Consider the following 57671-nt stretch of genomic DNA (forward strand, 5'->3'; position numbering starts at 1 on the left):
TATTCTGCATCAATCGATATACCATGATCCAAGGTAATTGATTGGAAACTCAGTAAATCCTCCCGTAGGGTAAGTTCTTTGACAACATCCCGACAGTGACATAAGCCACCCTTGATTCTCGGTTGACACCTTTTAAATGACTCGCGTCATCATAGTCCCACCCAAAGCCTCTCTACAATCAGGAAACAACATTGGAGCAAAAGCCTCTTCCTGCTATTTCTGTGAAGTTTTATACTTTCTGATGAGTTGAGTCGATAACTGATACTTTTATATTTTACTAGCCCTTTTTTGCGTGGCATCATTCAGGTCATGGCAACTTTCTTTTTCAATGCAACAAAACGTTGATAACTCACTTAAGTCCGGGAAAAGGTCAATGAGCTGTATACAGACATTTTGTGTAAAATGCTTAAAAATCAGAGATTTGACCAAATTGCTAATCCGTTATTCACGTTAATTTAATTACACTAAATCAGAAGAAGACTAATCTGCGATTCCCGATCAGAAAATGGATTCAATATGGAACTCCTTACCTAGCAATCAACAACTTGTCACTCTTCAATTGGTTTCGGAACTGATAGATGATCGTGTAGATTCCTCTTGGTGTGTCTTGAGGTAAATAGATTTCCTGATCTTCATCGGAGGCTTCTATACGTTGGTTGAAGACCTTCTGACCTGACATATTCATCACAGAAAGCACAACCTCTTCACCCACACGGAAGCCATCCAGGTTAATATTGAATTTACCTTCCGTCACCGGATTAGGATAAACTTTGAATGTCACTTCTTCGAAGAATTCCTGCACGATCACAGCAATGATCGGACTGTACTCAAATTGGCCATCATAATCTACCTGTCGGAAACGATAATAGTTGATACCCGGCAGCGGCTGATCATCAATGAATCGATAAGCATTCCGGAAATCTGTGGTGCCATTTCCGGCCACTTCCCCAATATAGATGAAAGAAGAACCATCTTCAGACCATTCGATCTCAAAACGATCGTTGTTCAATTCTGCTGCCGTTTCCCAATTGAGGATCACGATCTTATCCTCAGCTACTCCGTCAAAGGAAAGCAATGTAACGGGAAGTGGAATTTCAACTGACTCAGCAGTATTGTCAGAAAATGTTGTGTAAGTATCACTGGTTACGATATTTGTCCCAGCATTTACAGAGCCACCTATCTCATTTCCTGAAGTAGAGAATTTTCGAGCCCTTAGCCTAGATTCCGTACCAACTACATCATCGTCGGTGTATGTGTAAGTCACATTATAATTAGGATTAACGATGCCTTCGTTTTCCAGCGACCAGTACCTACTGATAAAAATAGATTCGGTAATATTCGTATGGATCGCATCTCTCATATTGATGGTAACATTTGAATTGCTTAGCGTTCCTGAATTAAGGGTGAACGTAAACGGAGCATAATCATCCTCATCTCCGATGGGGAAGTTTAACGTTCCCGTACTGGTGACGGCATGTCTCAGTACACCAACTTCATCGACGATAAAGTAAGCTCGCTCATCACCACCGGTGATAGAAGAACTACTATTGACATTGAAATCAAAACTCGTAAGATCAACAAATCCACTGGTCAGGGTCAAGGTTCCATCAGTAGTGACATTAGACCCCATCGTTAACGTACTGTCAGTTCTTGTAGTAGCCCCAACTTTATTAATGGTCAGGTTATTAAATGTCTCACCACCTAAGGTATTTATTGTTTGCGTCGAGGTTCCATCAAAAGTAACCGTACCGGTTCTTGGCAAGAAAGTAATCTCGCTGATCCAGTTACCTTCAATTTCTATATTATAATCATCTGTGGTTCCTATGTTTCTCACATCGAAGAATGCAGCCGTACCTCCACTACTCTCGAAATCTACATTCCCCGTCACCACTATATCCCCGGTCAAATACTTGGTTGAACCGGCTGGTCCATTAGTAAACAGGTTATTATAAGTCATACCGGTTACACATTGTTCAATCACATTTGGATTCGTATAACCAATGGTAGAATTGTTATCACTCACATCAATTGTTCCTGATCCTGTAAGTTCTATGCACCCTTCACTCAGCTCTAACGTGTAGCCGTCAAGGTCTAAAGAGCCTGTTCCTTCTAGGGTCAAAGACCCAATTTCACTGTTACTGGAAAGGAATAAGTTGTGTCCATCTACAATTCTGGCGTTGGTACCAGTCGTTGGTACTACTCCAGTGGTCCAGGCCATAGGGTTGTTAAAGTCATTGCTCATTCCCGTTGACTGATATTGAACCAGAGCGATCTTGAAGTAATCACCATCATTAAAGGTCAATCCATCAACTCCTACTACGTTACCCGAAATCGGGGTGAGTGGAATGGTCGTATCAATATTGGTAAAGTCACCATCGGAAGTAACCACTAAAGCCCACGTCAAGCCATTGACTGGAGGTGTTGGCAAATAAGTGGTATCTATTTGAAAACTAATGCTTCCTGGCGAACCAGTCACATCGACTCTCCAATCTCTTTCTATGATCCTGGTACTGCCATTCGCCGGGGCTCCCGTAAAGGTCCAGGATGACATGTCTTGCCCATCATTGGCGATCATGACATATTCGTTATCATCCAGATTATTGGGATTTGATATGACTAAAAATTCCTCACTGGTAGCAGTCACATGCAAGTTTTCTATCCCTATCTGTCGACCAATTCCGATCAAATTGTAATTGAAATCTGTGGAGGAGGAACCATTGTAAGCATAGAAATCATTGGCGATTCCAATATTATACCTAGCATCTAAATAATTTTGGACAATCGTTTCCTGAGCATCATTCAAACCACTATTGTACACAATTAATTCTCCTAATTCCCCATTCAGACCTATTGAACCATCTCCAATCGTACTGTTCGCACCAATTTCTGTTGGCGTATAATCTATTCCGGAACTTAACACAGCTCCATCGGTCAATACTTCGGCCAGTCCTGAGCCGCTAACCAATTTGTACTGAATCAAAACGGGGGTAGCGTTGGATATTTCACCCCCTTCAAATACTCCATCCTGATCCTGATAAGCACCACTGGCATGCTCAAAACCGAGGATCAGATCATTGGTGGCATCTTCACCCCTGAAGATAATTTGATCAGTCGCAATGATGGATTCTGAAACCGTAAAAATGTCATAATCACTCTCCCCGCTGATCGCACTGGCTCTGGTCAGTGTCTGTGTCCCATTAAGCGTAATTGTAGCTTGATTATTTAATGTCCCAGTGGACACAGGGCCAGTGAAATCATTATTATTCCCGGAAACATCTGTCCAAGTACCTCCTGAATAATTATCTCCAATCAACCACAATAGATTACCTGAGTTATCCCCGACTCCTCCCGGTCCCGTACTTCCTGTTAGATCGTCATCATTGATGGTCAAAACATGTACGGTTGTTCCACCAATAGTAGCGTTTATGCCAGCATCAAGGGTGATCGTGATCGTCTCTGCGGATTCTGTGATCAAGTCATTGACAATGACTGCCTGAATATTTTCACTCGACTCACCAGCAAGAATCAGTAAAGACCCATCATCCAGGGTATAATCTGCACCCGAAGATGCCGTCCCGGTTACGGAATAATCAATGGACACATCATTTACAGCAACCATGTCGAGGCTGACCTCAATGTTTGCAGTCCCCCCAGACTCTCCAATGAAAGAATTTGCAGTAGTGAATCCCGCCACGGGTGCCGTATCATCATCAGTAATATCAAGCGTATATTCTGTAATCGCGCCAAGGTCTGCATTGGCCGGATTGGTCAACTGAATGGTTATAGTTTCCGTTCCTTCAAAAATGACATCATCAACTATAGTGATGTCAAATGTCATTGAGGTGGTCGTATTGTCTGCCGGAAAAGTAACCGTTGAGGTACTCAACGTAAAATCATCTGTCTCATCTGCCGCATCAGAACCTGCGGAAATAACAACCAGATCTACGGTAGTGGGTACATCATCATCCGGTATATTAATATCTAGCTGTACCTGAATAGGACTTGCCGCAGAAGCTTCTGACCCGGCTCCGGGTCCCGCTGAATTAAAGGTTACTGTTCTTCCTTCGGAGTTATCATTATCATTAATCGTATAGGTATGTACCGTATTGCTTCCCAGGGCTACATTAGAAGAAGGTGTGGTGAGTGTCACCTGAATGGTTTCATCACCCTCCTCGATCGCGTCATCGATGATACCGAGACTTATGTTTGCTGTCGACTGGCCTTCAGCAATAGTGATTGTGCCACTTTCTAGTAAGTAATCTACATTTCCGCCAGTTGCAGTTCCACCGGTTGCTGCATAATTCACAGTGGCATCAGCGCCCAGCGTAAAATTCAGTGCTACTTCAATACTCGGATTGGTATTGTTTTCATCGCCATTTGAATCCGACAGTGAAAACTGCACCACGGGTTGTCCAACGCCTATGGTAATATAGGTACCAGAGGCGATCGTAACTTCTTCCGAAACATGGAATCCAAAAATCTCAGAGTACTCTACCTGATAAGTCACCGCTCCGGACCTGAAGTCGCCATCATCATCTGTCCAAATCACATATTGGTCAAATCCCGTTGGCGGCGCTGGCAATTTTAATGTATCGATCATCAGAATAATCGTTCCAGGAGCTCCTGTAATGTCTGTTCTCCACTCTCTGGCCAACCTTCTTACACTGGAACCTCCACTTGGAGCTTCAGTAGTCGTCCAGGTCAAATCATCTCCATTATCATGCCCTGCAAAAACAAATTCATTGTTATCCAGATCACTTGGTCCACTAATCATTAATAAACTATCAGACATGGACTGTAGGTGCTGTTCATCATTTGCCCGACCAATTCCCACTATGTCGAAGCCATAGGTTCCTTCGAAAGCATAGTTATCATTAGGTATAGTAAGGTCGTATTTGTTGGCCAGATAGTTTTCTACAATGATTTTCTGGGCGTCATTCAGGACATTTCTATAAATAATGAACTCCGATATATTACCACCAAAGTCTGCCGCTGCCTGTGTCTGGTCAGCATCTCTGCTCCCCAAAGCGAAATTGTCATTAATGGCCATTACCTGGAAGTTATTATCCGCACCTACAGCAACACCATTTCTAAAAATTTGGGCGTTGTTAGATCCATCCTGGCTATCAAAAAGCCAGGTAGTAATATCTTCGGATGTACTCGTACTAACCGGTCCGTTTGTTCCATCCAGGCTATAGAGCCCAGTAGCACCTTGTCCTAATCTGAATGCTCCGGTAGCCGCGGTGTTATTTTCGATTAGATACTCGCCGCTCGTCTGTGACATCACAGAAAGGAATGAATAATTGGACAAGGCATTACTAAATCCACGAGGCGACTGGAATCCTTGAACAGAACTAGAAACAACCACCGTATTCCTCAGATTAAAAGCATCAACATCAAACGACGGAGCCGTACCAATTGCTGTGAAGTCATTTCCATTTCCAGAACGATCTTTCCAGGTCGACACACTGGCACCATCCATCGCATTGGCGACTCCTTTTCCATTGACCGCTGTTGCATCCAGCCAGAGCATGTTACTTTCGTTATCGCCTACGCCTCCCGGTCCATAAAAACCAAAAGCAGCATCATTGTCTGAAAGTGTGATGGTATGGGTCGTCTGACCGCCCAAAGTCCCTCCCATTTCATTACTAATCGTGAGAATGATTGTTTCGGCACTCTCTTCTATGCCATCATCTGTCAATGCGACATTGATTGTTCCCAGTTGGTCTCCTGCAGCTATGGTCAATGTCCCAGCGGATAAACTATAATCGGTCCCACCTCCGGTTGCCGTACCTCCGGTAACCGCAAAATCAATACTTACATCTTGCCCTGAGGTGGCAGACAGTTCTACTACAATTGGTGCGATACTTCCACCTTCATCAATGGTTGTGGCAGCACTTTGAAATGCGACAGTTACTGCTGCGTCATTATCGGTGATGGAATATGTATGTGTTACATTAGCTCCAAGGTTTGCATTGATCGGGCTACTTAAACTTATCTCGATGGTCTCAGTATCTTCACTTAATACATCATCAAGAATGGTGAAATCAATGGTACCGGATGTTTGGTTGGCGGGAATAGTAAGGGTATCGGCCGTAAAGGTAAAATCTGGTGCTGGGCTTGCTTCCGCTGTTCCTCCAGTGATCGCATAATAAACTTTCGTGTCATTCGTAGCATCTACACTACTTAAATCTACCTGAAGGGAAATGTTTGTCACACTTTCCGCTCCAGATGAATTATCTACATTAAACTGAATATTTCGTGCGTTATCGTCATCGTTGATAGTATAGGTAAATACTTCATCGATCAGTGAAACTCCCGCTGGTGAATTACTCAGCGTGATGATGATGGTTTCATCACTTTCAATATCAGAGTCATTGATAATACCAAGTGGTAAATTGGCAGTTGTTTGTCCAGCGATGAATGTTAGCTGTCCCGAGGCAGCTAAGGAGTAATCCGCATTACTTCCGGTAGCCGTTCCACCAGTAATGGCATAATCTACCGAAACGTCCGTACTACTTTCGAGGCTTAATTGTACGGTTGCATTTGCAGCAATAGTTTCCGAGCCTGAAAGTGCAACCGACTCAAAGGAAATGGACCGGGTAATGATACCGAAGGTTACATAATCACCGGAAGTGATAGAAAGATCGTTTGCTATGTACTGGCCGTCAACGAATACCGTATTGATGACTGTTGCACCTGAAGTGAAGTCGCCATCCGCATCCGTCATAATAATGTAGTCTTCATTTCCATTTGGAAGTGCTGGAAGCAAATCCGCATTGATGGCAATACTGATGGTTCCAGGAGACCCGGTATTATCAAACCTCCATTCCCTGGCGGTTCTTTGGATCCCTGCAGAAGGAATTTCGCTGGTCGTCCATGAAGAGACGCCACCATTGTCATGACCAAACAATACATATTCTCCATCATCCAAATCATCCGCATTGCTGATCGTCACAATCCCCGCCCGTGCCGCTACATGTTGATTATTGATATCTACTCGTCCTATTCCAGCTACTTCTACCCCATGGGAGACTTCAAAATTGTATAGATCATCCGATATGGTAAGGTCGTACTTCGCTGCTAAGTAGTTATTGATCAAGTTAGTCTGTGCAGCGTTGACATCTCGACTGAACATGATCACCTCTGCGATATCTCCCTGATAGAATTCTGTGCCGTCTTTACCCAGATAGAAATTAAATTCAGTATGCTCTGTAAATATGGCATTAGCATCATCTCTATTGACTAAAACACCATTGTTTCGGTACACGAGGAAAGTGTCTGATGAAACAATATGAGTGAATATACTATGATTACCCGCCCATGCAGGAAGATAGGTGGTACTGAAATCGTCACCGGCCAGGTCAAATACTGCATTTCCAGCACTGTTTGGAATCGAGGCACTGACACTGTTTGCATCTACTGTTCCGGATACATTATTGTCTGTGGCATAGGCATATGAATTCTGATTCAGGTTGTCAGTTTCCGATACAATGAAAATGGATAACTCATTACCAGGAAAACTAGCAGCAGTTAGCGTACCCTCCGAAACTAATGCATCGCTAAGGTTCTTAAAACTGATCTCCTTGTGACCATTCACCGCATTATCAACCACATCCGGAGCAGTACCGACAGGCACCATGTCATAATCCACGCTGACATTTTGGATAATATTATTCCAACTGGTAACACTGCTTCCTGAAAAGTTAACAGAATCAGCAATCAGCCATAATTTCAAAAGGTTTTCTCCAAGCGCGTTTTCGACATCCCCTACGCCACCTGGACCTTCGAATCCTAAATCGTCATTGTCAGCAATGGTCACGGTATGCACATCAAAACTTGCTTTAAGAGATCCGTTTACCGGATTCGAGAGGGTAATCTGTACCGTTTCAGGCGTTTCAATTTCTACATCATCGATTGGCTGGAAACTAATGGTCGTTGTTAAGCTTCCTGCTGGCACTGTAGCCGTTCCCGTCAAGGCAATATAGTCTGTACCGGCAACCGCATCACCGCCTGTTACTGCATAATCTACACTAACATTATTTCCAGATTCCAGTCCAAGTTCAAGGGTCAGTGCCACCACACTTGCTCCTTCATTCGCTACAGAAACGATATCTACAAAACCAATCTCCGGACCCGTATCATCGTCTGAAATCGTATAAGTGGTGGTACTTTCGGATCCAACTTTCGCATTAATTGAAGGATTGGAAAGTGAGATTTCAATCGTCTCATTCTCTTCATCGATCAGGTCATTGATCAACGGAAACTGGAAGGTTGCACTTTGTTGACCCGCAGGAATGGTTACCGTCCCCGAGACCAATGTATAATCCTCGTTGTTTACAGCCGTTCCGCCGGTTGCCGTATAAGTCACGGTGGTGGCACTTACATTGTCGATTGGATTTACAGCAACGGTAATTTCCAATTGCTCCGCACTATTTTCTGCGATCAGACAAGAAGCACTTGCCGTTTCAACCCCTACGGAATAGAAACTCGACGGATTGTTGTAGTTGTTGTACTCTGTGGCTATTCTGGCAGCACTCAACAACCCATTGTAGATCCGCACTTCATCCATTTGGCCATTGAAGCGGTTATTGGTTTCGCCTGACAGGGTCTCTCCTCCTATTGCGGCACTACCCACGTCAACACCCCAACCTCCATTGCCATTGGCTCCTGTCGTACCTAGTGCACCATCGACATAAATGGATCTGCTACCAGCTCCATCTGCTGACTCTACGTTCACCACACCAGAAACATAATGCCATCCTGAAGACGCACTGATTCCAGAACCATTAAAATCTACACTGGTGGGTCCGGCACCTCTGCTAAAGAACCTGACTCTTCCAACATTATTCCCGTCGAAAAGCGACAAAGAATAACCATTAGAATTATTATCATCATCTATAAATACCCGTTGCCCGTTCTCATCCGTATCGGGATTAACAAATGCCGTAACCGTAAAATCGGTCTGCAAATTAGGAAAAGAAGCCAATTCGATAAAATCACCGGCACCATCAAAATCCCGACCATTCCCAACCTTAGCACTTACATCGGACGTACCATTGTCCGTACCCCCATAACTGTTTGGTGATGAATCTCTTACATCTCCACCCATGTGCCATACGGCAACGTACTCCGACCAAACAGAAGAAACAGAAGGATCTGTGGTAATATTACTATTACCGTAATGCATAGACAATTCGGTATCTTCATTGAAGTCAAGCGTGGGAATGAGTACCCAGGCGATGTATTCTCCGGTCGTTTCATCATACCTTTCTATTTCGTGATCAAGCCAGATTAGCGCATCGCGGTAAGTGAAGGCGATATCATAGCCATTGCTGTTTTGAACATTGCCCCCATTGGCTACGGTTGCTAAATCGCCATCTGTAAATGAGACCAACAACGGGAAGTTGATAAGGTCCGCGCCATCGGCATTGTCTACCTGCGTGTTGTCAATGGTGATGGTCTTTGTGAAGCCATAATCACAAGGATTTCTGAATTCAATATCTCTTTGATTATCGTCATCGGTGATGGTGTATGTAAATACAGCATTGGTGCCAAGTAAGGTTCCTGTTGGTGCAGCCCCAAGGGTAATCACAATCGTTTCATCCGTTTCAATCTCAGACTCATCCAAAATTCCTAAATCAATGATTTCATCCGTTCTACCTGCGCTAATGACGAAAGAACCCGTTGTAGCGATGGAATAATCAGCACCTGAAGTGGCCGTTCCGGCGATGGTATATGGAATGGATAGGTCTGAACCTGACGCTACGGACAAAGTCAGGCTGATGGTGTTATTCGTACTTTCTACCCCCTGGAGCGCATTTTGTGAAAATTCGATGGTTCTGCGATGAGTGGCTATGGTGAAATATGTCCCCTGCGCAATCTCAATATTATTGGCAATGAATTCACCGCTCACTTCTGTCATGGCATAGATGGTTGCACCAGCACTAAAAACTCCATCATCGTCCGTTAACAAGACGTATTCGGTAAAATCTGTGGGCAGTGTTGGTAAGAGACTTGCGTCAATGGCCACAGAGATCGTACCAGGACTACCAGTGACATCTACCCTGAATTCTCTTTCAATGCGCTGAATGTTATTCAAATCGGCAGGAACATCGGTCGTCCCCCACGCTGAAATAGATTGATTATCATGACCTACAAAAACATAATCCCCGTCTCCTAAATCACTGGCGTTGGATATCGTAATCAGGCCGGTTTTGGCCGCAGTATGGAAATTCTCCGAATCTTCTTGTCCAATGCCAATGACTTCTGCACTATGGCTTGCCTGAAAACTATAAAAATCATTGGTTATAGAAAGCCCATACTTAGCGGCTAAGTAATTTTCAGTAATGATTCTCTGAGCAGCATTCACCGGACTGGTGTACATGATGTACTCCATGATGTCTCCGGCAAAGTTGTCCACACTAGCTCTACCTAACGTAAACTTACCGCTTGTATGATCTAAAACAGTACCCACGTCATTGTCTGAACCCACCAAAACACCATTTCGATAAGCCCTTTGACCCACATTAACGCCACTGGCACTTACCACATTACTAAATAAAGAGGGTTCTCCTACCCATTCGTTTAGGTAAGTAAATTGGATCCTCGGGGTACAGCATGTCCCTATGTCGAAGAATGCATTACCATTCCACGGCATGTGAGAATTGAAACGAGTCCCCATATTGATGGTACCATACACTGTAGATTGCTGGAAAAGGTTATCGTGTGTGGTAACTATAAATGCAGTCCCCTCATTGAAAGGAAATGTAGCGACACTCAGATTATCCACACTGGTCATGCGATCATTGACCGTACTACTGAAGCTCACAGCCGCATGACCATTAGCAATATTTTCTACATAAGTCGGATTAGCAATATCTGGTTGCATGTCCAGACCTGGATTATTGATCTCGTTTTCCCAATAGGTTGCATCGGTATTGTTCCCTGTGTTGGTCACTGAATCGGCAATCATCCACATCACCAGTGTTCCTGAACCGTCCGCATCACCCACTCCACCAGGTCCATCGATACCAAAGTTGTCATTATCATTGATGGTTACAATGATCTCATCAAAATCAGCATCAAGTAGCCCATTTACAGGGTTGGAGAGCGTAATTGAGAAGGTTTCTCCCAATTCTATGATTTCATCATCGATGATGTTAAAACCAACTTCAGCGGAAGTAGAATCTACTGGCACAGTCAATGTGCCGCTACTCAAGATGTAGTCCGTTCCTGAAGTAGCACTTATATCGGCAATCGTGTAATCTACCGTAATCGATTGGCCGGAAGAGGCACTTAAATCAACGGTCCATATGCTTAAATCTGAGCCTTCATTGACGAAAATGATGGTATCAGATGCTGCAATCGTAGGTCCATCATCATTATCCAGAATAGTGATCTCTATTTCATTATCAGCACCAAGACTTACGTCTGAAGTTGAAACAGGATTTGAAAGGGAAACGGTCAATGTCTCATCCGTTTCGTCCTGAGCATCATCCGTAATATCGATCGTGACGATTGTGCTAAGGTTACCTGCGGTGATTGTCGCAGTTCCTGCCGCCAAAACATAGTCGGTACCACTAGATGCCGTACCTCCGGTAATGGCATAATCAATAGCCACATCATTGGCATCCAAACCAGAAAGCGCAATCGTAAGGTTGACACTGTCCGCATCTTCACCCACTACCAATGGTGGCACCACACTCTGACTTCCAAAGGTCAGATAGTTGGTTGAAGGATCCATGCTATTGAACTCTGTCGCAATCCAATCGGCGTTCCTTACAACCGACGAAACCCGCACTTCGTCAAAGTTCCCTATATGCCTTCTTGAGGTCGTGTTGTCTTCGCCACCTATGGTCACATTGCCATTGGTTCCGGTGTGGGTTTGCCAGGTAGATCCTGAATTATCAGAAAGATCGCTGATGTCAGAAGCCCCGTCGACGTAGATAATCCGATGAAAGTTGGTCCGGTCTACTACAAAATTCAAGTGATACCACGTATCCTGCGAAAGGGTATTCACTGCGTCGATGATACCGGCACCAGAAAAGCCACGTTGGAATGATCTTATGTTGCCTGCACCCCCATCTCCCAGTGAAAATGCATATCCCTGTCCCCCATTGTCATCATGAAACAACCTGGCATTATTTGAAATGTTATCAGTTTTCATCCACATGGAAATAGTGAACTCCGTATTCAATTCGGGCATGGAGTTTGAAATCTGAAACACGTCATTGCCGTCGAAGAATTGGGACCTGCCCGCGATAGCATCCGCTTCAATGTCCGTGGAACCAGCTTGTATGGTTCCATCATAACCATTAGGTGAAGAATCATCATTGTCACTCATGTGAAATACCACATGGTAGTCTACCCATACCCCAGTAGTAGAAGGGTCGGTGGTAATAGACGAATTACCATAGTACATATCAAGAATGGTGTTTTCTGAGGCTGAAAACACCGGAAGTCGTACCCATGCTACATATTCACCGGTCGTCTGATCATAATATTCGATTTCATGATCTAAAAAGGTAAGGTCATCCTGATAGGTAAACCGAATGTCATAGCCATTGACATGTTCAACATTTCCGCCATTGCCGATGGTTGCCAGCTGTGGATCCGTGAATTTGATCAATACAGGAAAGTCAGTAAGGTCATTGCTACCACTGACCATGCTGCTATTGACAGTCACACTTTTCTTGAAACCATAACCAAATGGTGCATCAATCTGTACCGTATTGGCTGCATTTGTCCCATCGTCTAACACGGTGTACGTACTTACCGTAGTAGTACCCAATGTACCATGAGACTGAGATCCCCCCGTCAGAGTCAAAATTATCGTTTCATCCGTTTCAAAAGCATCGCCGGAAGTTATCGGTACATTGAGTGAAGTCGAAGTAGCACCAGCGGCAATTGTGAATGTCCCTGCCGAAGGTAAATCCTCCGTGCAAGTACCAGAAACAGCATAATCAACCGTTACATTGGCATCAACCGCATACGCCATTGCAACTTCGAATACGGCATCTCCCGCATCTTCTTTACCTGAAAAGGAAGTTTGTACAAAGTTTATCTCTGGTCTATAGGCACCAATGGTCACATACATACCATCTGTAACCGTAATACCGGAAGCTTCATATTCGGAAGTGGTCCCATTAAATGTCAACGGATATTGAGTGGCTCCATTCGTAAAATCCCCATCGTCATCTACCCATAGGGTATGAAATCCAAAATCAGCATTGAAAGCCGGAAGGTTTGTCGGATCAATACTGATGGTGATGGTACCTGGATTTCCTGTCGCATCAAATCGCCATTCCCGGGCAATTCGTTCCAGGTTGGAATCTCCATTTATTTGCTCACTGGTGGTCCAACTGGTTCCATTAGCATTGTCATGTCCTGCAAATACAAAATCACCATCCGTATCTATCGAGGTGGCACCCTTGATGGTTAAAGTCCCCGCCGATTTGGACTCCAGGTGTGTGTCTGATCCGGTTTGCCCGATTCCGATGACATCTACTCCGTGTGACGCCTGAAAAAGGTAATAGTCATTTGCAATGTCCAGGTCATATTTAGCCGCAAAATAGTTTCTCAAAATGTCCAATTGGGCGTCATTCACATCCGTCTTAAACATCACCATTTCCGCTAAATCTCCCTGAAAGTTATCCGTTGATGTATGGCCTAGATAAAAGTTTGTCGTACCATATTGATTGAAGGGAGTAAAGGCAGAATTGATGGCTTGAGATTGAATGAGTTGGTCTCTAAAAAGTTCTTTGAGTGAAGTATTATGCCTGGAAATCCAGATACCGTACTGACCTACCCATTCATCCTGATAATCTGCAACGATCCTACCATCGTCATCGGTATTGTTGATCGCACAACCACAATCACCCACATCCGAAAATACCTCACCATTCCAGGGGTTATGTGCTCCTACCCTATTGGATCCACTGCCCGAATCTCCGTCAGTTCCCGTTTGATAAGAGGAAGAACGTTGTTCATTGTTATCATGTCGTAGTACATAAAGAATTGTCGCAACGTTTGAAGGGAAAGTCGTGGCATCGACTGCTGATTGAGATTCCAGGGCATCCACCACATCGGCAAAACTGATTTCAGCGTGTCCATTGAGCGCGTTGGGAATATAGGTTGGTGCTACGACGGTCGTTCCAAAACCTAGCCCGGCAACATCCGCGAGGTTAGGTAAGGTAATTACTTCATTGGACCCGTTGAAGGTTGCTGAATCCGCAACTACCCAAATAGAAAGACCATCCCCAGGATTAGTACCTGTATTAAAAGTTTGTCTGTCCCCCACACCTCCAGGACCTGTTTGCGCGTAAAGTAAAATTGGCAATGATACAACCAATAGAAACAGCCAATGTTTGAGGTTTATCATATAATCTAAGCTCTTAAGGTTCTATCCTGAAATTTAGATTAAAGCATTACTTAATTGACGATCAATTCGGTAAGCAAGCCGTAATAGTCGATGAACAAGAAGAAAGCATCCATGGACATTTATCAGCCAAAATTTTCCATAAGATTGCAAATGGTGAATGCATACTTATTTGACTTGAATATAGTTTTAAGCAGCGGGGCAAATGATCCATTGTTATGTTCTAACTCAATATATTTGAGAGGGTTTTCTTGGGGAAGTTAAAGGCAAGCGAAACAGCCATAACGTTAATAAAGGAGTCCCTCACGGACCTCTGCCTGGTGTGTAGAATTAGACAGATATTTTTAGCTCATCATTTACCTATTCGAAAGATAGGCTTGAAGTTATGATAAGTTACGTTGTGTTACATGCAAGCCAGCATATTCAACACAATGATCAAATTTTACAACGAGAGCAAATTCCTTAGCACTTCCTTAGATGAAGTGATCTAGTACCTGAAATCTAAATGCAGCACAAAAGATTATCATGAGGAAATTAACTCACATTGCCTATATGAGTCAGGCTACCTTGTATTGCCATTTCAATCAGAATTTTGGAGTTTCTTAATGCCGTACGTATCAAGCAAGCAAAAAATACATCAGAAGACTCATTGGCTATTGTAATGGAAGTAGGATATCATTTTCATATTGTTTGTGGTTTAAGGGTTTTGAAATATGTCTGTTTGATTTAATTCAGTTGAAGATTGGAATGACTGGAGAGTATCGAAGCATGGAATTGCTTTAATAACATCGGATCACCAAGTTTTCCGATCCGCTGTTCACAGTCCCGATACATTTCCAGGGATGGCTTTCTTTTGGCCGTATCTTTCTTTTCATTGTTGAGGTATCGCCGGATCTGAGCATTCAGAATCAGCTTAAGCTGCACCTCTTGTTTTCGCTTTTCCTGTACTTCCCACCACTTCTTCGATCCTGTGAAGCCATGACGGTTCGTTGGATCAAAATATCGGTCAGGTAGCTGTACGTATCGATTCTCAGGGTCTTTCTGGATATACTTCTTGACCAGAAAGATGCGCTCGGTGTAAATCTCATGGACTCGCGTCAGGCGGTCCTCAGTCACTGGTTCATACCATTTTCGAAGTAACCTCTTTGCAGCTAGTTCCTGCCTTTCGGTGAGATATGCATCCCTGTAAAGCACGTTCTTAGCCAGATTCCAAAGCCTTTCTGCGTAAAAGGAAGTGGCGGCCCGAGCTTGATTTTCAGGGGATTTATCCCCGTTTCCCTCTCTAACTCGATGCCGCCCTTTTTCCCCTGCATCTTTGTGGGCTTTTTCGGATAACTCACACTTATCCACAGCCGCCGCCCGGCCCACCGCCTTTTCGCTTTTAATCGCCACTTTTTCCCCTGTGTGTCCCGCAAGGGTGTTGCCAGTGTAGCCTGAAAAGGCTTGAGGACTTGTGAGCGCATGCTCACGCCTTTTTGAAGTGTTGCCAGTTGAGACGTTTCGGCTGTTGATGCCCTCATTCGAAGGTATTTTCATGGAGTTAACCACATCTATTATTATATTATTAGTGTTTCTAGTGTTACCAGCATCTGTATGTAGACGTTTTGTCGTTTGTTCTTTTTCAAAATGGCCTTTCTGAGCTTCTACGGCCTCTTTTGCTGATTTAACATCTTGCGCCTTTTTTGCCTCATCTGGGCTTATTCTCTCCATTACCAACAGGATATCCGGGTTTATCCACAACTCATAACTAGCATTACTACCATGCCATACCTTCCTGGAGATCACACCTGCTTCCATTAACTTCTGGATATGACGTTGGACTGTGCGGGTACTTGAATGACTCAATTTGGCCAGCTGCACATTGTTGGTTCTCAGTGATGGCAAATTGTCCTTATCTACTTTTTCTACTCCATTGGCTTTAATCAGAGCTGAACCATATAGTCTTATCAGTTCTTTAGCTGTTGCTGATACACTTTGTCTTATCTGTAGCGATAGGTCTTCTGTTTTGCTGTTGTAGGTTTTGACATATCTATCAAGGGCTTTGAAGGCCGTATGGTAATGAAGAAAGATCATTGTTGCTTTAGTTTATGGAGTTAATTGTTTGAAAAGAGTTTGAATTGGATGTTGATCAGTTATTGTTCTTTGCTGTTGCTTCGTGATCAGGGTTCATGTTCAACAGGTGAGCCATTGACTGATAGCTTCTCTTCTTGACTGGCTTTGTAAACCTTACACTTTCGTAGATGTCCAAACTTGGAACTCATGTCTTTGAAGCTTTTGCCACAGATACAGATCAACTCCTTTTCAGCTTGTTCTTTGAAATTTCGAAGGTTTTCCAGTTCCTCTTGTTGTTCTGTGTTTAGCTGTTCTTGTGCTGATAGCTTCTCCTTGTAACTAGAAAGCTTCTGGTTCAATTCATCATTGCTACCTGTTAATTCCTGTTCCTTTTCCTGATGAGATTTTAGTTGAGTCTGGTATTGGTTAAGTTCTGACCTGAGCTTGTTGATATAGATTCTCAGGTCATTGACCAACTTGTTGAACCTTGATCGCTTCATGATCTGAGCTTTGAACAGTTCACTAAAATGATGGACCGTGAAAGCGAATGTTCCTCCGTAGATTAACATCGTAACTGCCTTTGTGATCAGTTCGAGGTAATTCCTGGTATGAGGATCGATTTGTTGTTCAGGGTTAGAGAACCGGTAGAAGAGTTCATAGAACACAACCACACCATCCCAGGCCAACTCATTGATGAAGAAGATTGAGATAGCGAAGATGACTGCTTTTGAATCTCCTATCCATATCAAGGCAAAGACAATGAGGTCAAATATGATCACCACAGAATAAGCGTGGTAGAGGCTGACTGAAGTGCTTATCTTCATATATAGATGCGCACTGTGGTCAAGGTTATTGATCATTGCCCCGCTGACAATCAACATCAGGAAGGTGCGGAAGTTGAAGACGGTCGCTATCCATTTTTCACGGATTTCGATAGGATTACCAGAGGAGTCAGTTTTTTTATTACTATTCATGTTATTTGATGTTTGAAGCTTTGAAAGACTTGGAGTTTGTTACCAGAGAATCACAAGGAGGCGTGATGCTTAAAAAAGGGATGACCTCAATTGAAGCTGCTCACAACTCTGAATTGATTTGATTAATTGTTCCTTTGATTTCTGATCGCTGCAACCAGATCATGGAAGGCCAGAATGGCACCAGATAGGAATTGCAATACAAAACGACCTGCTACAAGGCCAACAATAACCCAGACTCCAGTCTTGACAACTTTGATCTGACCCTGGCTCAGGATCTGATTTTGATACTCGAATAAATGGGTGGCTTTTTGTGATGTTGAATTTCTCATTTGAAATGGATTTTGATTGATATCACACTTCTCTAGCTCACATAGAGAAATTCAGAATAGCGCGGGTATCCGCACCTAGAAAATTCGAAATTGGGACCCTTGGGCCCACATTAAAACCTCTGCTTTGCAGGGGTTTTTTTGTATACTTTTATTTCTCTCAACAGAACATCTCCATCACTGTGGATCATTCTAAAATTCCATAGACAGCCTCATCAATTAGAAAGGCGCTACTTTTTGAAATGCTGATCCGTTTTTCCGCAATCAACTAACTTTAGCTCCATGGAAATATCATGGCAAGATTTTGCTAAAGTCGACATGCGCATTGGCACCATCATTGCTGCAGAAACGTTCCCGGAAGCCCGAAATCCAGCTTACAAATTACGAGTTGATTTCGGAGAGGAGATCGGGATCAGAAAAAGCTCTGCTCAGATCACTGCGTTTTATCAACCAGATGATTTAGTGGGGAAACAAGTCATGGCAGTGGTTAATTTTCCTCCAAAGCAAATTGGCCCGGTGAAAAGCGAATGCCTGGTGATGGGAGCTTATGATGAAAATCACAATGTAATTCTAATGCACCCCGAACGACCTTTACCCAACGGATCAAAAATTGGCTAATCAACTACACATTCTTAACGGCGATGCTACCGTTCCAGAATTCCGAAAAAGCGGAATACCCGGTAAAATAGTAGTTTGGCGCGAAGTGCTGTGCGAAGGTCCGGTCAAAGGACCAATTCAGGAAGATCTATTTTGGGAACAAAGGGCCGCATACATCCAGGATAAATTTGGAGGAGAGCATTACAAGGAAAAAATGATTGCTGAATTGGATAAGATCCGGAACCTCAGCTCCTATGATGAAGTGGTCTTATGGTTCGAATACGACTTGTTTTGTCAGGTCAATTTGTTGGCTTGCCTCAACTTTATCGATCATGAAAAAATCTGTTTGGTTTGTTTGGGTGATGAGTTGGATGGTCAATTGCGTGGCCTCGGCGAAATAGCTGCAAATGACTTTATTACCTTGTTTGAAAGTCGTCTCCCCCTCTCAAAAGATGATCTTGCTTATGCAAAAGCAGCCTGGCAAGCTTACACTTCCGACACTCCTGAGCAGTTGTCGGTGTTTTCCTCTTCAGACACTTTTAAACACTTTAAACCAGCGATTGCAGCTCATCTTACCCGGTTACCTGGCAAAAACGGTCTTAATCAAGTGGAAGAAAAAATGTTACTGCTGATTAAAGAAGGGATCAACAATGATCGAAAGCTTGTAGGGACCCTGCTTCGGGATCAAGGCTACTTCGGCCTGGGCGATCTTCAATATTTCCAATATCTGGATCAATTGAGGCCGCTATTGAAGGAAGAAGCATTGGAACTCAATGAATTGGGAATCAATTGTCTTGAGGGATTGGCCGTATTTCCACAACCCGACCAGTACATTGCTGGCGTATTCCGGCCTTCGTATTTTGAGAAAACCTGGCAATAAATAAATTGCAATTTCAATTGCCCAACGGTTTATGCATCTTTGGGTGCCATGAAATTCAAGTTCACCGCCGCCTTATTGATCATCGCCTTGCCAATTCAGTCCCTTTTAGGGCAAAATGTGCCTTCTGAAAAGCAACTAGCCACTTGGGAAAGTCAAGTCAATCAATACAAAACCTCGGATACATCCCTGTTCAACATTTATCTGGATTCCATCAAAACACAGTTACTCGACAAGACAGATACCGCTCATTTCTGGAAGGGCAAATATCACATGATGCGGGCTTCACCTTCGTGGAAAAATGCTGATATCGATTGGCTTCGTGAAAATTATAAAACCGCATTGGCGTCCTTCCTGAAAACTGGAAACCAATACTACATCGCACTGGCTACCGATCGGCTTGGGCGTGCCTATGTTCACGAGCGACAATACGATTCGGCAAGAACTTATTTATACGAAGCTTACAAAATCGCTCAGGGAACGGAATCTTATGCACTAAAGAAAGATATTCTCGGCTCTTTGAGCATGCTTTATTTCTATTCGGAAGACTATGAACAAGCTTTACAATACATGAAAGAGTTTCGTTCAAGTGTGATTGCCAACAAAGACAGCACCCAGTTTGCCGGGGCGTTCAATAATCTGGCTGCAGCTTATTACAGATTGGAAAAATATGATTCATCGATGATTTATCACCGCGAATCACTGAAACTGGCTTTGGCTTCCAATAGCCAAATCGACATTGCCTTTTCTTACCTCAATTTTGGGGAGATCTATGCCAAACTGGGGGTTTTCGATAGTGCCATTCTTTATTCACAAAAGTCTGAATCGATCTTCATGTCACTCGACTACCCGTATGGAATTGCCGCTACTACGTTGAATCTGGGCAAAGCTTACATAGGTATCAACCGACCAAAAAATGCGCTCGAAAGTTTAGCTCAGTCACTTGAAAGCTCACGTAAGAACAAAGACCCGGCTCACGTAAGGGATGTATTAGACATCATGATCATTGCCAATCAACAACTTGGGGATTTTGAAGGTGCCTTCAATTCGTTATCAGAAAGGGTGACAATCAAAGATTCCCTGGATAGAATTGTTAAAAGACAGGAACTTGATGAATTGATCACGAAATACGAATCCGAGAAAAAAGAACAACTGATTAAGCTACAAACGGCGCAATTGTCTGAAAAAGAGGCACAGCTTAATCAAAACAAATACTTGATTGTCGTACTGATCATCTTTGTGGTTTCGGTCATTACTGTCTCGATGTTGAATAGAAATCGCTTGAAGAAAAAGCAGCAGCTTACCCTTCAGGAAGAGCACCTGAAATCACAAGAAGCTGAAATTAAAGCCGCCATTACTTCCCAGGAAAGAGAGCGTACCCGATATGCAAGAGACCTTCACGATGGTTTCGGGCAAATGATCTCCATACTGAACATGAACCTTGGCAGCTTAAAAAAAGACACCAATCCTGATGGAAGACAAACGGTCTTTGAAGCTTCGGAAAAGGTAATCAATGACATGTATGGCGAGCTCAAAAGGATTTGCTTCGACATGATGCCACAAACGCTGGTTCAATCCGGACTGCAAAGTGGCCTGGAAGAATTTGCCTCAAGGGTAAATCTCTCGGGCAAAATCGCTGTAGAAACAAACTTTTTCGGCCTGGAAAAACGATTATTGGATATCCAGGAAATATCACTCTATCGCATATCACAGGAGTGGGTCAATAATGTGTTAAAATATTCTGATGCTGATAAAATCACCATTCAAATTACGAGAGATGAAGAAGAAATTACCTTGCTAATAGAAGATAATGGGACTGGTTTCGACAAGTCATTATTGGAAAATTCAAATGGTAATGGCTGGAAAAACCTCCATAGTCGGGCAAAACTCATCCAGGGTTCCATTGAATTAGAAACCGAAGCTGGCGTTAAGGGAAATACCCTGATCGTAAATGCAGCGGCTAACCTGAAACAAGAACGCATAAACTCAATGGCTGAAGTTTAATCCCTTAGGCGCTTGAAAAATTAGATTCAAGATGATTTTTTGCCATATTTACTCTCTATCTGGCTTCTTAATTTATGATATTAAAGTTCTCTGATAACATTTTCCGGCAAGTAGTCGGTATAGCTGCTTACAACCTGAAGGGGATCATCGCTTTTACGATCATTCCCATCATAGCAGTGGTTCAACATGAACTAGAAGGGATTCATCACTTCACCGGATTTGATCTTCCGATCGCGCCAGTGACCATTGTTGGTGGCGCACTTGCTATTTTCCTGGGTTTTAGAAATAACAGCGCCTATGATCGATGGTGGGAGGCGCGAAAAGTTTGGGGAAGCATTGTGAATACCTCACGGACGCTTTGCAGTCACGTGCTTACATTTCCTTCTTCGAAACATGGCAATAGTGATGCGGATGCTGTGAAATCATGGCAGGCATCTATAATCAAACGGCAAATCGCCTGGTTGTATGCGTTGAAAACCACCTTGAGAAATCAAGGCGAATGGGAAGCAGTCAGTAAGTACCTTTCATCGGAAGAACATGAACGATTGATGACCCGCAGTAACAAGCCTACGCATTTGTTACATCATCAAAATCAGGCCATCGCAGAGGCTTTTGAAAAAGAAATGATCGATAGCTTCCGACATGTCGAATTATCAAAAATGGTGGAGCATCTCTACTCCTGGCAAGGCATGTGTGAACGGATCAAAAAAACAGTTTTTCCACACTACTACAATTACTTCACCAAAGTTTTCCTCTGGTTATTCATCATTTGTCTACCCTTTGCCCTGGCTCCGATCATGGAATTCATGGCCATTCCCATGAGTATAGGGATCTCCTTTATTTTCTACATCCTGGATCGGTCCGGTGAAACAACTGAAGATCCATTTGAAGGCCGTGCAGCTGACACGCCAATGAGCACCATTACCCGGGCCATAGAAATTGATCTGTTGGAAATGCTTGGGGAAGAGAATACACCTAAGCCCCGTGAAGTAAGCCTAACGAAATTCGGAGCGGCGTTTCAGGATTAGTACTTCATTGAAAAATTCAAGAAATGTCAGGTTGAGCCTGCCTTGTCGGAAGAAGGGCCTGTCGAAACCTACATGGCATCAACGATATGCATCAATCGTTCAGCCTCCTCTTGGGTATTGAAATAATGAGGGGAAATTCTTAAGAACCAATCTACACCCTTGTTCCTGGCATCAAGCAACGCATTTCTTGCTTGCCCTACGGAGAAGTAGACGCCATGTTGCTTCAGGTGACTTTCCATTTCCACCAGCCCAACACCTTCTTTTCTAAGTGTAATGATGTTGCTCAGATGAGTCCCCTTGTCTAATATCGTGATTCCGGCTACATCTCTTAAGGCCTCTCTTAATTTACCAGAAATTGCCAATCCCGCTTTTTCAATCAAAGGCATGCTCAACTCATTCGCATAACGAGCCGCTTCTTTTAATCCAACCACATTAGCATACTGAAACTCCCATAGCTCAAATCTTTGCGCGGAAGAAACCGGAAGATATTGATCCGGCTCTACCCAATCAGCACCATAGAGGTCCAGGAAAAGTGGCTCCAGATTACTTTGTAGTACCTTATCGGACACATACAGAAAACCACATCCACGCGGACCTCTGAGAAATTTTCGGGTTGTCGCGCTCAGAAAATCACATTGAATGGCTTCTACATCAACGATTAGTTGACCAACTGACTGACAGGCGTCCACCAAAAAATAGCAGTCCTCTACCTGCGCACATAGCCTACCGATGGCATTAACATCCTGAATCAAGCCAGAGCTGGTTGGCACATGCGTCACGGCAACCAACTTCGGACGATGGGCCTTGAAAAGTTGCTCGAATGCATCCAGGTCCAGGTCGCCATTCTCTGAACCAGGGACCCTGACTACTTTCACTCCTGACCGTTTTTGCAGGGACAAAAATTGAATTTGATTGGAAACGTAATCCTGGGTAGTGGTCAATATCGTGTCCCCTTTTACAAATGGGATAGCGGACAGAGCGCGCGCATACGAATCCGTTGCATTATAAGTAATTGCAATATTATCAGCAGTCGTATTGAGCATCTTCGCCACTTCCAGATAAGCAGCTTTGATCTCAGCTTCTTTTTGAGCCGCCAGAAGGTACCCTCCCACTTGCTCCTCCTCTTTCAGGTAATCGATCATACTTGCTGTAACTGCCTTGGGAGGTAAAGAGGATCCCGCACTGTTGAAGAACAACTTATCGTGGCATCCAGGGGTGTCTTCTCTTACTTTGTTGATATCAAGCATCATTCAATGTCTTTGTGATCCCTAGGGTCAATCCTCGCAATTCGGCCAGTCCGCGCAATCGACCGATCGCAGAATAACCAGGGTTTACTGATTTACTTAAGTCATCAAGCATTTGATGACCATGATCAGGGCGCATAGGTAGGTCTTTTTTGTGGAGTTGGACCAATGCTCGAACCACTTCATACATGTCTACACTCCCTGTAAGGTGATCTGCCTCATGAAAACTTCTGTTTTGCTCACGTTGTATATTACGCAAATGAACAAAATGGATCTTTTCACCATACGCTTCAACCATCTCTGTTAAATCATTATCAGCTCTTGCTCCTAAAGACCCACTACAAAAGGTCAACCCATTGGACATGCTTTTGACGGCATCCAATAATTCCCGGATATCGTAGGCAGTACTCACAACCCTTGGCAAGCCAAAAAGCGGAAAAGGTGGGTCGTCCGGATGTATGGCCATCTGAATTCCCACTTCTTCGGATACTGGAATAATATGTTCTAGAAAAGAGTAAAGGTTTTGCTTGAGCTGATCGGGACTTATAGTTTCATAGGCTTTTATCGCTGCTGCAAAAAGACCCAGGTCATATCCTTCTTCCGCCCCGGGCAACCCTTTGATGATACTTCTCTCCAATTCTTTGCATTGATCCAAGGTGAGTCCTCTGAAGTAATCCTCCGCTTGCTCAACAATTGCGGATTCATAATCGGCTTTAGCAGTTGCTCTTTTGAGAATATGAATGTCGAAGGCCGCCATTGCAACCTCATCAAAACGCAGAGCCAATGAACCGTCTTGAACTTCGTAGGTCAGGTCCGTTCTGGTCCAGTCCAGCACCGGCATGAAATTGTAGCATACGGTTCGAATCCCACAAGTAGCAAGATTCCGTAAACTTTGCTGATAATTGTCCAGGTATTGCTCGTAGTTTCCTGTTCGTCTTTTGATGTCTTCATGAACCGGAATGCTCTCCACCACCGACCATGGCAAATCATATGCCGCCAGTTCCTGTTGTCGTTTTTGTATCTCTTTAACCGGCCAAACTTCACCATTCGGGATATGGTGCAGGGCAGTGACTATTCCTTTCGCTCCGGCTTGTCTGATATCTTGCAAACTTACCGGATCATTGGGCCCGTACCATCGCCAGGTTTCCAGAAAAGACATGTATCAAAGTTAGATAGGTGTAAACAAAAAGAGCCACTGTTTGACGAGTGGCTCCTTGTATCGTTAATGATTTCGATTAACCATTCATGGAAATGAGGAACTCATCATTATTGATGGTGCCTTTCATTTTAGAAAGCAAGAATTCCATGGCCTCGGTACTGGTCATATCTGACATATACTTGCGCAGGATCCAAACTCGGCTGAGCTCTTCCTTGTCCATGAGCAGGTCTTCCCGACGAGTACCAGAAGCAGGTACGTCGATCGCAGGGTAAACGCGCTTGTTGGAAAGCTTTCTGTCCAATTGAAGCTCCATATTACCTGTTCCTTTGAATTCTTCGAAGATCACTTCATCCATTTTTGAACCGGTCTCAATAAGCGCCGTAGCGATGATGGTCAGCGAACCACCGTTTTCTACGTTTCTCGCTGCTCCAAAGAATCGCTTAGGCTTGTGCAATGCATTCGCATCCACACCGCCAGAAAGAATCTTACCAGAAGAAGGCACTACTGTATTGTGTGCACGTGCCAATCGAGTGATGGAATCCAAAAGGATCACTACATCGTGACCGCACTCTACCATTCTTTTAGATTTCTCAAGAACGATGTTAGCTACTTTCACATGCTTCTCTGCTTGTTCGTCAAAAGTAGAAGCAACTACTTCTGCTTTTACTGAACGCGCCATGTCTGTTACTTCTTCAGGACGCTCATCGATCAACAAGATGATCAGGTAAACTTCAGGGTGATTACTGGCGATGGCATTGGCCACATTTTTCAGCAATACTGTCTTACCCGTCTTAGGCTGAGCAACGATCATACCCCTTTGTCCTTTTCCAATAGGAGCGAACATGTCCAATACTCGTGTGGAGTAATTGTCTGGTTTCGTGCTCAGTTTTAATCTTTCTTCAGGGAAAAGAGGCGTCAGGTACTCAAATGCTACCCGGTCTCTGATCTCTTCGGTCGTTTTGCCGTTTACCGACTCTACTCTCAAAAGGGCGAAATACTTCTCGCCATCTTTTGGAGGTCGGATTTGGCCTTTTACTGTATCCCCGGTTTTCAAGCCAAAAAGCTTGATCTGAGAAGGTGATACATAAATGTCGTCAGGACTTGCAAGATAATTGTAATCACTAGATCGCAGGAATCCGTAACCATCCTGCATCATTTCCAATACGCCTTCGCTGGCGATCATGCCATCGAACTCACGAACTATGGCATTGTGCTCTGCTTTCTTGGCTCTAGCTTCAGCACGTGGATCAGGCTTGTTACTTTTATGATCCTTTCCGCCATCTCCTCCATGACGCTTCGGAGCGTCTGACTTTTCATTTTTAGATTCTACTTTTTCCTCAGGCTTCTTTCCTTCAGGTTTAGGAGCATTTTCATCGGCGGTCAAATCAAAAGACTCCAATAGTTCTTCAGCGCTCTTGGAGGCCTCTTCAACCACCTTCGCTACATTTTGTCTTTTCCTTTTTGGAGCTTGAGACTCCTCTTTTTTCTTGGGCGCTTCTTCCTCTTTCGACTCCTTTTCAGGAGCCTTTTCAGTTTGTTTTTTCAGCTTTTCTACTTCACTATCTGGCAGAGTTGCCTGATGGTCTAGAATACTGTAGATAAGGTCTTTTTTGGCAGCTCTTTTAGCGCCTTTAACGCCTAATCCTTCAGCTATTTCCCGAAGCTCTGATAAGAGTCTAACACTCAGATCGTCTAAGGTGTACATAAGATGTTACTGTGGGTAATAATTAAATAATACGTGGGTTATCGAATGAATGACAAGTACGCGGACTTTTAAAAGAAAAAAGTGAATGCAGTATGTCTTTATCACGAATGGACGTGCAATAATAGACGTTCGCAAAATATTAAGCAAACTTTAAGCCAAAATTAGTGCCCCAGATTTAAACCCTTCTCCTTTCTATACTGGTGCTTTCACCTTTATTTTGCGACTCATTTTTAAAAGACCATTGAAATGTTACTGGTACAGGACGTAAAAACACATCTTGAAACCTACATTGCCGGACTCAGCAAACGCGGAATTGCGGATGCTTCGGAGCTCCTGCAGGAGGTACTGGATTTAGATCAAAAGCGCAAAGAGAGTCAGCAGCAGCTGGAGCAGGTGCTTTCCCAGTCCAATCAGATGGCCAAGCAGATCGGTGGTTTAATGAAGCAAGGCAAAAAAGAGGAAGCAGAAACGGCCAAGGCCAATGCAGCGCAATTGCGTGAGCAGGGCAAAACCATGACGGATGAGTTGCATCAACTGGAGAAGGAACTGGCCGATAAGCTTTATAATATCCCTAATGTTCCTAACAAGATCGTTCCTGAAGGCAATGATGAATCTGCAAATGAAGTGGTAAAAACCTCTACAGATACACTACCTGACCTTGGCGAGGATGCCAAACCACACTGGGATCTGATTGAGGAATATGACTTGATCGATTTCGAATTAGGCAACAAAGTCACCGGAGCAGGTTTTCCCTTCTATAAGGGTAAAGGGGCACGGATGGTCAGGTCTATGATCAATTATTTCCTGGACCAGGCGCTGGAAGAAAATTATGTCGAGATCCAGCCTCCGATTGTGATCAATGAAGCGTCTGGTTATGGCACCGGACAGCTGCCCGATAAAGAAGGACAGATGTATGGCATTGTAGACAGTCAACTCTTCTTGATCCCAACCGCCGAGGTGCCCATCACGAACATGTACCGGGACACCATTTTAAAGGAAGAGCAATTGCCGATCAAACATGTGGGCTTCACGCCATGTTTCCGTCGGGAAGCTGGTAATTGGGGAGCGCACGTTCGAGGATTGAACCGATTGCATCAATTCGATAAAGTAGAGATCGTACAGGTGAGCAAACCTGAAGATTCTTATCAGATCCTTGACAGCATGGTCGCTCATGTAGAAAAGCTGGTCAGTTCACTGGAACTGCCCTATCGTATCCTTAGGCTATGTGCCGGTGACCTTGGATTTACCTCTGCCATCACTTATGACTTTGAGGTCTACTCTGCAGCACAGAAGATGTGGTTGGAAGTTAGCTCTGTTTCTAATTTTGAAACGTATCAGTCCAATCGATTGAAGCTGCGCTATAAAAATGCGGACGGAAAGAAACAGTTGGCTCATACTTTGAATGGTAGTGCCCTTGCTATTCCGCGAATTTTAGCAGCTCTGCTTGAAAACAATCAAGGGGCTGATGGGATTGACATTCCTGAAGTGCTTAGGCCCTATACTGGATTTTCGAAAATCGAAAAATAACCAACCACATAAGTTTCCTTTTAACTGCGCTGGGTTTGGCTGTACATTCGGCCAAAGTTTAACCTAAGCGCAGTTATGAAAAAATTATTGATTGCTTCGCTGGCAGTCCTCGTTGCTTTTGCTTGTCAGGCTCCTAAAGAGGCCACTACTGGCAGTTTGAAATATCCACAAACCGCAAAAGTGGATACCGTAGACACGTACTTTGGTACGGAAGTTCCCGACCCTTACAGATGGTTGGAAGATGATCGCTCAGATGCGACCGCCGAGTGGGTAAGTGCACAGAACAAAGTGACCCAATCTTATCTGACAGAAATCCCATTCCGGGATCAAATCAAAGCCAGATTAACGGAATTGCTGAATTATGAACGTGTCAATGCCCCGTCCAAGCATGGAGATTATGAATACACCTATAAGAATGACGGACTTCAAAATCAGAGTGTACTTTACCGCAATAAAATCGGTAGCGACGAAGAAGAAGTATTTCTTGACCCCAATAAATTCTCGGATGATGGCACGATTTCTTTAGCTAGTACAAGTTTCACTGAGGATGGCTCTCTGTTTGGTTATTTGATCTCTATCGGCGGTAGCGACTGGAGAAAAGCCCTGGTCATGGACGTTGAAACCGGTAAGATCGTAGAAGATACCCTACACAATGTGAAGTTCAGTGGAATGTCCTGGAAGGGCAAAGAAGGGTTCTATTACAGCAGCTATGACAAGCCAGAAGGTGGTTCTGAACTTTCCGCCAAGACGCAACTACACAAATTGATGTATCACAAGTTAGGTACGGATCAGTCTGAAGACGTATTGGTTTTCGGTGGTGAGGCACAGCCTTATCGATATGTTGGTGGCAACGTGACTGAAGACAATAACTATTTGGTCATCAGCGGAGCACACCGAACCAGTGGTCGGGCCTTGTTCATCAGAGATTTACGTGATCCGAATTCAAAAATCCTAACCATCGATGATGACATGGAAACCAATGAATTTGTGATGCATACTGAAGGTTCAAGAATTTTGATTCAAACCAACTGGGAAGCACCCAATGAGAGAATCGTGGAAACAGATTTCAGTAAACTGACCCGTGAAAACTGGAAAGATGTAATCCCTGAAACCGAAAATGTATTGAGCGCCAGCACTGGTGGCGGATACATTTTTGCCAACTATCTGATCGATGCAAAAACAGCCATTAAACAATATGACACAAAAGGCAATCTGGTAAGAGATGTGGAATTGCCGGGAATTGGTACCGCCAGTGGGTTTGGTGCGGAATTGGAAGATGATGAGTTATATTACTCGTTCACTTCATTCACTTATCCAACTACCATCTTCAAATATGACATCAATGCAGGTACTTCCGAGCTGTATTCTCAGCCTAAGGTAGATTTCAATCCTGATGATTATGAAACCAAGCAGGTCTTCTACGAAAGTAAGGATGGCACTAAAATTCCTATGTTCATCACGCACAAGAAAGGCATTGAGCTGAATGGTAAAAACCCCACCTATCTATATGCCTACGGTGGTTTCAATATCAGCCTACGGCCAAGCTTCAGTACCCCTCGAATCCTGTGGCTAGAAAATGGTGGCATCTATGCACAGCCAAACATTCGAGGTGGTGGCGAGTATGGTAAAGAGTGGCATGAGGCTGGCACGAAATTGAAGAAGCAAAATGTATTTGACGATTTCATCGCTGCAGGTGAATGGCTGATCAGTAACAATTATACATCAAGTGATTACCTGGCCATTGCTGGTGGTTCTAACGGTGGATTGTTAGTAGGAACTACGATGACACAGCGTCCTGATTTGGCGAAAGTAGCTTTCCCCGCTGTAGGAGTAATGGACATGCTTCGTTATCACAAATTCACAGCTGGTGCTGGTTGGGCGTTTGATTACGGTACATCCGAAGATTCTAAGGAAATGTTCGACTATCTGCACGGTTATTCTCCTGTTCATAACTTCAAACAAGGTACCGCTTATCCTGCGACCATGGTTACTACCGCCGATCATGATGATCGTGTGGTTCCTGCGCATTCATTCAAGTTTGCTGCTACAATGCAAGAGAATCACTCCGGGCCTAATCCGGTTTTGATCCGAATCGAAACAGATGCCGGACATGGTGCGGGAACTCCGATCACCAAAATTATTGAGCAAAATGCTGATCGCTATTCTTTTGCGTGGTACAACATGGGGGTGATCCCTGAAGTGGCGAAGAAGGTGTTGTAAGTACTTGATAAATATTCAGGTTGCAACCTAATCAGCATTGTAACCAGAGGAAACACCATTTTGAGTCTTCGAAATGGTGTTTTCATTTCATATTTGCCCAAATAAAATTCAAACATCATGGCCATCATTCGACAAGGAAATAAAGCAGACTTACCCGCCGCATTGGAATTGATCCGGGAACTTGCGATCTATGAAAAGGCTGAACATGAGGTGGCCAATACCGTCGAAATGATGGAAAAAGATGGCTTTGGAGCACAGCCGGTATTTGGATTCATTGTGGCTGAAGAAGACGGTGGAGAGATCATTGGCATGTCCATGTATTACTACCGCTACTCCACATGGAAAGGCAAACGCATGTACCTGGAAGATTTGATCGTAAAAGAAGCCAAACGCGGCTCTGGCGTAGGCAAGCTGCTGTTCGAGCGAACGATTGAAATCGGGAAAGAAACCGGATGTACAGGAATGATGTGGCAAGTACTGGACTGGAATGAACCTGCAATCAACTTCTACAAGAAGTACAATACTCGGATGGAAGACGACTGGATCAATTGTAATCTGGATTTTTAACAAAGAAAAGGTCATACTGAGCCTGCCTGGTCGGCAGACAGGGCTCTCGAACCCTAAACGACCTCCTCCAACACCGTCCTAAACGCCACAAACTTACCTCCATAGGCATCGTCGTGGTGTTTTCTCATCGCTGGGGCTTCTGTGTCCAGATAGGCCTCAATCTGGCCAATGTTCTCTGCAAAATACTGGATTGCATAGGTAATGCCCGTTGCATCAGGTACTTCATTTAATAATCGTAGGAACTTGGAGCCTGTGAACCGACCGGTATTCAATACTTCGGGAATGTGAACATTTTTCATCCATTGCTTCCATTCCTCTTCTACTTCCGGATCAATGTTTACGGTGACGTTGTAGATTAGCATCTGACCTGATTTTTTTGCAAACAAAACTAAAGCAAACGGGTTTACGATGAGATGAAAATACCCAACCAACATATCGGCATCGGTATTCTATTTTTTCACTTGATTGGTGCTTTTGGTACTTTCTGGCATATGACCAGGGAAACGACCCTTGCAATGACACCAGTTAATTTACTCCTGAGCAGTATACTAATCTTTGTGTGCCATGAAAAAATCACCACTCGCTGGACAATAACTGTCGTAATTTTAGCAATCATCGGCTATTTGGTAGAAGTGGCAGGGGTGGCCACCGGGCAGATTTTTGGGAAGTATCAATATGGGCCTGTTTTAGGTTATGCGATTTGGGACGTCCCATTAGCGATGGCATTGAACTGGTTTTTACTGCTGTACATTTTTGGGCAGCTAGTAGCCCCGTTGAAATTACCCCTTGCACTCAAAGCAATGTTGGCTGGATTTGGCATGGTTTTGCTGGATGTCATCATTGAACCGGTCGCAATTGAACTGAATTATTGGCGGTGGACCAATGTTTCTGTACCTTTTCAGAACTATGTAGCGTGGTTTGTGATCGGCTCGATCCTGCAAGTATTTTTTCTGAAAGCAAATGGCCCTATCAGGAATGCATTTGCCTTCTATTTGCTAGCAAGTCAATTGCTTTATTTTTTGTCCATCTTGCTGTTTTTATAAACCACTTTTTAACCAAGCGGTCGTTTGACTTGTTAAGTCTACGTTTTTTAATAACTAATCCGATCCCATGGGGAAAAAAGTCTGTGTTATAGGTTCTGGTTTTGCTGGTTTATCCGCAGCCTGTCATTTGGCGAAAGCTGGTTATCAGGTCACCGTGCTCGAAAAAAATGAGCAAGTGGGTGGCAGGGCTCGAACACTATCCGTAGATGGTTTTCACTTCGACATGGGACCTTCCTGGTATTGGATGCCGGACGTTTTCGAAAGATTCTTCAATCATTTCGGCAAACAAGCTTCAGATTTCTACGATCTCAAAAGACTGGACCCTTCCTATGCAGTAAAGTTCAAGGATGAGTTACTGCCCATTCCTGCGAAAATGGATGAGTTTGAGGCTATGTGTGAGCGGATTGAACCAGGAAGTTCAAAGGCATTAAGAAAATTTCTATCTCAGGCGCAATACAAATATGAGGTTGGCATTCACGATCTCGTTCATAAGCCTGGTAGGTCCCTGACAGAATTCATGGACGCCCGATTATTGTACGGCCTGACCAAAATGGATGTCCTGACTTCCATGCGGAAACACGTTCATCGTTTTTTCAAGTCCGATAAGCTCCGCGAGTTAATGGAGTTCCCGATCCTGTTTTTGGGGTCTACGCCAAGCAATACACCGGCACTTTACAGTCTGATGAATTATGCAGACATCTCACTAGGCACCTGGTATCCTATGGGTGGAATGAATAAGGTCATTCAGGGCATGGTCAGTATAGCCGAAGAACTGGGTGTTGAAATAAAGACGGAAGAAAAAGTACTTTCATTCCAATATGAGAAAAACGGCATTCAACGAATCGTTACCGAAAATCAGCGGTTTGAAACGGATCTGGTGGTCGCGGGTGCAGACTATAACCACATTGACCAATCTATCGTGGCTCCGGAGTTCCGACAGTATTCTCCCAAATATTGGGACAACCGGGAAATGGCCCCTTCGTCTCTGTTATTCTATCTGGGCGTGAAAAAGGAATTACCGAAGATGTTACATCACGTGCTGTTCTTCGATGAAGATTTCAATCACCACGCTCACGAGATCTACAATGACCCCAAGTGGCCTACCAAGCCTTTGTTGTACACCTCAGCAACGGGCAAGACAGATCCAGACGTAGCGCCTGCAGGTCACGAGAATTTGGTGGTATTGATCCCTGTCGCTCCAGGTTTGGAAGACACGCCTGAAATCCGTGAAAAGTATTACAATCTGGTGATGGATCGCCTGGAAGCATTCAATGAAACAAGCATTCGTGAACATGTGATCGTGAAAAAAAGCTTTGCCCACAATGACTTTCAGAATGATTATAACTCATTTAAAGGCAATGCCTACGGATTGGCCAATACCTTGCGACAAACCGCGATCCTGAAACCTCGACTAAAAAGTAAAAAACTCAAAAACTTATACCATACCGGGCAATTGACCGTCCCTGGACCTGGCGTCCCTCCTTCTCTGATCTCTGGAGAAGTGGTGGCCAAAGAGATCCACAAGGAATTTGCCTGATTTTTTGATTATGGATGAATTGTTCAACACTACGGCCCTCAAATGCAGCCGCCTGATCACGCAGCACTATAGTACTTCATTTACACTAGGCATTAAGACCTTACACAAGAAATTTCACCTGCCTGTTTATGCCGTGTATGGCTTTGTTCGCTATGCTGATGAGATTGTAGATACATTTCACGGCAAGAACAAGCAGGAATTGTTGCTGCGTTTCAAAGCAGATACTTATCGTGCCATTGAAGAAGAGATCAGCCTGAATCCGGTTTTGCATGCTTTTCAGATGGTCGTCAATGAATATGGGATCGATCATGACTTAATTGAGGCATTTCTCTATAGCATGGAAATGGACCTGGATCAAACACTACATGACCAGGAGTCCTACGAAAAATACATTTATGGCTCTGCAGAAGTAGTCGGATTGATGTGCTTACGGATTTTTTGTGAAGGCAACCGAAAGCAATACAATGAATTGTTAAGCTCTGCCAAGTCATTGGGTTCTGCTTTTCAAAAGGTGAATTTCCTGAGAGATATCAAAAGCGATTTTGATGACCGGGGGCGGGTTTACTTTCCTGGAGTGGACTTCAATCAGTTTACGCTAGAAGACAAAAAGCTGATCGAAGAAGACATTGAAAAGGATTTTAGAGACGCACTAGAAGGGATCAAAATGCTTCCCCAAGGAGCTAGAGGTGGTGTTTATTTGGCTTATGTATATTACTTCCAACTCTTTAAAAAAATCAAACGCCTTCCTCCTAGAAAGATTCTTTCCGAAAGGGTACGGGTTCCGGACAGCATCAAAATGTTGCTGTGGACCAAATCCTATGTGAAGAGTTCTCTGAATACCATTTAAAGGATGTCGCTGTATTTCTTGCTTCATTTCTGCACGATTTCCTTTCCGCTGGCCAGATCTTTTGAATACCGGGTCAAGTACTATACCAAATGGGCTCCCCTTGTACTGGCCATCCTGATCACGGGATTTGTGTTCATTGTTTGGGACATCCTGTTCACCAAATCCGGTGTTTGGGGATTCAACCCTGCTTATTTATCTGGATTTTACCTCGCGAACCTACCGATTGAAGAATGGTTGTTTTTCGTGACCGTCCCCTTCGCCTCTGTTTTCATTTACGAAAACGTCATTTATTTCATTCGCAAACCCCTAAAATCAGCCATCGCCCAGCGGATCATGTTGGTCATGGGAATCACTTTAGTTCTTATCGCTATTACCCACTACGATCAACTGTACACGTTTTATTGTTTCCTTGGCACTGGGATTTTATTGATATTACACGGAACTTACATCAAAGCAGAATACGCAGGGCATTTTTTAATTACTTACCTGTTTCATCTGATCCCATTTTTTGTCGTGAACGGCATCCTTACCGGGTCGTTTATCGATGGTCAGATTGTCTGGTACAACCCTGCAGAGCATTTTGGCATCTTATTGATGACGATCCCAATTGAGGATTCGATTTACTCGATGTTTCTGCTATTAATGAACATAACACTGTACGAATACTTTAAAAAGACCCGGTTTTCCTGAACAAGACCTCATTTATCTAGTTGTAATGATTATGAAGAATCTCACTGTAAATATCGATCAAAACTCCGGCTTTTGCTTTGGAGTGGTATTTGCAATTGAGATGGCAGAAGAGATCCTGGATGAATTTGGTGAACTGTATTGCCTGGGAGATATCGTTCACAATGATGAAGAGGTTAAACGATTAGAGCAAAAAGGGCTGAAGATCATAAGTCATGATGACTTGCTTACAATCCGGGATGCCCGGGTGCTGATCCGAGCTCATGGCGAACCACCTTCTACTTACAAGATTGCCACCATGAACAACCTGGAGCTGATCGATGCTTCTTGCCCAGTGGTATTGAAACTGCAAAATAGAATTAAGAACTCCTACGATAAGAAGCAGAATATCTATATCTATGGAAAGCATGGCCATGCAGAAGTGGTGGGCCTCATGGGGCAAACCATGAATCAAGCGGTCGTCTTTCAGGATCTGGAAGAATTAGATCTGGAAGAAATGCCACGGGAAATCACGCTTTATAGCCAGACGACCAAGAGCACAGATAAATTTTACGACATTACTCGTCAACTTGCAGAGGCTGGCATTCAGGTGAATTCGCATGATACCATTTGCCGACAGGTTTCTAACCGTGATAAGGAGCTCAGGAACTTTGCCCAAAAGTTTGATAAGATCGTATTCGTTTCAGGCACCAAATCATCGAATGGTAAAGTGCTTTATAACATTTGCAAGCAAAATAATCCTGGATCATTCTTTGTTTCCAGTCCTTCAGAAATCAACAATGATTGGTTCAATACCAATGATTCTGTAGGCGTATGTGGCGCAACATCCACCCCTATGTGGCTCATGGAACAAGTCCGGGATCAACTCTTAACGTATTAAGTATATCTTCACACCATGTCAATAGCGATCAATACACTACTGGTGGTTGGTACCTTCTTCTTTATGGAAGGCATTGCCTGGTTTACACACAAATACATCATGCATGGGTTCCTGTGGTCCTGGCATCGTTCGCACCATAAAGTGCATCCGCATCCGCTTGAAATGAATGACTTGTTCGCCCTGGTCTTCAGCATTCCTTCTGTAGCGCTGATTGTGATCGGATTTGAAGTGGCATCCGTTTCCTGGCTGAAATTCATTGGCTTTGGCATTCTGGGATATGGCATTTTCTATTTCATCTTTCATGATGTCATCGTCCACCGACGAATCAAGATCAAATTCAAGGCGAAACATCGCTACATGCGCCGGATCATCAACGCACATTACATTCATCATGAAAGTCATTCTAAAGAAGGTGGACGTGCTTTTGGGTTTCTGTATGCTCCAAAGAGGTTCGAGGAGTCTAAATCATAAACTTTCTCAACCCAAATAAGTGACCATCCGTACCTATAGGTCGATCTAGCTTTATCGAATGAATGTATCTGACCACCTGCAACAACGTATGCAGGAACACCAAACTCAATTGAAGGCGCTTGTAGCGAAAGGTTCGCAAATCGTTTCTGCCAGGATATTGAGCTTCCTAATTGGTGTTGCCTGGCTTATCTGGGCCATTAGTGACCCTGAAATGGCGATTGCTCCCTATTTAAGTGTTGCGTTTTTCATCCTCTTCTTTGTTATCCTGAACAAAGACAAAGCCAACGAAAATAAAAAGCTGCTTACAAAGAACCTGGTAGCAATTGATGAGGAAGAAATCAAACGACTGAATGGCGACCTGGATGGGCTAGCCACCGGTGATCAATATCATGAACCGGGACATCCCTATGCTCATGACCTGGACATCTTCGGGAAGCATTCCCTCTTTCAGCATATCAATCGGACCAATTTATATGGATCGAGTGATTTGTTGGCCAACTGGCTGAAAACCCCGGTCAGCAAACAGGAAGCCACTGAGCGCCAACAAGCCATTGCCGAACTCCGTGATCAGGAGAGCTGGCGCATTGGTTTTCAGTCAAAAATGCGGCTGTTGCAAGACGCGAAGGGAAAGATTGATTTTTCTTCCGATAAACCATACTCTCCATTTTATCTGATCGCTGCCATTGTCCTAGGCCTGATTACAGTTGCGATACTCATCGGTTTCGCCATCAATCTATTGCCATCAGGATATGTTTGGGTGGCCGTGCTGACCAATGGCACGGTGCTAGGCGTATATAACTTCAAAATTCAACGGAAAGCAGTTCGTACCGGCATCCTACTGAAATATTTACAGGGCTTTTTGTTGGGTATGGACCACATCGTCAACGGAAAATTTGCTTCCCCCACTTTATTGAAAACTCAAAACCTGGTGGATCAAAAAGCCATGAAAGCGATTGGGCAACTACGTCAGATTATTTTCTTGTTGGACTCCAGAGGCAACTTGATGTGGCCTATGGTCAATCTCGTTTTCCTAGTGGACATCTACAGCGGCTTCCTCATGAATTGGTGGTCAAGGAAAAATGGCAAGGACTTTCAAACATGGATCGAGGCGATCAGCTTCTTTGAAGCACATGCAAGTTGTGCTTCCTATTGGCAGTTGCATCCGGAATTTACGGTACCGGATTTGCAGGGAGGTGAAAAAGTTTGGAAAGGCGAGGTAGTCGGACATCCACTGCTCAAAGCAGGGCAGCGGGTTAGTAATGACTTTCAATTGGATGCCCGGATGAACCTGATCACTGGTTCGAACATGTCAGGTAAAAGTACCTTTTTGAGGACAATGGGGATCAATACCATTATGGCCTGGGCTGGTCTACCCGTATGTGCTGAAAGTTTGACCCTTTCTAATTTTCTTCCCTACACATCCATGCGAACCCAGGATGATCTTTCGCAAGGTGCGTCTTCGTTTTATGCAGAGTTAAAAAGGATTCAGGGGCTCTTTACGCTGTTGGAAGAAAGAGAATCGGATGTACTCTTCCTTCTCGACGAAATTTTGAAAGGCACGAATTCACATGATCGCCATATCGGTGCATTAGGAATTATTCAACGATTGATCGCTAAGGAATCGACCGGATTCATTTCTACCCACGACCTGGACCTGGCCGATCATTACCTGGAGCATGATAAAGTGCGAAACCTCAGCTTTAATAGCGTGATGAAGGATGATCAGTTGGTTTTCGATTATTACCTTCATGAAGGAAAGTGTCACTCTACCAATGCTTCGGAGTTGATGAAGATCATGGGGATTATTGATTAGATGTCACACTTCCTACCTAGCCGGCAGGTTGGCGAGAGCCTCAGCGTGACAACCAGGCTCAGCATGACATAGGGATATAATGTGAAAGTTAATTGTGAAATATCGTTGCGGAATAAGGTGCAATCACAATTTTTTTACCAATGATTTTGTGATTCAAATCAGCTTTTCCCTCTGCTACAACTAGCTGCCAATTTCCAGCCGGGAGCTCTACTTCCAAAGGCTTGGCTCCGCCATTGAAACAAACACCAATATTTTCCCATTCATCACCATTGGCATAATCGTTTAGCCAATAGCCGAGTAAGTTCGGGTGCTCCTCTTCCATGAAAACCAGCTTGGCCTGAAGCACTTTTGGGTCTGTCATTCGAAAAGCAGGATGTGCTTTCCGCAATGCGATCAGAGAGCGGTAGTAATCATATACTTCGAGATATTGGTCCTTTTGTTCCCATTTGATGCTGTTGATCGCATCTGGACTTTCAAAAGAATTGTGTTCTCCATTTTTTGACCTTAGGAATTCTACACCGCCATGCAGAAATGGAATTCCCTGCGAAGTAAGCACGATGGTATTGGCCAGTTTGTGCATCTCAATTTTTTCCTGCTCCGAAGCATCTGGTCTGGAAATATTGATCTTATCCCAAAGCGTCAGGTTATCGTGACAGGATACGTAGTTGATGCATTGCTCGGGTGAATTGGCCCATGGTGCTTTGCTGTAGTTGACACTAGCATAATTGATCTGTGGGTGTTGTGTGGCACCAACTATTCCGAATTTGATGCTTTCCTTGGCTTTTGACAGCCCCGTGGCAAAACCTGTCTCTTGATGGACAAACACACTTCCTTTGACACCATCACGTAAGTCATCACTGAAGGCCGCAATTTGTTTGAGCTGCATGGTGTTGGCTTTTATCGCACGCTCTATCTCGGGTAAAGGACTAGGTCCGGCGGCCCAACCTTCTCCATACAGGATAATTGAGGGATTAATTGACTTCAGCTCATCGGAAATCTCATTCATCGTCGTGATATCATGAATGCCCATCAAATCGAACCGAAAGCCATCAATGTGATACTCTTGTGCCCAATATTTCAGCGATTCAATCATGAACTTGCGCATCATGAATCGCTCGGAGGCCGTTTCATTGCCACAGGCCGAGGCATTCGAAAAACCACCCTTCGTATCTTGTCGATAATAATAATCAGGGACAAGTTGATTAAAATTAGAATCCCAGGTTGGGCCCGTATGGTTGTAAACCACATCCATGATTACTCCTATTCCTTTCTCATGCAAAGCCATGACCATTTGTTTGAATTCACGGATTCGAGTCAAGGGATCATACGGATCAGTCGAGTATGAACCTTCAGGTACATTGTAATTCAAAGGGTCGTATCCCCAGTTGAATTGTTGTCGGGCTGATGCTGCCTCATCGATGGATCGAAAATCAAAGACGGGTAGCAAATGAACATGAGTGATCCCTAACTCAACTAAATGATCGAGGCCTGTGGATGTACCTGTAGGCAGTTTAGTTCCTGATTCTGTAAAAGCTATGAATTTGCCTTTGGACTGATGCCCCGATAAGTCGGAAATTGAAAAATCACGTACATGAAGTTCATAAATGATCATGTCGGTCATGGAGGAATAAACCGGTCCCATATCAATCATCCATCCCTGAGGATTGGCCTCTTCCGGAAATGCCAAAACACCCATTTCTCCATTGACAGTAACCACCCTTGCATAGGGATCAACAACTTCATTTTTGGTTTCATTTTCATAGGTAGATTGGAGCCGATAAAAGCTATATTCCGCTTTCTGTAAAAAAGTTATTTCCCAAATACCGTATCTTGAAATTTTCATATCCAACGATGCCACTGGAATTTTATGATTTTCACTTGAGTATAATTTTAGCTCCATCCGCTTCGCGTACGGTGACCATACTTTCAATGTATATTCATGGTCGTTTCGCGCAAGTCCAAGATCAGTTCCGTCATAGTTCAGGAATTCGGAAAAGTCAGCATTAACCATTTCTTGTGCGTACCCTGTCATAAAAAAAAGAAAAAATGAAATCGTTTGTATTTTACGCATTCTTAAAAGAAAATAGTTCGTAATGTTTTTAGCAAAAACAGTTTTAAGAAAATTAAAATTAGTATTTTTACAGCTCTATAAGCCTCATTAAGACCAGTCATGACATAATTGATGGTTTCAACCAAACGAGCAAAATTTTATGGCAAACGCAAAAGGCGATAAAGCCGAAGAATTATGGGCTGGTATCCCAGGCTTCCAGAATTACGAAGTTTCCAGTCGAGGTAAGATTAGAAGTAAAACAAGAAAAACATGGCACAGGGGGAGTAAAACTCACATGACCCTGAAAGGCAAGTTGATGAAGCAACGTTGGAATAAGACGTGCAAATGTTACTTCTTGGATCTAATCGATGATGATGGTCGAAGAAGAACGGTTTATCCACACAAAGAAGTGGCCAAAGCCTTTGTTGACAATGGCGATGGTGAGAAGACCATGATCATTCACGAGGACAACAACCCAAGGAACAATAGTTCCAGTAATCTGAAGTGGATGACGCCATCTGAACACATGAAATGGCAATTTGAAGTAGGGAACAAGAACAATTATAAAGTTTGGAAAACGAGAAAGAAACTTTATAAAAACGGTTTCAAAGAAACCACAGTTCTTCCAGGAAGGCCAAGGAAAAATCCCAAACCCGAAGAGGTAAGTGCCTAATTTTCAACCTTCTTATAAAGACTTTGAAGCCATCCCGAACAGGATGGCTTCTTTGTTTTGGACAAGCTCAAACTAAAGTTTACACCCTTCAAAGGCCTGATTGCCGGAAAGGCAAACTCAGGGCTCCAGAATAAATTTCATGGACAAGCCTAAATGTCAATTCGAAGCGACCAGAATTCTTTTAAGTTCAGAAACAAGAATTAGCTACTTCACCATTAACATCGAGCCGTAGCTGTATCCGCCACCAAAAACAGAGGACACAACGACATCTCCGGCCTTAAAATCATGCCATTTCTCACCCATTGCGATGACGGCTCCTGCACATCCCGTATTTCCCAGGTACTGAATATTGGACAGGGCTTTTTCTGCTGTTAACCCGAGATTACTTAATACTTTTTTGGTGATCCTGTAATTGGCCTGATGTGGCGCGAGGTAGTTCAGATCCGCAAGCTGATAATTGTTTTCTGTCAGAATCTGTTCAGTGATATTCGACATCTTAGCACAGGCATTGATGAACACATCCTTGCCATTAGGCATAGACATACCTGTTTTTACCCTCAGCATTACCCCATCCATGGCCTTTCCAATATTGGCGGCCCCAGCTGATTTTATTGCTTTTACTGTCAACCCGCCAGGTGAGGGTTCTTTTTCGAACAACGAGACCGCCGCAGCATCTCCCCAAAGCGGCCCGGACTTGGGTTCTGCATCATTACTGAAAGCCGTGTTGTGCTCTGAAGTAACCACCAAGGCCTTTTTGGCCTTGCCCATCGCAAAATAGCCTTCTACGATTTCAGCTGCATTGATAAAAGAGGAGCAAGCTGAGGTAATAGTAACCGTGGGAATATCTGAAACATCCAGGTGATTCTGAATGGCGTGGGCCAGTGTAACAATGGTATCGTGAGGCGTATAGGTTGCTCCAACGATCAAATCCACATCGGATAAGTCTTTATCCATGCGCTTAACCGCCTCGATGGCCATCGTATGGGTGTTTTCATCAGCCGCCGCCCGGCGCCTTTCCTTTATTCCTGTTCGTTCAATAATCCAGTCGTCCGAGATTCCGGACAGATCAGTAAAATAATCATTACTGATTCGCTGTTCTGGCAAATAATAGGAGATACTGTTCAGAAACATGCTAGAAAAAGTGAGTCCCAAAAAAAAAGCACGATTTTCATCGTGCTTGCAAGTTAGTTTCTTTTGATCAGGCTTGTGCCGGATCGATGTGAACAAATGATCTGTTACGTGCTCCTTTTTGGAATCGAACAGTTCCATCAATCAAAGCAAACAACGTGTGATCTCTACCAATCCCTACGTTATCTCCAGGATGATGCTTCGTTCCTCTTTGTCTTACAATGATGTTGCCAGCGATTGCCGCCTGTCCACCATAGATTTTCACACCAAGTCGTTTACTTTCCGACTCCCGGCCGTTTTTCGAGCTACCTACTCCTTTCTTATGAGCCATGGTTTATTAGTTTTTGATGTCTTCGATTAAAACCTTAGAGAACTGCTGACGGTGACCGTTTTTCACCTTATAGCCTTTTCTTCTCTTCTTCTTGAAAACGATGACTTTGTCACCTTTCACATGCTCCAGGACTTTACCAGAGACTTTGGCACCTTTCAAAGTGGGTGTACCTACCTTTACTTTGCCTTCATCATCCACAAGCAAAACATTGTCAAAGTCCACTGTGCTACCTGCTTCCTGATCTAACAAAGGAGCGTAAACGAACTTATCTTTCTCTACTTTGAACTGCTTCCCGGCGATATCTACAATTGCGTACATCGATTTCTATTTTTCAAAAAAGGACTGCAAAGATAGACTTTTGCACATTAAAGTCAAATGATATGCCCGTATTAAATCCAGATAACATGTGGATAATTTTTTTTGGCTTCATTTTTTGAAATTCGCACCCTCAATTTTTGGCATATTTAATGAAGTCTAAATTGAAAAACATAACGTAACCTTTTGTATATCTGCACGTTATAGAGTTATCCACACCCTGTTGATAAATCAAAAGCCCCTTGAACCGGCCGTTTGATTTTTAAACCGGTTTTGAGGACATTTGTAAAAGTCTGCCGGAAAAAATTTAGACCACTTTTCTTGTAGGGGTGATTCCTCACCCAAAACACCAAACTGGCTTGTAAGCATTGAAAAATATGTTCTTATGATAGGAACATTATGCCTAGGCTATTTGTCATTGTGGTACAAGGTAGAATTATTTAATTATTAAAGGCTTACCATGAGCAGTGAGGTTAACGCACAGTTGGAGGAACCGATTCTGAAAGAGAATAGCAATCGCTTTGTTCTCTTCCCGATTCAACATGATGACATATGGCAGTTCTATAAAAAAGCAGAAGCAAGCTTTTGGACCGCTGAAGAAATCGACCTGGGACAGGATCTGAAAGATTGGAAGGGATTGACAGATGGAGAACGTCACTTTATTAGTCATGTATTAGCATTTTTCGCGGCAAGCGATGGTATCGTCAACGAAAACCTGGCAGAGAACTTCGTAGCAGAGGTACAATACACAGAAGCAAAATTCTTTTACGGATTCCAAATTGCTATTGAAAACATTCATTCAGAAACCTACTCCTTATTAATAGATACGTACGTCAAAGATCCTAAAGAGAAGGATCACCTCTTCAACGCCATCGATACCATGGATTGCGTGAAGAAGAAAGCAGATTGGGCGCTACGTTGGATCGATGAAGGAAGTTTTGCAGAAAGACTCATCGCGTTCGCAGCGGTTGAGGGTATCTTCTTTTCCGGTAGTTTCTGCTCTATCTTCTGGATGAAGAAAAGAGGCCTGATGCCAGGCCTGAGTTTTTCAAATGAATTGATCTCTCGTGATGAAGGCTTGCACTGCGATTTTGCATGCTTGCTGTACAACAATCACCTGATCAATAAGCTCGCCCCTGAAACCGTACAAAAGATTATCTCTGATGCGGTAGAAATAGAAAAAGAATTTGTAACAGATGCACTCCCAGTTAAATTGATCGGGATGAATGCTGACCTGATGTGCCAATACATCGAGTTTGTAGCCGACCGATTGTTGATGGAGTTAGGCTGTTCTAAAATATATCAATCCTCAAATCCGTTTGATTTCATGGAGATGATCTCTTTGCAAGGAAAAACGAATTTCTTTGAGAAACGCGTTGGCGAGTATCAGAAAGCTGGTGTTCTGAATGCCGACAAAGAGGGTCCAAAGTTTAGTCTGGATGAGGATTTTTAATGCAATTATATATAGTGTCCTAATCGCCGAACCATGTTAGTAGTAAAAAGAGACGGACGTAGAGAGTCCGTAAAATTTGACAAAATCACAGCGAGAATTGAGAAGTTGTGTTCAGGATTGAACCAGGATTTTGTAAAGCCCGTTGAGATTGCGAAAAAGGTAATCGATGGATTGTATGATGGAGTAACCACCGTAGAGCTGGATAATCTGGCTGCTGAAGTTGCTGCTACCATGACTACCCGTCACCCTGATTTTGCAAAGCTTGCGGCCAGAATCTCTATTTCTAACCTGCACAAAGTAACTTCAGAGTCATTCTCAAACACCATGAAGCGCCTGTATACCCACGTCAATCCTAAGACGGGTGAAAATGCGGCATTAGTATCTACCGAGACTTACGGAGTTGTGAAGAACAACGCCAAAAGACTAGATGACGCGGTAGACTATTCAAGAGATTACAACTACGATTTCTTTGGATTCAAGACGCTGGAGCGTTCTTATCTGATGAACCTTGACGGCAAGATCGTAGAAAGACCTCAGCACATGATCATGAGGGTTGCGGTTGGTATCCACGGCGAGGATATCGATTCAGCGATTCAGACGTATAATTTAATGTCTGAAAAGTGGTTCACGCACGCGACTCCTACCTTGTTCAACGCGGGTACACCAAAACCTCAGCTTTCTTCTTGCTTCCTTTTGTCTATGCAAGACGACAGCATCGATGGTATTTACGACACACTAAAACAATGTGCCAAGATTTCTCAATCGGCAGGAGGAATCGGCCTTAGCATCCATAACATCCGCGCAACCGGAGCCTACATCAAAGGCACCAACGGTACTTCCAACGGGATCGTACCGATGCTCCGTAACTTCGACATGACTGCTCGTTATGTTGATCAGGGTGGCGGAAAGAGAAAAGGAAGCTTCGCGATCTATTTGGAGCCATGGCATGCAGACATCTTCGAATTCCTGGACCTGAAAAAGAACCATGGTAAGGAAGAAATGCGGGCAAGAGACCTCTTCTACGCAATCTGGATTCCGGATTTGTTCATGAAGCGAGTAGAAGAAAACGGCGATTGGTCTTTGTTCTCTCCTGATGTAGCTCCTAATCTTTACGACACGTACGGCGACGAATTTGAGAAGCTGTATGAAAAGTACGAGAAGGAAGGCAAAGCCAGAAGAACTGTTAAAGCGCAGGAATTATGGTTTGAAATCCTTGAATCTCAGATTGAGACAGGAACGCCATACATTCTTTATAAAGATCACGCAAACAAGAAATCCAATCAGAAGAACCTCGGTACCATCCGTTCGAGCAACTTGTGTACGGAGATCATGGAGTACACCTCTAAAGATGAAGTAGCCGTATGTAACCTGGCATCAATTGCTCTTTCTAAGTTTGTGAAAGAAGATCAGACTTTTGACCACCAGAAGCTTTATGAAATCACCAAAGTAGCGACCCGTAACCTGAATAAGGTAATTGATGTCAACTACTATCCGGTTCCTGAAGCCAAAACGTCCAATATGCGCCACAGACCTATTGGTCTCGGTGTACAAGGCCTGGCAGACACGTTCGCGATGATGAGATATCCTTTCGATTCTCCCGAAGCGCGACAACTGAACGCCGAAATCTTCGAAACCATCTACTTCGCTGCTATGGAAACGTCCATGGAAATGGCACAAGTAGAAGGTCCATATGAAACATTCAAAGGTTCTCCGGTATCGAAAGGTATCTTCCAATTCGATATGTGGGGTGTAGACCCTAATACAGGACGTTGGGATTGGTATGATCTGAAGCAAAAGGTTAGAAAACATGGTGTGCGTAACTCATTGTTGGTTGCTCCAATGCCAACCGCTTCTACTTCTCAGATCTTAGGAAACAATGAGTGTTTCGAGCCTTTCACTTCGAACCTTTACGTCCGTCGTGTACTTTCAGGTGAGTTCATCGTAGCGAATAAGTACATGATGCAAGACCTGATCAAGCTAGGCTTATGGGATGATAACATGATGAACAAGATCAAAGCCAACAATGGCTCGATCCAGGACATTCCTGAAATCCCCCAAAATATCAAGGATCTGTACAGAACCGTATGGGAGATTTCTCAGAAGTCTATCATCGATATGGCTGCTGATCGTGGCGCATACATCTGCCAAAGCCAGAGTATGAACATCCACCTGACAGATGCCAACTTTGGTAAAATGACCTCTATGCACTTCTATGCATGGAAGAAAGGTCTGAAAACAGGCATGTACTACTTGCGTACCAAGGCGGCAACTGATGCCATCAAGTTTACGGTACAAAAAGAAGAAGCGGTTCAGCCTAAAGCAGAGCAAGTTGCAGCACCAACTGCAGCCGAAATGAGCCAAAACCAGGCGGCTATGCAGTGTTCATTGGACGATCCTGAAGGCTGCGAAATGTGCGGAAGTTAATAGTGAGTATATATTTATAATTGCGTAAAAAGCCCGCTTCCAATTGGAGGTGGGCTTCTTTTTTGCACTAATAATTTTCAGAAGCTCAAAAGCCGAAACCACACTAAAACAAAGGCCTGCTTCGTGGGCAGGCCTCTGATCATTTTAAAATTTTTTCCCAATTGTAGTCAACGAGCAAGATTCTTTTATTATCCGTTCACATAATCCGTGAGGTACTTGTATCGTTCTGTCAACTGGCCATCATTGGTAATGGTAGCGCGCTTAATGACTTCTTGCTTGTCTTCCCCGATCAAGTGAGGCAATACATTGTTGATCAATTCGTTTCCAAAGCTTTCTGATGCATCTCGTGGCAATTCACAAGGTAAGTTATCAACGGTCATCATAGTGATGTTCGCTTCATCAGTTAACGCTTTTTCTACGGCATCCTCGCTAGGATTGTAATCGTAGATCGGATCATCGATGGTCGTAGCGTGTTTGGTAGAAGGTATAGAACCTTCAATGTCACAAGTCACATCTGCAATCACCCTCAATTTGAATGATTCTGACATGACATCAGCCGGGCTGAAAAGGACAGGTGCTTTAGGATCCCAATAGGCACAAGCCACGAGTAGGTCCGAGACCGCTGCATATTTCAGGAAATCACCATCATACATTTCCGGATGATCAAAGAATTCATGACGGTTAAATGCAGAGCCGTCTTTCTTGTGATGATAATCTCTGGAATTGAGTTGCGTAAAAACAGGCTCTTTTAATCGCTCATGCAGGAAAACATCCGGCGTTACTTTTCTGATTCCCGCACCAAGCAAAACTTCCATGGCGCCTTTGGCGACTCGGCCACCCCCAGTGATCGCTATCTTGATCGGAGGCAGATCAATTTTTGGATATTCTGTTTTCAGGTCCTCCAGGTCAAAACACTCATGTGCTCTTCGGATATTGTACAAGTTGTAGCGCTTTCCATATGTCCAGAGGCCATTATAAGCGCCAACGATACCTGCCCATCTACCGAAAGCAATGATACGATTGCTGGTTTCGTCAGTTAACGTCTCGTAATCGATGAGTCTGATGTTCTTTTTCAAGACTTCCTGAAGCAGCTTCCGGTTGTATGCCTGCTCCTTGATGGTGTGAGAGAAAAAGAAAAAGGTCTTATTGGCGATCAAATCAGGGATCTGCACCTCTTTTACGCCTAATATCGTATCACAATCGTCGACTGAATCAACCAATTTGATTCCAGCATTCTCATAATCTTCGTCAGAAAAACACCGAATATCACTCCGTTGTGCCACTACCTCCACACCTGGATACCGCTGCATGACCTCTTTGGCCTGCGTCGGGGTGAGCGCTACACGTTTGTCAATGGGAATTTTTCCTTCTTTGATGATGCCTATTTTCATGACTGATGGAGTAATTGAGGTTAATTCAACCGGGTTTTCGGTCTGCGAAATTAATACTCCTCCCTGAAATCAAATATTGATCTCAAGAAAAAGGCGTTCTTATACCATCTTGCATGGTATCCCGCGTAGTGAATAGTTGTATTGGAATAAAAAAAGGGTCGGATTATTCCGAGCCCTTCAATTCATCGAGATCTTCGCGATCTCTTAGTTTTTTATCATCAACCTCACGGTTGAGAAATTTATTGATCTCATCAATACTTAAACTGGATTTGATTTCACCGAAGGTATTGATAGATACATCAAAGCCGTCCAGGTCATTGTGGACCTTGGCTTTTTCTTCTTTTTGTTCTTTCTTTCTGATCATGGTACGCTAATCTATATGTTTAGCTAACGTATTTATTGAGCTAGAGATGCGTTCTGCAACCGACAAACCACCCATGATTTCTATGATGATCATGAGATCAGGACCAGAGCCCTGCCCTGTAAGCGCCAATCGCAATGGCTGCATGACTTTGCCAGGATTGATCCCTGCGTCATTGAGCGTATTGGAATAAAGTTCTTTTGCTTCCTCTGGCCCAATCTGCGCATGCACAGATATGGCCGCTGCAAACAACTCCAGTCCCTTTACCGCCTCTGCATTCCACTTCTTGCGGATGACCTTTTCATCGAATTCGGTAGGGTCCTCAAAGAAATATTTGGACTGGTCCACAAAATCTTGCGGAAAAGTAGATCTGGGCTTCAGCAGTTCAATGATCTTTCCGGCCGTTTCCTCAGTACAATCATGAGCTATAGCAGATAAGTAATTACCCACAAGATCTTTGGTCGGGGTTTCTCTTAGATAATACTGGTTAAACCATTTAGCCTTTTCTATATCAAATCTGGTGCCTGCTTTTCCAACACGCTCCAGCGAGAATTCCTGCACTAGTTCTTCGAGCGTGAAAAGTTCCCGCTCTCCTCCAGGATTCCAACCTAAGAAAGCAAGGAAGTTGATCAATGCTTCCGGTAAATAACCTCTTTCCTTGAATCCAATGTGCTGATCTCCTGAAACTGATTCTTGCCAAGAAAGCGGGAATATTGGAAATCCGGCTTTTGCAGCAGCTCTTTTACTGAGTTTTCCCTCACCTTCTGGTTTCATCAACAGCGGAAGGTGTGCGAACTTGGGCATGCTGTCCGTCCATCCGAAAAATTCATACAGCAAAACGTGGATTGGCAATGAAGGAAGCCATTCTTCCCCACGTATCACGTGACTGATCTCCATTAGGTGATCATCTACAACATTGGCCAGGTGGTATGTAGGCATACCGTCCGACTTCAATAATACCTTGTCATCCAGGTTCATGGCATGTACCATCACCCAGCCTCGTATAATATCATGAAATCGGATTTCCTTTTTTTGGGGAACCTTCAACCGAATGGTATAGGCATCACCGTTATTCATACGCTGCTTTACTTCCTCTGCTGAAAGCGTCAATGAATTTTGCATGGACATCCGCGAGCTCGCATTGTAGCTGGGATTAGTTACACCCGCAGCTTTTAGCTTTTCCTTCATGGCTTCGATGGCATCCGGCGTATCAAATGCGTAATAAGCCTGGTCATCGTTTACCAATTGCTCGGCATACTGGCGATAACTGTCTTTTCTTTCTGATTGCCGGTAAGGAACAAATTCACCACCTTGTACCGGTCCTTCATCCGGAGGAATCGACAGCCAGTCGAGGGTATCCTTGATGTACTCCTCCGCTCCTTCTACAAAGCGCGTTTGATCCGTATCTTCGATCCTGAGCACAAAGTCACCGCCGTTTTTCCTGGCAAACAAGTAATTGAATAGCGCTGTTCTTACACCTCCAATGTGCAATCCACCAGTGGGGCTTGGTGCGAAACGCACCCTCACTTTTGTCATCTGCTGATGTGTTTTTAGAAACGATTATGAAACCAGGGCCATGCAGGAAATCTCTACATTTACTCCTTTCGGCAATTGACTGACCTCCACACATTCTCGTGCAGGAGCATCTTCACCAAAGTAATTACCATAGACGGCATTGATCTGCCCAAATTGTCCCATGTCACTGATGAAGATCGAACATTTTATGACTGCATCAAAAGACGTGTTGGCAGCTTCCAGAATGGCTTGAAGGTTTTTCATGACCATCTCTGTTTCTTCTTCGATGGAACCACTCACGAGTTCACCAGTAGCCGGGTCGAGTGGGATCTGTCCGGAAACATAAAGCACGCCATTGGCAATTACTGCCTGGTTATAAGGACCAATAGGCGCAGGAGCCTTGTCCGTTTTAATAATGGTTTTCATATAGGGTGATATTGCTAATGCGAATATACCGATTCGAGCATCTTTTGCGATATGTGACTACTCTACCGTCACAGATTTTGCCAGATTACGAGGCTGATCCACATTACATCCACGCATCACAGCAATGTGATAGGAAAGCAACTGCAAAGGCACTACGGATACCAGCGGCATCAAGATCTCATGTGTAGAAGGTACTTCAATTGTAAAGTCCGCCATCTTCGGAATAAGCACGTCTCCTTCCGTCACAATCGCGATTACCACACCTTTTCTGGCCTTCACCTCCTGGATGTTCGAAACGATCTTGTCGTAAGAACTGTCTCTGGTAGCAATGAAAACGACCGGCATATGATCATCGATCAGTGCGATCGGGCCGTGTTTCATCTCTGCTGCCGGGTAGCCCTCTGCGTGGATATAAGAGATCTCTTTCAATTTCAATGCCCCTTCCAGCGCGACGGGGAAATTATAACCCCGCCCCAGGTACAAGAAGTTTCTCGCATCTTTGAAGAGATCGGAAATGGTCTCGATCCTATCGTTGTATTTCAACGCTTCCGTGACCTTATTTGGAATATTTTCAAGTTCAATCAGTAGCTCTCTGTATTTCCTTTCCGTAATGGTGCCATTGATCTGAGCGACTCTCAGCGCGATCATAGACAACACAGTCAATTGCGCTGTAAATGCTTTGGTTGACGCTACGCCTATCTCTGGACCTGCGTGTAGGTAAGCCCCTTCATGTGACGTTCGGGCAATGGACGAACCCACGGCATTGACCACTCCAAAGACGATGGCTCCTTTTGATTTCGCTAATTCAATCGCAGCCAGTGTGTCTGCTGTTTCTCCGGATTGAGAGATCGCGATCACGACATCTCCTTCTCGAATGATTGGGTTACGATATCGGAATTCGGAAGCATATTCCACTTCAACAGGAATTCGACATAGGTCCTCAAAGATGTACTCTGCTACCAGGCCGGCATGCCATGACGTTCCACACGCCACGATCACGATCTTTTCCGCCTTGGTCAGTTTCTCAGCATAGTCACGGATACCACCGAGTACTAACGAGCCTGTCTCAGCATTCAATCTGCCTCGAAGACAATCTGCAATAGAATGTGGTTGCTCAAAGATCTCTTTGAGCATGAAATGGTCGTATCCACCTTTCTCAATCGCCTCCAGCTCCAGGTCCACTGTTTGGATGTAAGGACTTTGCTCTACGTCACTGATGTTTTTGATGGTCAGGTTATCTCGCTCGATCACCGCAATTTCCTCATCGTTCAGATACACCACTTCATTGGTATACTCCACGATTGGTGTCGCATCAGAAGCCACAAAATATTCTCCCTGTCCAACGCCTATTACCAACGGACTTCCTTTTCTTGCAGCGATCAATTTGTCCGGATCAGACTTAGAAACAATCACCGTAGCATAGGCACCAACCACACGGGTCAATGCTATTCGCACTGCCTGTTCCAATGGAAGGTCCCCACTTTTTTGAATGTCCTCAATGAAACTCACAAACACTTCTGTGTCCGTATCTGAAACGAAAGTGTATCCTTTATTAGTGAGTTCCGTCTTTAGGGTTTCATAATTCTCAATGATACCATTGTGAATGATGGCAAGATCTTTACTTTCAGAAAAATGCGGGTGAGCATTGATATCGTTGGGTTCTCCGTGCGTTGCCCACCGGGTATGACCTATACCGATGCTGCTTTGGATATCCTTGTCGCCTACGAAGGCTTTTAGGTCGCTTACTTTTCCCTTTTTCTTGTAATTGGTGATCGAACCCTGTTCGATCATGGCTACTCCGGCACTGTCGTAACCTCTGTATTCTAATCTTTGTAACCCTTTAATCAATATTGGAAAGACTGGTCTTTCACCTACATACGCTACGATTCCACACATAGTAGATTATTTTACGATGGTATAGAAAACTTTTAGTTTAACCTCTGAATTTTGGATGGTAGACTGACTAATGTACAGCCCTGAGGTCGGTATTACAACCAGATCATCAGTTAGAAATTCATCTCCTGCGATCTGATCGGTTAAGATACTTTGGGTAAACAGAGTGATTGTACTAGCATAATTAGAATCATCTTCCGAAAATGTAAGTACGCGGGGTGTAGGGAGTGCTGTCAGGTTCGAATAATCATTCTCTCCTAATAAAGCAGTATTAAATACGTCGTTGGCGATTCCAGGACCATTGATCACTGTCTCTTCTTTAAAAAAATAAAGGTTGATATCAGGCACATCCGACTGGAGTCTATTGGCTCGATTAGTCACCGTAGGGATCTCTATATCAGCCTTGTTGATGATCACATTTTCCTGAGAAGCAACGAAATCTAAAAACGGATCCAAATCCAGGCGCACTACGGTGCCAGCTATCCCATTTAGATACGTATATCCATTTTCATCACTGATCGAATCTCCAGTGTTGATCAACGGTGCCATGCGACTACCTGTCCGGTCCCTTGTCACCCGATTAAAGTGATTTTCAAAGGTATAAGTAGTCGTATACATCGTATCCAAAGGATCCTTGGTGGTGATGATCAGCTCGGTGGTATCTGCAAAAATATTGAGCGCCAGTAAGCCATCACTCGCATCCGTAGCTTTGATATTGAGTCCAAAATACATGTCATTGACATTCTCAGCGGCCTCTGTTTCTTGCCACAAGAGACCATATAATCGACGCCCTACATCTAATCCGTATATGCTATCAGCTATTCCAACATTCACATTCCAGGTGTCGAGCACAAAGTCATTCACGCCAATGGCATCTTGCCTGTCGTATATTCTAGATCCGTAAATCGTATCTGTCAGCGCCCTGATCTCCAATTCCAGATTCACCACTGCCTCCAACGACAGCTTATCGTCAATCTGGAGGTTGAGACGAGCAGATACCAATTCAAGGCAATCCAAAGGCAGCTGGCCTGATTCGTACGAGAGTTCCAGAAACGTCTCTGAGGTCACTTCACCATAAATGGAGTCGGTATTTGACCCAACGATAATGTTAGTTCCTCGATCCGTACGAAGGCTATCGATATAAAATGTGGAAGCTGGAAGTACAAATTCCTGAAAATTGACTTCCGTCTCCGAGTCCCCGGGATTAAGCTCTAAACCTAAATCTCCTGGTTCTTCACAAGCGATCAAGAAAAGGGACAAAGCTGCCCCTTTCAGGATCTTATCCAATAAGTTCATTATAGAGGTTGTAGTAGGATTCCTCGAAGTTTTCGTTTTGTTCAATGGTATCAATCTTCTTCTCATTGGAGAGTTCAGATACCAATTTGTTAAAGCTTTCTGTTGATTCTTCATCAGCATGAATAACAGCATCGGCATACTGTACCCCAATTTTGATGAAACCTTCGTAATCTGCAGATTTCAACTGATCCAGCATGCTATCGTCAATGTCTAGCATTTTTACTTTATCCAATAAGTCTTCGCCAAACTTGTGGGTAAACTTATTGTTGTGCATCGTGAAGACGGTCTTTGAATCCTTGAAGATCGGATCATTTTTGTAAGTAGACTTCACGTACAAAGGAATCAATCCGGTCATCCAGTCATTGCAGTGAATGATGTCAGGAGACCAACCTAATTTCTTAACTGTTTCTAAAACGCCTTTACAGAAGAATATTGCCCTTTCGTCATTATCTTCATAGAAATTGTCTTCTTTATCAAGGAAAACCGACTTTCTGTGGAAGTAGTCTTCGTTATCGATGAAGTAGACCTGCAATTTGGCATTAGGAATTGAAGCGACTTTGATCACCAAAGGCTTTTCTTCATCTCCCACGGCAATATTAATTCCGGACAATCTCACCACTTCGTGAAGACGATTCTTTCGCTCGTTGATGAGACCAAATCTTGGAACCAGAATTCGAATCTCCATCCCTTTTTCCTGCATTGCCTGTGGCAACCTCCTTACGAAATCCGCAACCTCGGAGGTTTTCAAAAATGGGTTTATTTCGCTTGCCACGTAAAGAATTCTGATGTTGGACATAGTAAATTGAACTAATTCAAGAGGTCGTGTGAAAAATGAGGCTCAAAATTACCTAAATTTTGTTTCTTTGTCAATTTTCGATTCCAATTCACCCTAATCCTACCAATGCAAAAGTGCCTTCAGGTCCAGGAAATTAAGAACTACCAGGAAGATTTAAGAAAAAATAACAAGCGCATTGGTTACGTGCCTACGATGGGTGCATTGCATGAAGGGCATCAGGAATTGATTAGGGCCAGCCAGGCGGCAAATGATATCACCATCGTTTCGATTTTTGTCAATCGGTTACAATTCAATGATCCCAAAGATTTCGAACTCTACCCTCGCACAGAAACCGCGGATTTTGCTTTGTTAGAGGACATGGGTGTTGATGCGGTGTTCAAACCTGTGGAGGAAGAAATCTACCCGACTGTACCTGTGGTTTCTTTTGACCTGGGCGCTATGGCCAATGTTATGGAAGGTCAATTTCGTCCTGGTCACTTTCAGGGTGTATGTGTGGTGCTGTCCAAATTCTTTCATTTAGTCAATCCGCATGAAGTGTATTTTGGCCTCAAGGATCTACAGCAATATTTGATTGTGAAGCGCATGGTAGAAGATCTTTTCTTTGATATGCGAGTCAATGGTGTTCCGACCAAACGAGAAACTTCAGGACTGGCCTTATCCTCTCGAAATTTACGCCTGTCTGAGAATGGCAAATTAGTCGCTTCAAACATTTATAAAGGTTTAGAGTTAGCCAAAGCAGAAATCTTTTCGAAAAAGGACGTACAGGAAATTACTACCTCGTTGACGGAATTTTACGAAAGAATTGATGGTTGTACTATTGAGTACTGCAAGATTATTAATGCTCGAACCCTGATTCCAGTGATGGACTATGGCGAAATCGAGGAAATCGCCGTGTGTGTTGCGGCTTACGTTGAGGGTATAAGACTGATTGATAATCTATATTTGCGGCTCAATTAGCTTAAACGTGATGTTTGTAGAAATTTTAAAGTCCAAAATTCATCGGGTAAAGATCACCCAGGCGGAACTACACTATGTAGGTTCTATCACCATTGATGAAGATTTAATGGATGCCGCAAACCTCATAGAAAATGAGAAAGTCCAGATCGTCAACATTGATAATGGAGAACGATTGGAAACTTATGTCATCAAAGGTGAACGAGGAACCGGAGAGATTTGCCTGAATGGCCCGGCAGCCAGAAAAGCGCAGGTAGGTGATATCATCATTATTATCTCCTATTGTAGTATGGAATGGGAAAAGGCGAAAACTTACGAACCTACTATCATCTTCCCTAACGAAGACAATCAGGTATAAGCAGCTTCACACTGTTTGGCTCCATTCCGGGTAGTTAGTACAAAACATGCTGAAAAAACTCCTCAACTTATTCAAGATCCTCCTGCCAATTGCGCTGGCAGTTGCTCTAATTTACTTCGCTTTCAAGAATGTAGATTTTAATGAATTCTGGAACAATCTCAGCAAAGTCAACTTTAATTGGGTCATTGTCAGTCTGGTGATTTCCGTAATTCCCTACGTTGCACGGGCTTATCGCTGGAATATCCTGATCAGCGCACTGGGTTACCAACCGAAACTCTATCCCACAACACTGGCTATTATCATCGGCTACTTTGCCAACCTGGCCGTACCACGCCTGGGAGAGGTGGTGCGATGTGGCTTTTTACAACGTACCAATAAAATACCTTTTACGGTATCGGTCGGGACAGTAATCACCGAGCGGATAGTTGATATGCTCACGTTGTTGCTGCTATTGATCATTGCTCTGATCCTGGAATACGACGTGCTTTCAAGCTTTCTTAGTCCCTATCTAAACAATGCGGATTTCGCTGGTATTTACTGGGCCTTAGGTGCCTTGATTGTGGCTGGTTGTATTGGCATCATTGTTTTGTGGCTGCTCCTACGACAGGGCAAATTCCCTAAACTCAGCAAGCTAATACAAGAACTTGTTCAGGGCATTTTTGCCATTGCAAAAATCCGGAATCTGCCAGGCTTTCTATTCGCCACGGTCGTTTTGTGGACGGTGTATTTCTTCATGTCCTATTTGATCATTTTCTCACTGGAATCCACATCACACCTCGATCTGGAAGCAGGACTATTGCTACTCGTGACTGGAGGGATCGCCATTGCCCTACCCGTTCAAAGTGGGTTTGGTACCTACCATGCCATGATCTCCGCTCTCTTACTGATTTATGGTATCCCTGAAGTGACCGGATTATTTTTGGCCACACTCTTACATACTTCGCAAATCATTGCCATCGCTCTTATAGGTGCATTAGCTTTGTTTTTAGGACTCCTACTACGATCCAAAAGTGAAACCGACGAAGTTGAAAATAGCGACACTACACGAAGCGAAGATCCTCACCGATAAATGGAAAAAGGAGGGTTTGAAAGTCGTCTTCACTAATGGCTGCTTCGATATCCTGCATTTGGGTCATATTGATTATCTGGAAAAATCAAGATTGATTGGTGACAAATTGATCGTAGGCCTTAACGATGATGATTCTGTACGCAGGCTCAAAGGGGAAAGTCGACCGGTCAATGACCTTCTGGCCAGAAGTCGGATGTTAGCGGCGCTTGATTTTGTAGATGCTGTAGTAGCTTTTGAAGACGATACTCCGCAAGCATTGATCAGTGCTTTGCTCCCGGATGTGTTGGTCAAAGGAAATGACTACACAATCGACAACATTGTGGGCGCAGATGTCGTAATTCAAAATGGTGGTAGTGTGGAAACAATTGCGCTGGTCGATGGGTACTCTACTACCTCAATTATTAATAAATTGAAACACAATTAATTTTAAACAAGATGCTTTGGATCATATTTATTTTCTTTTTCATTCTTAGCCTTGCGGTTAGCAACAGGCTAAAATCGAAGTTTAGGAAATATTCACAAATTCCTATACAGTCGGGTCTCTCCGGAAGAGAGATCGCAGAGCTCATGCTCCGGGATCATCAGATCTACGATGTGGCGGTTACTTCGGTAGAGGGGCAATTGACTGACCATTACAATCCCGCTAACAAAACGGTCAACTTAAGTCCTGATGTTTATCACGGACGATCTGCAGCTTCGGCAGCAGTAGCGGCCCACGAATGCGGCCACGCCGTGCAGCATGCTAGCGCTTACAGTTTCTTACAGTTTCGATCAGCCATGGTGCCAGTACAGAATATCAGTGGTAGAATTCTGAATTTTATCATGCTGGCTTCCATTTTCGGAGGAGGTATCTTATTAGGCATGGGCTGGTCTAATGTGATCCTGATCGTGATCGCGTGCCAGTTTGTCATAACCTTATTTACCCTGGTTACCCTGCCCGTGGAATTTGATGCAAGTAATCGAGCATTAGCGTGGATCAGTGAACGCAACATCGTGACACCTCAGGAACATGACATGTCGAAAGATGCGCTGAAATGGGCAGCGATGACTTATGTGGTTGCAGCACTGGGTGCAGTATCTACCCTATTATATTATGTCATGATGTTCGCCGGTGGCGACGATTGATCAACATAAGGATATTCAATAATGAAAGCTGGCTTTGTCCAGCTTTTTTTATGCCAATTGCGGGATAAAAATTTGCTCCGAAAGGGAGAATCATCCGCATTTCAGTTTTATTTATTCGTATTATATCGAAATAATAGGCCAATTATTAATTTGATAAAATTTAATTTGGTTGGAA

Annotated in this window: 41 protein-coding genes; 22 read left to right on the top strand and 19 right to left on the bottom strand. The window is 43.7% G+C overall.

Features of this window, described 5'->3' with window-relative positions:
* Nucleotides 1–526: 526 nt before the first annotated feature.
* The 4 genes from R8G66_29790 to R8G66_29805 form a co-directional block, all read right to left on the bottom strand.
* Nucleotides 527–14383 (bottom strand): DUF2341 domain-containing protein, encoded by a 13857-nt coding sequence (locus R8G66_29790; GenBank protein ID MDW3196606.1) that lies wholly within the window; start codon nucleotides 14381–14383, stop codon nucleotides 527–529.
* A 723-nt stretch (nucleotides 14384–15106) separates the two neighbouring features.
* On the bottom strand, nucleotides 15107–16453 hold the full coding sequence (locus tag R8G66_29795; GenBank protein MDW3196607.1) for a winged helix-turn-helix domain-containing protein: 1347 nt from the start codon (nucleotides 16451–16453) through the stop codon (nucleotides 15107–15109).
* Nucleotides 16454–16539: 86 nt separating this feature from the next.
* Complete coding sequence (locus tag R8G66_29800; protein ID MDW3196608.1) at nucleotides 16540–17406, bottom strand: hypothetical protein; 867 nt, start codon at nucleotides 17404–17406, stop codon at nucleotides 16540–16542.
* A gap of 122 nt (nucleotides 17407–17528) precedes the next feature.
* Complete coding sequence (locus tag R8G66_29805; GenBank protein ID MDW3196609.1) at nucleotides 17529–17735, bottom strand: hypothetical protein; 207 nt, start codon at nucleotides 17733–17735, stop codon at nucleotides 17529–17531.
* Between the two features lie 279 nt (nucleotides 17736–18014).
* On the opposite strand from R8G66_29805, the gene R8G66_29810 reads away from it, so the two are divergent.
* The 4 genes from R8G66_29810 to R8G66_29825 all read left to right on the top strand — a co-directional run bounded on the left by R8G66_29810 (nucleotide 18015) and on the right by R8G66_29825 (nucleotide 22238).
* On the top strand, nucleotides 18015–18350 hold the full coding sequence (locus R8G66_29810) for a tRNA-binding protein (protein MDW3196610.1): 336 nt from the start codon (nucleotides 18015–18017) through the stop codon (nucleotides 18348–18350).
* The gene (locus R8G66_29815) at nucleotides 18343–19209 is read left to right on the top strand and encodes a hypothetical protein (protein ID MDW3196611.1); all 867 of its coding nucleotides are present in this window, start codon (nucleotides 18343–18345) and stop codon (nucleotides 19207–19209) included. Before R8G66_29810 ends, R8G66_29815 begins: the two co-directional genes overlap by 8 nt.
* Before the next feature lie 48 nt (nucleotides 19210–19257).
* A complete protein-coding gene (locus tag R8G66_29820) occupies nucleotides 19258–21210 on the top strand; it encodes a tetratricopeptide repeat protein (protein ID MDW3196612.1) in 1953 nt (650 codons plus the stop codon).
* Nucleotides 21211–21284: 74 nt separating this feature from the next.
* Nucleotides 21285–22238 (top strand): bestrophin family ion channel, encoded by a 954-nt coding sequence (locus R8G66_29825; GenBank protein ID MDW3196613.1) that lies wholly within the window; start codon nucleotides 21285–21287, stop codon nucleotides 22236–22238.
* 68 nt (nucleotides 22239–22306) lie between these two features.
* On the opposite strand, the gene R8G66_29830 is transcribed toward R8G66_29825, so the two are convergent.
* The 3 genes from R8G66_29830 to rho form a co-directional block, all read right to left on the bottom strand.
* Complete coding sequence (locus tag R8G66_29830) at nucleotides 22307–23488, bottom strand: aminotransferase class V-fold PLP-dependent enzyme (GenBank protein ID MDW3196614.1); 1182 nt, start codon at nucleotides 23486–23488, stop codon at nucleotides 22307–22309.
* Nucleotides 23478–24641: a mannonate dehydratase gene (uxuA, locus tag R8G66_29835; GenBank protein ID MDW3196615.1), complete on the bottom strand. Its 1164-nt coding sequence runs from the start codon at nucleotides 24639–24641 to the stop codon at nucleotides 23478–23480. The genes R8G66_29830 and uxuA overlap by 11 nt, the downstream gene beginning before the upstream one ends.
* Nucleotides 24642–24717: 76 nt before the next feature.
* Nucleotides 24718–26346, bottom strand: coding sequence for a transcription termination factor Rho (gene rho / locus R8G66_29840; protein MDW3196616.1), 1629 nt, complete (start codon nucleotides 26344–26346; stop codon nucleotides 24718–24720).
* Nucleotides 26347–26592: 246 nt separating this feature from the next.
* On the opposite strand from rho, the gene serS reads away from it, so the two are divergent.
* The 3 genes from serS to R8G66_29855 all read left to right on the top strand — a co-directional run bounded on the left by serS (nucleotide 26593) and on the right by R8G66_29855 (nucleotide 30660).
* Nucleotides 26593–27873, top strand: coding sequence for a serine--tRNA ligase (gene serS / locus R8G66_29845; GenBank protein ID MDW3196617.1), 1281 nt, complete (start codon nucleotides 26593–26595; stop codon nucleotides 27871–27873).
* A 75-nt stretch (nucleotides 27874–27948) separates the two neighbouring features.
* Nucleotides 27949–30093 carry a prolyl oligopeptidase family serine peptidase gene (locus tag R8G66_29850; protein MDW3196618.1) on the top strand — a complete coding sequence of 715 codons (2145 nt, stop codon included), beginning with the start codon at nucleotides 27949–27951 and terminating at the stop codon, nucleotides 30091–30093.
* Nucleotides 30094–30210: 117 nt separating this feature from the next.
* Nucleotides 30211–30660 (top strand): GNAT family N-acetyltransferase, encoded by a 450-nt coding sequence (locus tag R8G66_29855; GenBank protein ID MDW3196619.1) that lies wholly within the window; start codon nucleotides 30211–30213, stop codon nucleotides 30658–30660.
* 53 nt (nucleotides 30661–30713) lie between these two features.
* Here R8G66_29855 and R8G66_29860 read toward each other — a convergent pair whose 3' ends face one another.
* On the bottom strand, nucleotides 30714–31022 hold the full coding sequence (locus R8G66_29860) for a DUF4286 family protein (protein MDW3196620.1): 309 nt from the start codon (nucleotides 31020–31022) through the stop codon (nucleotides 30714–30716).
* 51 nt (nucleotides 31023–31073) lie between these two features.
* Here R8G66_29860 and R8G66_29865 point away from each other — a divergent pair, with 51 nt between their 5' ends.
* From R8G66_29865 to R8G66_29895, 7 genes are all read left to right on the top strand, one after another.
* Nucleotides 31074–31703: a carotenoid biosynthesis protein gene (locus R8G66_29865; protein MDW3196621.1), complete on the top strand. Its 630-nt coding sequence runs from the start codon at nucleotides 31074–31076 to the stop codon at nucleotides 31701–31703.
* A gap of 67 nt (nucleotides 31704–31770) precedes the next feature.
* Nucleotides 31771–33240, top strand: a complete 1470-nt coding sequence (gene crtI / locus R8G66_29870) for a phytoene desaturase family protein (protein MDW3196622.1) — start codon at nucleotides 31771–31773, stop codon at nucleotides 33238–33240.
* A 10-nt stretch (nucleotides 33241–33250) separates the two neighbouring features.
* Nucleotides 33251–34087, top strand: coding sequence for a phytoene/squalene synthase family protein (locus R8G66_29875; protein MDW3196623.1), 837 nt, complete (start codon nucleotides 33251–33253; stop codon nucleotides 34085–34087).
* Nucleotides 34088–34090: 3 nt separating this feature from the next.
* A complete protein-coding gene (locus R8G66_29880; GenBank protein ID MDW3196624.1) occupies nucleotides 34091–34777 on the top strand; it encodes a lycopene cyclase domain-containing protein in 687 nt (228 codons plus the stop codon).
* 31 nt (nucleotides 34778–34808) lie between these two features.
* Entirely contained in the window at nucleotides 34809–35654 is an 846-nt protein-coding gene (locus R8G66_29885; protein ID MDW3196625.1) for a 4-hydroxy-3-methylbut-2-enyl diphosphate reductase, read from the top strand.
* A gap of 15 nt (nucleotides 35655–35669) precedes the next feature.
* Nucleotides 35670–36125, top strand: coding sequence for a beta-carotene hydroxylase (locus R8G66_29890; GenBank protein ID MDW3196626.1), 456 nt, complete (start codon nucleotides 35670–35672; stop codon nucleotides 36123–36125).
* Nucleotides 36126–36183: 58 nt separating this feature from the next.
* Complete coding sequence (locus R8G66_29895) at nucleotides 36184–37938, top strand: hypothetical protein (protein MDW3196627.1); 1755 nt, start codon at nucleotides 36184–36186, stop codon at nucleotides 37936–37938.
* A gap of 88 nt (nucleotides 37939–38026) precedes the next feature.
* Here R8G66_29895 and pulA read toward each other — a convergent pair whose 3' ends face one another.
* On the bottom strand, nucleotides 38027–39970 hold the full coding sequence (gene pulA, locus R8G66_29900; protein ID MDW3196628.1) for a type I pullulanase: 1944 nt from the start codon (nucleotides 39968–39970) through the stop codon (nucleotides 38027–38029).
* Nucleotides 39971–40148: 178 nt separating this feature from the next.
* Between pulA and R8G66_29905 the strand changes: the two genes are divergently transcribed.
* A complete protein-coding gene (locus tag R8G66_29905) occupies nucleotides 40149–40661 on the top strand; it encodes an NUMOD4 domain-containing protein (protein MDW3196629.1) in 513 nt (170 codons plus the stop codon).
* Between the two features lie 204 nt (nucleotides 40662–40865).
* Here R8G66_29905 and R8G66_29910 read toward each other — a convergent pair whose 3' ends face one another.
* The 3 genes from R8G66_29910 to rplU form a co-directional block, all read right to left on the bottom strand.
* Nucleotides 40866–41792, bottom strand: coding sequence for a ketoacyl-ACP synthase III (locus R8G66_29910; GenBank protein ID MDW3196630.1), 927 nt, complete (start codon nucleotides 41790–41792; stop codon nucleotides 40866–40868).
* A 67-nt stretch (nucleotides 41793–41859) separates the two neighbouring features.
* Complete coding sequence (rpmA, locus tag R8G66_29915; GenBank protein ID MDW3196631.1) at nucleotides 41860–42120, bottom strand: 50S ribosomal protein L27; 261 nt, start codon at nucleotides 42118–42120, stop codon at nucleotides 41860–41862.
* Nucleotides 42121–42126: 6 nt separating this feature from the next.
* On the bottom strand, nucleotides 42127–42438 hold the full coding sequence (gene rplU / locus R8G66_29920) for a 50S ribosomal protein L21 (GenBank protein ID MDW3196632.1): 312 nt from the start codon (nucleotides 42436–42438) through the stop codon (nucleotides 42127–42129).
* A gap of 457 nt (nucleotides 42439–42895) precedes the next feature.
* On the opposite strand from rplU, the gene R8G66_29925 reads away from it, so the two are divergent.
* Together R8G66_29925 and R8G66_29930 are read left to right on the top strand one after the other, a co-directional pair.
* A complete protein-coding gene (locus R8G66_29925; protein ID MDW3196633.1) occupies nucleotides 42896–43888 on the top strand; it encodes a ribonucleoside-diphosphate reductase small subunit in 993 nt (330 codons plus the stop codon).
* Between the two features lie 33 nt (nucleotides 43889–43921).
* Nucleotides 43922–46312 (top strand): ribonucleoside-diphosphate reductase subunit alpha, encoded by a 2391-nt coding sequence (locus R8G66_29930; GenBank protein ID MDW3196634.1) that lies wholly within the window; start codon nucleotides 43922–43924, stop codon nucleotides 46310–46312.
* 188 nt (nucleotides 46313–46500) lie between these two features.
* On the opposite strand, the gene R8G66_29935 is transcribed toward R8G66_29930, so the two are convergent.
* The 7 genes from R8G66_29935 to R8G66_29965 form a co-directional block, all read right to left on the bottom strand.
* On the bottom strand, nucleotides 46501–47703 hold the full coding sequence (locus tag R8G66_29935; protein ID MDW3196635.1) for an NAD(P)-dependent oxidoreductase: 1203 nt from the start codon (nucleotides 47701–47703) through the stop codon (nucleotides 46501–46503).
* A 163-nt stretch (nucleotides 47704–47866) separates the two neighbouring features.
* Nucleotides 47867–48067 carry a hypothetical protein gene (locus R8G66_29940; GenBank protein MDW3196636.1) on the bottom strand — a complete coding sequence of 67 codons (201 nt, stop codon included), beginning with the start codon at nucleotides 48065–48067 and terminating at the stop codon, nucleotides 47867–47869.
* 6 nt (nucleotides 48068–48073) lie between these two features.
* The gene (gltX, locus tag R8G66_29945; protein MDW3196637.1) at nucleotides 48074–49600 is read right to left on the bottom strand and encodes a glutamate--tRNA ligase; all 1527 of its coding nucleotides are present in this window, start codon (nucleotides 49598–49600) and stop codon (nucleotides 48074–48076) included.
* 24 nt (nucleotides 49601–49624) lie between these two features.
* Nucleotides 49625–50005 carry a RidA family protein gene (locus tag R8G66_29950; protein MDW3196638.1) on the bottom strand — a complete coding sequence of 127 codons (381 nt, stop codon included), beginning with the start codon at nucleotides 50003–50005 and terminating at the stop codon, nucleotides 49625–49627.
* Between the two features lie 57 nt (nucleotides 50006–50062).
* Nucleotides 50063–51901 carry a glutamine--fructose-6-phosphate transaminase (isomerizing) gene (gene glmS / locus R8G66_29955; GenBank protein MDW3196639.1) on the bottom strand — a complete coding sequence of 613 codons (1839 nt, stop codon included), beginning with the start codon at nucleotides 51899–51901 and terminating at the stop codon, nucleotides 50063–50065.
* A 6-nt stretch (nucleotides 51902–51907) separates the two neighbouring features.
* A complete protein-coding gene (locus tag R8G66_29960; GenBank protein ID MDW3196640.1) occupies nucleotides 51908–53194 on the bottom strand; it encodes a DUF4270 family protein in 1287 nt (428 codons plus the stop codon).
* The gene (locus R8G66_29965; GenBank protein MDW3196641.1) at nucleotides 53178–53990 is read right to left on the bottom strand and encodes a glycogen/starch synthase; all 813 of its coding nucleotides are present in this window, start codon (nucleotides 53988–53990) and stop codon (nucleotides 53178–53180) included. The genes R8G66_29960 and R8G66_29965 overlap by 17 nt, the downstream gene beginning before the upstream one ends.
* A 105-nt stretch (nucleotides 53991–54095) precedes the next feature.
* On the opposite strand from R8G66_29965, the gene panC reads away from it, so the two are divergent.
* The 5 genes from panC to R8G66_29990 are packed head-to-tail and all read left to right on the top strand — an operon-like array spanning nucleotide 54096 to nucleotide 57496.
* Nucleotides 54096–54947, top strand: coding sequence for a pantoate--beta-alanine ligase (panC, locus tag R8G66_29970; GenBank protein ID MDW3196642.1), 852 nt, complete (start codon nucleotides 54096–54098; stop codon nucleotides 54945–54947).
* Nucleotides 54948–54957: 10 nt separating this feature from the next.
* A complete protein-coding gene (locus R8G66_29975; protein ID MDW3196643.1) occupies nucleotides 54958–55302 on the top strand; it encodes an aspartate 1-decarboxylase in 345 nt (114 codons plus the stop codon).
* 46 nt (nucleotides 55303–55348) lie between these two features.
* Nucleotides 55349–56371 carry a lysylphosphatidylglycerol synthase transmembrane domain-containing protein gene (locus tag R8G66_29980; GenBank protein MDW3196644.1) on the top strand — a complete coding sequence of 341 codons (1023 nt, stop codon included), beginning with the start codon at nucleotides 55349–55351 and terminating at the stop codon, nucleotides 56369–56371.
* Complete coding sequence (rfaE2, locus tag R8G66_29985; GenBank protein ID MDW3196645.1) at nucleotides 56334–56795, top strand: D-glycero-beta-D-manno-heptose 1-phosphate adenylyltransferase; 462 nt, start codon at nucleotides 56334–56336, stop codon at nucleotides 56793–56795. Before R8G66_29980 ends, rfaE2 begins: the two co-directional genes overlap by 38 nt.
* Nucleotides 56796–56806: 11 nt before the next feature.
* On the top strand, nucleotides 56807–57496 hold the full coding sequence (locus R8G66_29990) for a zinc metallopeptidase (GenBank protein ID MDW3196646.1): 690 nt from the start codon (nucleotides 56807–56809) through the stop codon (nucleotides 57494–57496).
* Nucleotides 57497–57671 lie beyond the last annotated feature (175 nt).

This window comes from Cytophagales bacterium, assembly GCA_033344775.1.
GTDB lineage: Bacteria > Bacteroidota > Bacteroidia > Cytophagales > Cyclobacteriaceae > JAWPMT01.

What these genes read in the sequence shown, in the direction of transcription:
- R8G66_29790 (MDW3196606.1), bottom strand. Translation starts at nt 14,383, where the DNA reads ATGATAAACCTCAAACATTGGCTGTTTCTATTGGTTGTATCATTGCCA.
- R8G66_29795 (MDW3196607.1), bottom strand. Translation starts at nt 16,453, where the DNA reads ATGATCTTTCTTCATTACCATACGGCCTTCAAAGCCCTTGATAGATAT.
- R8G66_29800 (MDW3196608.1), bottom strand. Translation starts at nt 17,406, where the DNA reads ATGAATAGTAATAAAAAAACTGACTCCTCTGGTAATCCTATCGAAATC.
- R8G66_29805 (MDW3196609.1), bottom strand. Translation starts at nt 17,735, where the DNA reads ATGAGAAATTCAACATCACAAAAAGCCACCCATTTATTCGAGTATCAA.
- R8G66_29810 (MDW3196610.1), top strand. Translation starts at nt 18,015, where the DNA reads ATGGAAATATCATGGCAAGATTTTGCTAAAGTCGACATGCGCATTGGC.
- R8G66_29820 (MDW3196612.1), top strand. Translation starts at nt 19,258, where the DNA reads ATGAAATTCAAGTTCACCGCCGCCTTATTGATCATCGCCTTGCCAATT.
- R8G66_29825 (MDW3196613.1), top strand. Translation starts at nt 21,285, where the DNA reads ATGATATTAAAGTTCTCTGATAACATTTTCCGGCAAGTAGTCGGTATA.
- R8G66_29830 (MDW3196614.1), bottom strand. Translation starts at nt 23,488, where the DNA reads ATGATGCTTGATATCAACAAAGTAAGAGAAGACACCCCTGGATGCCAC.
- uxuA (MDW3196615.1), bottom strand. Translation starts at nt 24,641, where the DNA reads ATGTCTTTTCTGGAAACCTGGCGATGGTACGGGCCCAATGATCCGGTA.
- rho (MDW3196616.1), bottom strand. Translation starts at nt 26,346, where the DNA reads ATGTACACCTTAGACGATCTGAGTGTTAGACTCTTATCAGAGCTTCGG.
- serS (MDW3196617.1), top strand. Translation starts at nt 26,593, where the DNA reads ATGTTACTGGTACAGGACGTAAAAACACATCTTGAAACCTACATTGCC.
- R8G66_29850 (MDW3196618.1), top strand. Translation starts at nt 27,949, where the DNA reads ATGAAAAAATTATTGATTGCTTCGCTGGCAGTCCTCGTTGCTTTTGCT.
- R8G66_29855 (MDW3196619.1), top strand. Translation starts at nt 30,211, where the DNA reads ATGGCCATCATTCGACAAGGAAATAAAGCAGACTTACCCGCCGCATTG.
- R8G66_29860 (MDW3196620.1), bottom strand. Translation starts at nt 31,022, where the DNA reads ATGCTAATCTACAACGTCACCGTAAACATTGATCCGGAAGTAGAAGAG.
- R8G66_29865 (MDW3196621.1), top strand. Translation starts at nt 31,074, where the DNA reads ATGAAAATACCCAACCAACATATCGGCATCGGTATTCTATTTTTTCAC.
- crtI (MDW3196622.1), top strand. Translation starts at nt 31,771, where the DNA reads ATGGGGAAAAAAGTCTGTGTTATAGGTTCTGGTTTTGCTGGTTTATCC.
- R8G66_29875 (MDW3196623.1), top strand. Translation starts at nt 33,251, where the DNA reads ATGGATGAATTGTTCAACACTACGGCCCTCAAATGCAGCCGCCTGATC.
- R8G66_29880 (MDW3196624.1), top strand. Translation starts at nt 34,091, where the DNA reads ATGTCGCTGTATTTCTTGCTTCATTTCTGCACGATTTCCTTTCCGCTG.
- R8G66_29885 (MDW3196625.1), top strand. Translation starts at nt 34,809, where the DNA reads ATGAAGAATCTCACTGTAAATATCGATCAAAACTCCGGCTTTTGCTTT.
- R8G66_29890 (MDW3196626.1), top strand. Translation starts at nt 35,670, where the DNA reads ATGTCAATAGCGATCAATACACTACTGGTGGTTGGTACCTTCTTCTTT.
- R8G66_29895 (MDW3196627.1), top strand. Translation starts at nt 36,184, where the DNA reads ATGAATGTATCTGACCACCTGCAACAACGTATGCAGGAACACCAAACT.
- pulA (MDW3196628.1), bottom strand. Translation starts at nt 39,970, where the DNA reads ATGACAGGGTACGCACAAGAAATGGTTAATGCTGACTTTTCCGAATTC.
- R8G66_29905 (MDW3196629.1), top strand. Translation starts at nt 40,149, where the DNA reads ATGGCAAACGCAAAAGGCGATAAAGCCGAAGAATTATGGGCTGGTATC.
- R8G66_29910 (MDW3196630.1), bottom strand. Translation starts at nt 41,792, where the DNA reads ATGTTTCTGAACAGTATCTCCTATTATTTGCCAGAACAGCGAATCAGT.
- rpmA (MDW3196631.1), bottom strand. Translation starts at nt 42,120, where the DNA reads ATGGCTCATAAGAAAGGAGTAGGTAGCTCGAAAAACGGCCGGGAGTCG.
- rplU (MDW3196632.1), bottom strand. Translation starts at nt 42,438, where the DNA reads ATGTACGCAATTGTAGATATCGCCGGGAAGCAGTTCAAAGTAGAGAAA.
- R8G66_29925 (MDW3196633.1), top strand. Translation starts at nt 42,896, where the DNA reads ATGAGCAGTGAGGTTAACGCACAGTTGGAGGAACCGATTCTGAAAGAG.
- R8G66_29930 (MDW3196634.1), top strand. Translation starts at nt 43,922, where the DNA reads ATGTTAGTAGTAAAAAGAGACGGACGTAGAGAGTCCGTAAAATTTGAC.
- R8G66_29935 (MDW3196635.1), bottom strand. Translation starts at nt 47,703, where the DNA reads ATGAAAATAGGCATCATCAAAGAAGGAAAAATTCCCATTGACAAACGT.
- R8G66_29940 (MDW3196636.1), bottom strand. Translation starts at nt 48,067, where the DNA reads ATGATCAGAAAGAAAGAACAAAAAGAAGAAAAAGCCAAGGTCCACAAT.
- gltX (MDW3196637.1), bottom strand. Translation starts at nt 49,600, where the DNA reads ATGACAAAAGTGAGGGTGCGTTTCGCACCAAGCCCCACTGGTGGATTG.
- R8G66_29950 (MDW3196638.1), bottom strand. Translation starts at nt 50,005, where the DNA reads ATGAAAACCATTATTAAAACGGACAAGGCTCCTGCGCCTATTGGTCCT.
- glmS (MDW3196639.1), bottom strand. Translation starts at nt 51,901, where the DNA reads ATGTGTGGAATCGTAGCGTATGTAGGTGAAAGACCAGTCTTTCCAATA.
- R8G66_29960 (MDW3196640.1), bottom strand. Translation starts at nt 53,194, where the DNA reads ATGAACTTATTGGATAAGATCCTGAAAGGGGCAGCTTTGTCCCTTTTC.
- R8G66_29965 (MDW3196641.1), bottom strand. Translation starts at nt 53,990, where the DNA reads ATGTCCAACATCAGAATTCTTTACGTGGCAAGCGAAATAAACCCATTT.
- panC (MDW3196642.1), top strand. Translation starts at nt 54,096, where the DNA reads ATGCAAAAGTGCCTTCAGGTCCAGGAAATTAAGAACTACCAGGAAGAT.
- R8G66_29975 (MDW3196643.1), top strand. Translation starts at nt 54,958, where the DNA reads ATGTTTGTAGAAATTTTAAAGTCCAAAATTCATCGGGTAAAGATCACC.
- R8G66_29980 (MDW3196644.1), top strand. Translation starts at nt 55,349, where the DNA reads ATGCTGAAAAAACTCCTCAACTTATTCAAGATCCTCCTGCCAATTGCG.
- R8G66_29990 (MDW3196646.1), top strand. Translation starts at nt 56,807, where the DNA reads ATGCTTTGGATCATATTTATTTTCTTTTTCATTCTTAGCCTTGCGGTT.